Consider the following 56,196-nt stretch of genomic DNA (forward strand, 5'->3'; position numbering starts at 1 on the left):
GCGGCCATGCCCAGGTACGGCACGTCCTCCATGAAGTTGCCCTTGGCATCGACAAAGCGGTCATCCACGGCAATCACTTTCAAGCCGTTGGCCTTGGCCTTGGCGACGATGGCCGGGCCCAGGGACACGTCCGGCGGGCAGATCACAAAGCCCTTGGCGCCGTTGGCGGCCAGGCTGTCGATGGCCGAGAGGGTTTTCTCGCCATCGGGCACGGCGATCTTGATCACGGTAAAGCCATGTTCCTTGCCGGCTTTTTCGGCAAAGGCCCATTCGGTCTGGAACCACGGTTCCTCGGCCTGCTTGACCAGGAAACCGATCTTCACTTCCTCGGCAAATGCGAAAGTACTGAGGCCGCTGAGCACGGCGGCAGCTGCCAGTACGCGTATTGCTTTTTTCATGAACGGCACCTCTTGTTGTTATTGGGAGTGGCAAGTTCTAGTCGTGGTACATCACCGACCGCCCGCCATCGATCATCAGGCAGGTGGCATTGATAAAGGGCGCCTCGTCGGTGGCCAGGAACAGCGCCGTCATCGCCACCTCGACGGGCTGGCCGATGCGCTTGGGCGGGTGCAGGTCGAACGCGCGCTGGCGCTCGGCGTGGGGGTCGGGGAAACCGTTCCAGTAATCGACGTTGAGCTGGGTCTCGATATAACCCGGGGCGATGGCATTCACGCGGATGCCCTTGGGCGCGTATTCGATACCCAGGGCGCGGGTGAGCCCGAGCAGGCCATGCTTGGCCACGGGATAAGGGAAACAGCCGGGAATGATGTGGCTGGAATGGGTGGAGGCGATATTGATGATGTTGCCGATGCCCTGCTCGATCATGTGCGGCAACACCGTGCGGCAGCCGTACCAGGCGCCGTCGAGGTCGATGGCGAAGCAACGGCGCCAGTCTTCGTCGCTCATCTCCAGCGGGTCGCGGAACACGTTGACCCCGGCGCAGTTGACCAGCACATCCACCCGGCCGAAGCGCTCAATGGCCACATTGACCAACGCCAGCCATTGCGCTTTGCAGGTGATATCGACGGGTTGGGCGTAGATCTCGGCGCCGCATTCGCGCCAGTGGGCGGCGACTTTCTCGACCTTGTCGCCCTGTATATCCGCGATCACCAGGCGCGCCTGCTGGGCCTGGAAACACGCGACGATCGCCTCACCAATGCCCTGGGCGGCGCCGGTGATGATCACCACCTTGTTCTTCAGGCGCTCGCCGTAGGTTGGCTCGGGCACGGCGGGTAATGACAACGGTTGGGCCTGCATCGCGTCACCTGTTTTATTTTTGGCAGTGAGTGCTGATGCAGACGACTATAAACCCATCATTTGAAATATCTCAATATATAAATTTGCATCCCATATAGTGAGCAAAATCAAAAAATAATGTGGGAGCAAGCCGCCTCCCACATTTGATCTACAGTGCTTTCAAAACGGTGGCTTCAGCCGAGGGCGAAGTCCCGCAGCGCATCACCTTCCATGCGATAACGCACCCACTCCTCCTGCGGCTGGGCACCGATGGATTTGTAAAAGGCAATCGCCGGCTCGTTCCAGTCCAGCACGCTCCACTCGAAGCGCGCGCAACCGTTATCAAAGGCAATCTTCGCCAAATGACGCAACAGCTTCTTGCCCGCCCCGCCGCCACGCTGTTCCGGGTTGATGTACAGGTCTTCCAGGTACAGGCAGTTGCTGCCCAGCCACGTGGAATAGCTGAAAAAGAACACCGCAAACCCAATCGGCAAACCATCCCGCGAGCAGATCAGGCCATGGGCCGTGGCGCCCTCGCTGAACAGGCTGCGCTGGATGTCCACCACGCTGGCGATCACTTCATGCCGGGCTTTCTCGTACTCGGCGAGTTCGGTGATGAAAGTCAGGATCTGCGCAGCATCGCTGGGCACGGCGGGGCGAATCTCGATGGTCATGGGCGAGCCTTGGCAATTTCAAAGCACACATACTAAGGCGCTTTGATGACTGATTGCAGTGCAATTTATGGGGAACCCGGCAGCCGACACACAAAATCTTACAGGTGCCACGGCACCGTTCGTCGCCACCCAGGCACGATCATCAAGGCACAACTGACCAATAGAGGGTAAGGACATCAATCATATGGAGACACCCTCATGAAGCATTCCAAGTTTGCCGCCCTCGCATTTGCCGGCCTGTTGTCTTCGGTTTCGCTGAGTGGTTTCGCTGCCACGTCGTCCACCGGTCCTACCAACCCGGACGCCACCACGGAATCGCAGAAATCCATGGGCACCGGCCTGGACACCAACGGCGGCGCGGTCATCGATAACACCAATGGTGCCGACCCGCATACCCAGGGCCACGATACCCAACGCCAGGCTCCCGCTGCCGTCGGCAACGGCAAAATGGGTCCTTCGGTGAATGAGCCGAAGATCAATAAAGGCGATGACTCGAACCTGCCGGGCGCGCCGAAACAGCCTGCGCCTTAACGCTTCACACACAATCGCAACACCCGATCATTCCCCAATGAAGAGGTACGCATGAACGTCGATAAAGACCTTGAAAAAGAAGTCCTCACCCGCCTGCTGCACGCTCATCCCCAGGGGCTGGGCAAGGAGGTGCTGGATAACTACCGCGGAGAGAAAGTGGTCGCCAGTGCGTTGGCATTTCTGCAGGACCGCGGGTTGATCAAGGATGGGCATGTGACCACCGACGACGCCGGTGAATACTCGCTGAATCTGCCGATCAAGTTGACGGCGTCAGGTGTGGATGAAGCGCGCAAGCTCGAAGGTGAAACGCGCCAGTAGCCCTCATGCAAAACCCAATGTGGGAGGGAGTAAACCTTCCTCTCACATGCTTGGGCCTATCTTCAGTCCGTAAGTAATGCGTCGACTTCGGCGGTGCCCGGGGAAGTTGCCGGCCCCCAACGCGTCACCGCCAGGGCCGCCGCTGCATTCGCCCGCCGCGCCGCCTCAGCAGGTTTCAAACCATCCGCCAAACCCGCAATAAACACCCCCGCATGCGCATCCCCCGCGCCATTGCTGTCGACCGCCTGTACCTTGAAGCCGGGCACATGCTCGATCTGACCCGCACGCCCCACCCAGCAGCCATTCGGTCCGTCACGCACCACCAATAGCGTCTCGGCGCGCAGGTGCTGGCTGAGCGCCGGCAACGCGGCAGCGATGTCCGCCGCGCCGGTAAACGCCAAGGCTTCAGGACCATTGCTGGTCCAGATATCGATACGTGGCAACAGCGCACCCATCAAGGCCGAATCCGGCGCTTTGACCAGCGGCCCCGGATCGAACACCACCACGACTTCCCGGGGCAGTGCCAGCAGCCAGTCGATCAGCGCCTGGGCCTTACCTTCCAGGAGCAGGCTGTAGCCACTGACATAGACGTAGTCGTCGACACGCGCTGCGACGGTGGTCAAATCCTCCTGGCTGAGTTCACCCTCGACGCCGATATGGGAAATGAACGTGCGCTCGGTGGTGGCTTCGGTCAAGGACACACACAAGCCAGTGTCCTTTGCGCTGCTGGCTGCCAGGGCCATTTCAATGCCCTCGGCCTGCATCGCCGCGCGGGCCAGGTCGCCGAAGCGACCAGTGCCGTGACGGCCCAGATAGACCACCGGCAAGCCATTGCGCCGCGCCGCCGCCATCACATTGAAGCCCCCGCCAGCTTCGAAGCTGGCGGACTTTGCCAGCACGTCGCCGCCGGTCGCGGGCAAGGTGTCGAGGGCCATGACCAGGTCGACGATGACCTGGCCGGTGTGCAGCAATCTAGACATTAGCACTCTCTACCAACGCCGGACGACGGTCAGCCGCGCCGCCCAGTACCGCATAAATCCCACCGGCAACCAGGAAAGTGACGATCCAGCCCAGGCCATTGTGGCCCAGCCAGGAGTCGGACAACGGCCCGGCGAACCAGATGTTCTCGGCAGTGGTGCCGATGGTGGTGAAGCTGAAACCCAGCACGATGGCCACGGCCCAGGCGCCGAAGGCACGCCATTCCACACCGCCGCGATACCAGTAGGCGCTGCTCGGGCTCACGTCCAGCAGGTCCTTGGGGCTGTAGTAGTGACGATGGATCAGGTCGACCACGAAGATCCCCACCCACGCGGTGATCGGCACCGCCAGCAACGAGATGAAGGTGATGAACGGGCCGTAGAAACTGTCGGCGATCAGCATGAAGTAGATGGAGCCGGCGAAGATCGCCACGATGTCGACGATCACCGCATGCACGCGCTTGACCTTCAGGCCAAGGGTCAAGGTGGTCAGGCCGGCCGAATACACTGACAGGTTGTTCGACAGCAGCAGCCCGCCAAACGCAGTGATCAGGTACGGCACCGCCATCCAGGTGGGCAGCATGTCGCGGATCGCGATGATCGGGTCAGTGGCCGCGGCCAGGTCGTTGTTGCCGACCGACAGCAGGCCGCCAAGGGTAATCAGCAACACCAGCGGAATGCCTGCACCAAATGCCGCCGACGCCACCAGGCGCGCGGCCGTGACGCTGCGGTGCTGGTAGCGCGACATGTCGGCACCGGCGTTGGCCCAGCCGATACCGGTACCGGCGGCCATGGTACCGACGCCGATGATCATCGCGCTCAGGGGAGCCGGGGTGGCGTTGAACACCGCGCTCCAGTCGATGGTGGCACAGAGGAAACCGCCCACCAGGATATTCAACGCGCCGAACACGTAGGTGGCCCACTTCTGGATCACCAGCAAGGTGGCGTGGCCGAGGCCCGAAACGGCCAAGGTCAGCAACACGAAAATGCCGATGAAGATCAGGGTGAGGACCGGTGCGCTTTTCGCTTCCACCGCAGAGCCGAACAGAATCGAACACAACGACAGCAGCACGAAGGCGGCGGTGGTGGTGTTGACGGTTTCCCAGCCCAGGCGCGACATCAACGACACCAGCGTCGGGCCGATATTGCCGCGCACGCCGAAGATGGCGCGGGACAAGGTCAGGCTGGGGGCACGGCCGCGACGGCCGGCGATGGAGATGATGCCCACCACGGCGAACGAGCCGGCAGCGCCGAGGATCGCGACGATGATCGCCTGCCAGATGGCCAGGCCGCGAAACGCCACGAGGGTGGCGCCGAGGGGCAGGCCGAGGATGCTGATATTGGCGGCGAACCACACCCAGAACAGTTGCAGTGGATGGCCGTTGCACTCGCCCTCAGGGACCGGTTCAATACCGCGGGTTTCCAATTGCCCGGCGCTTTGGCCGGAAGAAGTGCTGCTCATGAGTGGTGCTCCTGGTGCCTGTATTGTTGTGGTTGTGGCGGATACGCGGTCTTCCTGACTCAGCGCAATGCGAGCAAGCCTTGAACCAGCGGCTGCAGATCGAGGCCGTTGACCTGCTTGACCTGTTCGATCATCGATTCGGGCCAGCACGGCAGGCCGAGGCAGGCACCGAGCATCGCGCCGAGCATCGCGGCAATCGTGTCGGTATCGCCGCCCAGGCTGGCAGCCAGGCACAGGGCTTCGAACGCGTTCATGGCCCCCACCGCCACTTGCTGGGCGAGGGCAAACGACACCACCACCGACTCCTGGGAGGCGACGGAGGTGCCGATCAATTCATACAGCAGGTCGGCGAACAGGGCTGTGTCGCCGCTGCCGACGCTCAGGGTGCGCGCCCAACTGATACGGGTGGAGATGCGCCCGCCGGCAATCCAATGGCCATGGCCTTCCGCCTGTTGAGCCACCTGGGTGCCGATATTCAAGGCCTCACCCAAGTCCACACCGTTGATGCCTGCGGACACCACCGCCGCCACTGCCGCGGCGCTGGAGATGCCCAGGGTGGTGTTGTGGGTGACCTGGCAGGCCTGGATCACCGCCTGGATAAATCGCGCCGGGTCGCTGACATCGGCGGCGATCCCCACGGGCGTGATGCGCATGGCGGCGCCATTGGTGGTGCCGTAGCGCCCGGATTCTTCCGGGGTATGGCCGTTGAGGATCATGTCGATTGCACGCTTGGTCGACGGGCCGAGCAGATCCTGGGAACCTTTGGCGCGCATCACCGCTTCCCAATCGATCAGGCGCCGGGCGAGCACGGCGGGGTCGATCTTGCCTTGGCCCTCGACCAGCAGTTCACCCACCAGGATCGCTTGCTCGGTGTCATCGGTGATGGAGCCCGCCGGCATATTGGGCGCGATGGGTTGGTCGGCGTCGGCATCTTCCAGGCCGGTAATGGCACCGAAGCGCTGTTGCACTTGCTCACGGCTCAGGGATTGGGTGGGCATGCCCAGGGCATCGCCCAACGCCAGGCCGTAGAAAGCGCCGAGGGCGCGGGTATTGGGGGTCATTTCGAAGATCCAAACTGCAGGTGCAGGCGAAAGTGCAGAGGGTCGAGCAGGCTTTCGACGTACTCCATGAAGCGCTCGCGGCGATCGTAGGTGGTGCGGGAGGCCTTGAGGAACACCGTGCCCACCGGGCGGCCAAGCAGCTCGGCGTCTTCATCGCTGAGGGGCTCGGCGCCGATCCACTGGTCACCTTCGGCACCGACGTAACCGTAGGCTGCCAGGGTGATGGTCAGGGAATTATCGATCAGCCCAACGCGCGGCAGGCTTTCCAGGCCACCGGACGCGGGCATCAGCGAGCGCTCAAGGGAAACGGCCGTGCCATCAGTCGTGCGGCGACGGCGGTCGAGGGCGATAAATTGGTCGGTGCCGAAGCGACTGAACAGATCGGCGCGCGTCACCGCTTCCAGGCGCAGGATATCGGTGGTCACCAGGGCCCCGGTGTCCGCCAGGGCCTGGGCCCAACCGCTGGTTTGATCCAGCGCCATGCCATCAAATGTGACGATGGAGCCCACGCCGCTCTGGGTCGCGATGTAATTGCGCCTTTTGAGTTCGGCGAGGGCTTCACGCAGCGTGCCCCGGCTGACCGCAAACTCTTCAGCCAGTTGATGCTCGCCCGGCAACAGGAAACCATCGGCCATCCCCCCTCCCTCGATACGGCGGATGAGCTCGTCGACGACGCGTTTTTTCTTATCAAATCGGACATGTCTAATCATGTACAAATTGATAACCGAAAGCGGCCATTTGCAGCAAGGGAATTATTTCAGGGAGATGAAAAAACCGGCCTCACGGCTCCAGGCCAATACGGAAAAACTCGCCGCCGCTCCATACGCCAAGCCAGTTCTGACCATTGATCGGGCGGCTCACTGCCAACTCCACCAATTGGTAGAACACATTGCGATGCACCAGGGCTTCGAGGTTGGTACGCACCCGCAGATAGGGGGACGGTTCCTGGGTGACGGGGTCGATCACCACCCGCAGTGGATGCTCGATATCGGCTGCAACCTGTTCGTCGACGTTGGTGGTGAAGCGCAGCACCTGGCTTTCGCCCTGCCCTTCGACGTCGAGGGTAACCGCGACAAAGGGCGCATCATCGACGGTGATACCGACTTTTTCCACCGGGGTGATCAGGAAGTAATCATCGCCATCGCGGCGGATGATAGTAGAGAACAATTTGACCATCGGCTTACGCCCGATCGGCGTGCCCTGGTAGAACCAGGTGCCGTCACGGGCGATGCGCATGTCGATGTTGCCGCAGAAATCCGGGTTCCACAGATGCACCGGCGCCGGTCCCTTGCCCTTGGGCAACTGAGCCAACAGATCGTTGGTCTTGGCGGAATCGGTCATGGTGTTCTCCTCGGTGTTACTGATCGCCCATTCCCAGCAGGCCTCGGGCGTACTGCGCCAAGGGGCGGGCAATCAGGTCTTCTGGCTTGTTGTCGTGGAACGTCAGTAAACCGCCACGACTGCGAATACGTGCAGTATCAATCAAATACTGGGTGCTGGTCTCGATCAACATGATCTGGATTACCCCGTTGTCCAGGCCAAGCCGGTCCAGCGCCTCTTGATCAGCCCATTCGTCGGCGTTGCCGATACGGTCATCGGCCTTGGCGAAGCGGCAGTACAGCAGATAATGGGCACCCGCCGCACGGGCTTCGGCCATCGCCTGCTCCAGGCCTTCCGGCTGACGAGCACGACGCACCATGGGGAAGTATTCGACGAAACCGTTGAAGGCTTCCTCCGCCACCACATTCGGCCGCGGGTAGGCGCTGCCGGGGGGTACGAACGCACCCTGGGCGATAAAGACAAAGGAATCCGGCTGTATGCGCACCGAGGCAGTCCGACGAGTGTCGCTGTGGTCCAGCAACCCGGCGTCGCTCATCTGATAACGGGTGCCTTCGGCCATATCGCTGACGGTCATGCAACCACTCAGCGTCAACGACGCCAGCAACAAAACCAGACTACGCATCCTAATCCTCCAGAAGCCGGTGACGGAAAACCGGCGAATGGGCACGAGATGCAGAATCCGCGCCATTTGGAAACAACGCAGAACTAAATGTGGGAGGGGGCTTGCGCCCTCCCACATTGGATGATGTTTAATCTTGGGAAAGCATTATCCGCCGATGATCTTCATGACCGTCGCGCCGCCGGAGAAGGCCACTTCCTGCTTGTCGCCCAAGGCCTTCATCAGCAGGCCTTGCAGGGCCGGCAACGCCTGGTGGCGAGGCTTGTCCAACAGGTCGCCGACATAGTGACGGTTGCTCGACGACAGGCAGCCATGCAGCCAGCCGGTCGACGACAAGCGCAGCCGTGAACAGGTACGGCAGAACGGCACGCTTTCGTTGGCGATCACGCCGAAGAAGCCTTTGCCCGGCACCTCGTAGCGTACCGCCGTGGCATCCACGGGAGCGTTGGCTTGCAGGTATTCGTGGTGTTCGCCGATCAGGCCGAGCAGTTGTTGCAGGCTGACGAACTGCTGCAGGAATGCATTGGAGTCCTTGGCCAGGTGGCCCATGCGCATCAACTCGATAAAACGCAGCTCGTAGCCACGCTCCAGGCAGTAATCGAGCAGCGGCATCACCTGGTCGAGGTTCTGGCCGCGCAACGGCACCATGTTGACCTTGATCTTGATCCCGGCGGCACGCGCCTGGTCCATGCCATCGAGCACGGTCGCCAGGTCGCCGCCACGGGCGATGCTGCGAAAGGCATCGGCATCCAGGGTGTCGAGGGAAACATTGATGCGCCGAATCCCCGCATCCACCAGCAGCGGCAGTTTGCGCGCCAGCAACTGGCCGTTGGTGGTCAGGCTGATGTCGCTGAGGCCCATGCCGCCCACCGCGCCCATGAAGGCTTCCAGCTTGGGGCTGACCAGCGGTTCGCCGCCGGTGATACGCAAGCGGTCGATGCCCGCCGCCTCGATCAGGTAGGCCACGCCACGGGCCATGGCCTCGGCCGAGAGTTCGTCCTGGGCAGCCACCAGCCGCTTGCCGTTCGGCACGCAGTAGGTACACGCGTAGTTGCAGGCTGAGGTCAGGCTGATCCGCAAATTGCGAAAACGCCTGCCTTGACGATCAACGATCATGGATCACTCCGGCAGAGGATGATTCGGGCGCGCTAAAAGCTGACTGATAAATCAGCTTTTAGCAAGATCCTTGCCTGAGTATATTCCTGGGTTACTGCGCCTGGCAGCAAATCATTACGTGGCCGGGGTTTCGACGGGGGCCGCTTCAACCAGTGCCGGCTCGGAGCTGTGCTTACGCTTGTTGCCCATGCGCACACCGATGTCCATCAGGAACTGGAAGAAACCTTCCTGGTCTTCCAGCACATTGCTCCAGAACGGTGAGTGGTACAGCGCCACGGCGCCGTGCACCAAGGCCCAGGCGGCGCAGTAGTGGAAGTACGGCGGTACGTCTTCAAGCTTGCCTTCGCTGATGCGGCCCTTGATCAGCAGGGTCAGGCGCTCGAAGTTCGAGGCGCGAATCTTGTGCAACTCCTCGACCATCTCCGGCACTTGATGGCCCTTGACCACCTTCTCTTCCAGGCGGTCGAACAGGCGGTAGCGCTGCGGGTCACGCATGCGGAACTCGAAGTAGGCGCGGGACAGCGCTTCCTTGTCCTTGTCGACATCGGCCGAATGCAGCAGCTCGTTCAAGTCGCGCTCGTAGTCGAGCATCAGGCGCAGGTAGATCTCGGCCTTGGACTTGAAGTGCTTGTAGATCGTGCCTTTGCCGATACCCACGGCATCCGCGATCATCTCGACGGTGACGCTGTCTTCGCCTTGTTCGAGGAACAACTTGAGTGCGGTGTCGAGAATTTCCTGCTCACGGCGGCGAAACTCACGGACCTTACGGGGTTCTTTGTGCATGAGGAAGAGGTCTGCAAAGGTCGGAATAGGGAGGGCTGCGCAGGGCCACGAATACATGGCGATACGATTTACCCAGTGCGAGGGATTATCCCGACTGAACGGTCGTTGGGCAACGTCTATGTGAACCCGTCCTGCACTTTACTTTCAAGGCGCCAACGTTTTCATGTCTACCAGTCAGAAATAATACGCAACAACTGCACCCGTGCACTGCCCAATGAGAACTCAAGCGAAGCGCATGTATTCCAAATCTGTTTAAAAAACGATCAGTCGCGACTGGACTGAATCAGATACTGATCAATACTTGAACTGTCGGCGTGACATCTCCCCCAAGTGAAGCGCCGACCTGGGTACCGACGGACTGTGTGCCCTTGTTTTACTCCTAATGGTCTTAACCCGGATTCACCCCCCAGAACCCGGGTTTTTTTTGCCTGCGATTCAGTCGTGTCATGCAGCAACGTGGGCCAGCGGGAACAGGCGCTTGAAGTTCTCGGTGGTCTGCTCGGCAAAGTGCTCATAGGACTCACCGCGCAGCATCGCCAGGTAATCCGCCACATCCCGTACATATTCAGGCAGGTTCGGTTTGCCACGATGGGGAATCGGCGCCAGGTACGGCGAGTCGGTTTCCACCAGCAGGCGGTCGGCTGGCACCTGGCGCGCCACGTCGCGCAGGGCATCGGCATTGCGGAAAGTGACAATGCCCGACAGGGAAATATAGAACCCCAGGTCAAGTGCGGCCCTGGCCATGTCCCAATCCTCGGTAAAGCAATGCAACACGCCGGCCTGGGGCAACGCGGCTTCGCGCAACAGGGTCAGGGTGTCGGCACGGGCGCCACGGGTGTGGACGATCACCGGCTTGCCGGTTTGCCCGGCGGCCTGTAAATGCAGGCGAAACGAGGCCTGCTGCAACTCGGCGGCTTCCGGCTCGTAATGGTAGTCCAGGCCGGTTTCGCCAATGGCCACCACCCGCGGGTGATTGAGTTCGCCCAGCAGCCAGTCGAGGGCCGGGGCTTCGCCAGGCTTGAGATCCAGCGGGTGGATACCCACCGAGCAATCCACATCGGCATAACGCTCGGCCAGGGCTTTGACGTCGGCAGCATTGTCGGCGCTGACGCCAATGCACAGGAAATGCCCTACCCCACGCTGGCGTGCAGCGTCGAGGGCAGCATCCAGGGAGCCGCCGTGCTGGGCGAGGTCAAGGCGATCAAGGTGGCAATGGGAATCTACAAGCATAGGAAATTACGACTTAGGTCACGGAAAGTGTCTGGCCAACGATACATCCGTCGGCCACGGAAATTAACGCCGGCCGAGCAAGCCGACCCACTGCACCAGCAGCGCTTCAAGCAACAGCACGCGGTTGAGGTTGGCCTTGCCGAGCACCTTCTGGCGCTGGGCGAGGATCCAGTCCTGGATAGCCAGCACCTTGTCCTGGGCACTTTTCTGCGCGAGGTATTGCACCACCTTGCGCATATCCGGCAGGCCCAGGCCGTTTTCGTCCTGGGTCAACTGGTAGCGCAGGATCAGGCTCGACCAGTCACAGAACCAGTCGAACAGCAGCAGCAAGGGAATGTCCTTCCAGGCGCTTTCAGCCAACTGGGTGGCGGACAGCTCTTGCTTGAGCAGTTTTTTCACCCCATCCACAACCAGGGCGCGTTGCTCACGTACGCCTTGGGCTTGCAGCTTGACGGCCGCCAGCGGGGAACCGGCCGCCAGGGTCAGCAACTCGATCCGCTCCTCTGCGGAGCAATCCGGCAGCGCCTTCGCCAGCCATTGCAGGCTCATGGCTTCACTGGGCAACGGGCAGGCCTGCTGTACGCAGCGGCTGCGAATGGTCGGCAACAAGCGGCTGGACTGGTGGCTCACCAGCAACAGCACCGTGTCGCCGGAGGGTTCTTCCAGGCTCTTGAGCAAGGCGTTGGCAGAGTTGACGTTCATGGCCTCCACCGGCTCGATCAGCACCACCTTGCGCCCGCCCATCTGCGCGGTCTGCACCACGAAACTGACGAGGTCACGCACCTGGTCGACCTTGATCGCCTTGTCGGCTTCCTCGGGTTCAAGCAGGTAGTTGTCCGGGTGGCTGCCGGCCTTGAGCAACAGGCAGGATTTGCACGCGCCGCAGGCTTCAAGGTTGACCGGGCGCTGGCACAGCAAGCTGGCCATGAGTCGCTCAGCCAGATCGCGCTTACCAATCCCGATCGGCCCGTGCAGCAGATAGGCGTGGGCGTGCTGGGCACGGCCGGCCAACTGCTGCCAGAGACTGTCCTGCCACGGGTAGGCTTCAGCCACGGGCGCGCTCCAACAGCTTGGGTAACAGGGCGTCGATGGCCTGCTGCACCTGCGTCAACGGCTGGGCCGCGTCCAGCAGGTGGTAGCGCGCCGGTTCAGCCTGGGCGCGCTTGAGAAACGCGCTGCGCACAGCATCGAAAAACCCCTGGCCTTCCAGTTCGAAACGGTCGAGACGCCCACGGGCGCTGGCGCGGGCCATGCCCACTGCCACCGGCAGGTCGAACAACAGGGTCAGGTCGGGACGTAGATCACCCTGCACAAAGGTTTCCAAGGTGGCGATACGCGCCAGGGACAAACCCCGGCCACCGCCCTGGTAGGCATACGTGGAATCGGTAAAACGGTCGCAGATCACCACGGCACCGCGGGCCAGGGCCGGACGAATCACCTCGGCCAGGTGCTGGGCACGGGCAGCGAACACCAGCAGCAGCTCGGTGTCCGGGTTCATCTGTTCTTCGCCTGGGGCCAGCAACACGTCACGGATGCGCTCGGCCAGGGGTGTACCGCCGGGCTCACGGGTCAACACCACCTCGACACCTTCAGCCCGCAAGCGGCCGGCCAGGTAATCGCGGTTGGTGCTTTTGCCGGCGCCTTCCGGGCCTTCCAGGGTAATAAACAAGCCAGTCACAGGCAGTCCTTAGTCAGAGTCATTGCGGGCTTTGCGGCGCGGCGGCATCCGGCGCGGGCTCGCCGGGAGCATCAGCAGGCGGCGCCAGGTCTTCCGGCGGTTTTACCAGCGGTGCCGGGCTTGAGCGGTAATCGGCACGGCGCTTGAGCTGGAACTCACGCACAGCAGCATTATGCGCACCCAGGTCATCGGAGAAAATATGGCTGCCGTCGCCACGGGCGACGAAATACAGGCTGCTGCCCGGCACCGGGTTCAAGGCGGCATGGATCGCCTCGCGGCCGACCATGGCGATGGGTGTCGGCGGCAGGCCGGCCACCATGTAGGTGTTATAAGGGTTGGCTTCCTTGAGGTGCGCACGGGTCAACTTGCCGTTGTAGCGCTCGCCCAGGCCGTAGATCACGGTGGGGTCGGTCTGCAGCAGCATGCCGATCTTCAGGCGGCGTACGAACACACCGGCAATCTGCCCGCGCTCTTCCGGCACACCGGTCTCTTTCTCCACCAGGGAGGCCATGATCAAGGCTTGATAGGGGTCGGTATAGGGCACGTCGGCAGCACGCTTGCTCCACTCCTGGGCGAGGACATCATCCAGGCGGTTATAGGCTTTCTTCAGGAACTCGACATCGGTCATGCCGCGCACGAAGCGGTAGGTATCCGGGAAGAACCGACCTTCGGGGAACACGCCAGGATGGCCGAGCTTGTCCATCACTTCGCTGTCACTCAGGCCCGCCAGGGTCTGCACGATCTTTTCATGCTTGGCCAGGGCCGAACGCACCTGGCGGAAATTCCAGCCCTCCACCAGCGTCAGGCTGTATTGCACCACCTCGCCGTGCTGCCACAGGCCGATCAGGCCTTCGGCGGTCATGCCCGGGGTCATGCGGTATTCACCGCTGTGCAGCGGTTGGCCGTCCAGGTTGAAACGCCAATACAGGCGCAACCAGAACGCGCCGTCGAGCACGCCATCCGCCTCCAGACGATTGAAGGTGCCAGTGGGGGTGGCCCCTGCCGGCACATCGAGCAATTGCTCCTGGGTCAGATTCAACGGCTGCTTCAAGGCAGCGTCATATTTCCACGCGGAAAACCCCAACAGCAAAGCCGCCGAGAACAGACCGATCAGCAGCAGTACAACCAGTTTTCGTATCAACTCAAATATCCAATAGCGCGCGAACAATGCCCTGCAGTTTACGGGTGAGCGGCCCAACCGACCAGCTCATCGCAGCGCACCCACGCACCGGCCAAATGCCATAAACGCTGTTGCACACAAAGACTTCGTCAGCCTCCCGCAAGTGCTCAAGGCTGATGTCAGCCACGGCCACCGGGATGCCCAAGGCGCTCGCCTGAGCCAGAATCTCGGCGCGCATGACGCCTGCAACGCCGCAACGATTCAGATCGGCGGTTAGTAACAAGCCATTACTTACCAGGAACAGGTTGCTGAATACGCCTTCGATGACACGCCCGGACACATCCAGCATCAACCCTTCGGCATGTTCGGCATCCTGCCATTCGGCACGGGCGATCACCTGCTCGAGGCGATTGAGGTGCTTGAGACCGGCCAGCAACGGCTGCTCGGCCAGGCGGGTGGCACATGCAAACAGACGAACACCGTCGGTTCCATGGGCCTGGGGATAGGTCGCAGGCGGACTGCCCTGCAAGATACGACGCACCGGGGCCTCGGGGTTGATGCCATAACCGCGCAGGCTGTCGCCGCGGGTGAGGATCAGCTTGAGGACACCGTCGCCGAGAGCGGCGGCATAGGCCTGCACTTCGCTGCGGACCAACGTCTGATCCACAACGAAAGCGAGGCGCCTGCAGCCCTCATCCAGGCGCTGCAGGTGACGGTCAAGCAGCACGGGCTGCCCGGCCTTGACGGCGATGGTCTCGAACAGGCCATCACCGTACGCCAGGCCGCGATCTTTCAGGGGCACGCTGTCCGCTGGCTGACCGTCGACCCAGCTGTGCATCACTCGGCGAACCGGCGGAACACCAGGGAACCGTTGGTGCCACCGAAGCCGAACGAGTTGGAGATCGCAACGTCGATCGGCATCTGTTGCGGCTCATGCGGCACGAAGTTCAGGTCGCAGCCTTCGTCCGGCTCATCGAGGTTGATGGTCGGCGGAGCGACCTGGTCCTTGATGGCCATCACGCTGAAGATCGCTTCTACCGCGCCCGCCGCACCCAAGAGGTGGCCGGTCATGGACTTGGTGGAGCTGACCGCCAGCGTGTAGGCGTGCTCGCCGAACACCGACTTGATGGCTTCGGCTTCCGCCAGGTCGCCCGTCGGGGTCGAGGTGCCATGGGCATTGATGTACTGCACTTGGTCCGTGTTGACCTTGGCATCGCGCAAGGCATTGGTGATGCACCGCGCAGCGCCGGCACCGTCGGACGGTGGCGAGGTCATGTGATAGGCGTCGCCACTCATGCCAAAACCGATCAACTCGGCATAGATGGTGGCACCACGCGCCTTGGCGTGCTCCAACTCTTCGAGCACCAGGGCACCGGCGCCGTCGGCCAGTACAAAGCCGTCACGGCCCTTGTCCCACGGACGGCTGGCACGGGTCGGCTCGTCATTGCGGGTCGACAGGGCACGGGAGGCGCCAAAGCCGCCCATTCCCAGGCCACAGGCGGCCATTTCAGCACCACCGGCGATCATCACGTCGGCTTCGTCATAGGCGATGTTACGCGCCGCCATGCCGATGCAGTGGGTACCCGTGGTGCACGCGGTGGCAATCGCGTAGTTAGGCCCCTGCGCCCCCAAGTGGATGGACAGGAAACCGGAAATCATATTGATGATCGAGCCAGGCACGAAGAACGGTGAAATTCGACGAGGGCCGGAATCATGCAGCGTGCGGCTGGTTTCTTCGATATTGGTCAAACCGCCAATACCCGAACCCATGGCCACGCCGATGCGCTCACGGTTGGCGTCGGTCACTTCCAGGCCAGCGTTACGCACTGCCTGAAAACCGGCTGCCAGGCCGTATTGAATGAACAGGTCGAGCTTGCGGGACTCTTTGATCGAGAGATATTCCTCGACATTGAACCCCTTTACCGAGCCGCCAAAACGGGTGGAATAGGCAGAAAGGTCCGTGTGTTCGATCAGACCAATACCACTGCGGCCAGCCAGAATGCCCTGCCAACTGCTCGGCACATCCGTACCCAGTGGCGACAACATACCCATACCGGTGACTACGACGCGTCTACGCGACACAGCACTCTCCTTTTTCTAATGACGACACTTTGCTTCAGAGCTTACTTTTCATCAGCGCTAAAGAAAAAACCGCACGCCGTTACAGCAGTGCGGTTTTTCCCTAACAGCAGGCGACGACTACAAACTATTACGCCTGGTGGTTCGTAACGTAGTCGATAGCAGCTTGAACAGTAGTGATTTTTTCAGCTTCTTCGTCCGGGATTTCGGTCTCGAATTCCTCTTCCAGAGCCATCACCAGCTCAACGGTGTCAAGGGAATCGGCACCCAGGTCTTCTACGAAGGAAGCAGTGTTGACCACTTCTTCTTCTTTGACGCCCAGTTGCTCGGCAACGATTTTCTTGACGCGCTCTTCGATGGTGCTCATACCTTGTTTAACTCCTAATGGACAAATTCAGGCAGCTGGCCAGTGGGTAAGTGTATAGAAAGCCTTTTCAGCTTTTCAACTGAAAGCTTCACCCTGTACCCGGTTTGCCACCTGCCTATAAATTAAGTTGCAGCTTTATAACGGATTTTAGACAGCTCGTATGACATTTTTTTGAAGCGATCCGTCACAATTTAGCTCATGTACATCCCGCCGTTCACCGGGATTGTAGCCCCAGTCACGTATGCCGCACCGTCGGATGCCAGGAAAGCGACCACATTCGCGATCTCTTGAGCCTGGCCCAGACGGCCCAGCGGAATCTGCGTCAGCAAGCCTTCACGCTGTGCTTCCGGCAGTTCGCGGGTCATATCGGTGTCGATGAACCCTGGGGCCACCGAGTTGACCGTAATCGACCGCGAACCGACTTCTCGCGCCAATGCACGGCTGAAACCTTCCAGGCCGGCCTTGGCGGCTGCATAGTTTACTTGGCCTGCGTTGCCCATGGCACCCACTACGGAGCCAATATTGATAATTCGACCCCAACGGGCCTTGGTCATGCCGCGCAAAACACCCTTGGACAGGCGAAACAGACTGTTCAGGTTGGTATCGACCACGTCGTACCATTCGTCGTCTTTCATGCGCATCATCAGGTTATCGCGGGTGATACCGGCGTTGTTCACCAGAATCGCCGGTGCACCGAACTGGGCGGTGATCTCGGCCAGTACGGCAGCCACGGACTCATCGCTGGTCACGTTCAGCTCAAGGCCGGTGCCTTGAACGCCGTTTTCCTTCAGGGTCGCGGCGATACGCTCGGCGCCCGAGGCGGAAGTGGCGGTGCCGATCACGACGGCGCCCTGACGGCCCAGTTCCAGGGCGATGGCCTGGCCAATGCCACGGCTCGCGCCGGTAACCAGTGCAACTTTACCTTGCAGACTCATGCAGGCTTCTCCTAAGTTCGGGGATCAGGCCAGCGCCGCACGAGCGGCAGCGAAGGCATCCGGGGTATTGAGGTTGGCAGTCGACACGCCGTCGGCGCAGCGCTTGTTCAGGCCAGCCAGGACTTTGCCCGGGCCGCACTCGACCAGCTCGGTGGCGCCATTGGCGGCCAGGGTCTGGACCGACTCGACCCAGCGCACAGGCTTGTAGAGTTGCTCCAGCAGGTCGCGCTTGAGGGTGTCGAGGTCGGCGGCCACGGCCGCGCTGACGTTCTGCACCAGCGGAATCTGTGGCGCCTGCCAGTTGATGGCGGCGATGGACTCGGCAAAACGCTCGGCAGCCGGGCGCATCAGCTCGCAGTGCGACGGCACGCTCACCGGCAACGGCAATGCACGCTTGGCACCGCGCGCCTTGCAGCCTTCGATGGCACGCTCGACGGCCGCCCTGGCGCCGGCGATCACCACCTGGCCTGGGGAGTTGAAGTTTACCGCGCTGACCACTTCGCCCTGGGCCGCTTCGGCACAGGCTTCGATCACCACAGCATCGTCCAGCCCCAGGATAGCGGCCATGCCGCCCTGCCCGGCCGGAACGGCTTCCTGCATCAGCTGGCCACGACGCTCGACCAACTTGACCGCTTCAGCAAGGGTCAGGCTGCCCGCCGCCACCAGGGCGCTGTATTCGCCCAGGCTATGACCGGCCACGAACGCCGGACGCGCACCGCCTTCGGCCAACCACAAGCGCCACAGGGAGATCGAAGCGGTCAGGATGGCTGGCTGGGTTTTATCGGTTTGATTGAGCTGCTCTTCCGGCCCCTGCTGGGTCAGCGCCCACAGGTCGTAACCCAGGGCCTCGGAAGCTTCCTTGAACGTGTCCAGGATCAGCGGGTATTGCGCGCCCAGCTCGGCCAACATGCCGAGGGACTGCGAACCCTGCCCTGGAAAGACGAATGCGAGGGATGTAGACATGTAACAAGCCCCTAATGATCTGGTCGTCGGAAATGGTCGCTCCTCGGTGGGAGCGCACGAAACTGACAGATTGGATGGTCAATTGAACTGGCCGGTCACATTTAAGCATTCCCCGGCCGATTCGCCTAAGGCAACAGGTCCTCGAGACGGCCGTGCAAGCGTTGCGGCAAGTTTTCCTGGATCTCGATCACCGCCCGCGCAATCGCACTCTGGAAGCCTTCGACCCCGGCCGAACCGTGGCTTTTCACCACGATGCCCTGCAACCCCAGGAAGCTCGCACCATTATGCCGCGCCGGGGCCAGGTCGGCCTGCAGGCGACGCATCAACGGCAGCGCCAGGGCGCCCACCAGACGCGATACCAGGTTACGCCTGAACAAGGCCTCGATACGCGAGGCGATCATGGTCGCCAGGCCTTCGCTGGACTTGAGCAGGATATTGCCGACAAAACCGTCGCACACCACCACATCCGCCTCGCCCCGGTACAACCCATCACCCTCGACAAAGCCGATGTAGTTCAGGCCTCGCGCACCTTGCAGCAAGGTGGCGGCAAGCTTGACCTGCTGGTTGCCCTTGATGTCTTCGGTGCCGATATTCAGCAAGGCCACCCGCGGCCGGGCCACGCCCAGCGCTTCGGCGGCCACCGAGCCCATCACGGCAAACTGGAACAGGTGCTCGGCACTGCAATCGACGTTCGCCCCCAGGTCCAGCAACTGGCAATAGCCCTTCTGCGTCGGAATCGCCGCCACCATTGCCGGCCGATCAATGCCAGGCAGCGTCTTGAGCACATGCCGCGACAACGCCATCAGTGCGCCGGTGTTGCCGGCACTGACACAGGCTTGCACCTTGCCATCACGCAGCAGCTCCAAGGCCACCCGCATCGAAGAGTCAGGCTTGCCGCGCAGGGCCGTCGCCGGTTTCTCATCCATGGTGATGGTTTCGCTGGCTGGCGTAATCGTCAGGCGCGCGCGATCCACCGCCGGATGGCTGGCAATCAGTTCTTCAAGGAGGGAGGGTTGACCGACGAGGGTCAGGTGCAGCGAGGGCGTGGCAGACAGGCTGGCAATGCAGGCCTGAACAATGCTGCGGGGACCGAAGTCCCCGCCCATTGCGTCAATCGCGATGACTTGAGCAGACAAGTGATTACTCGTCAGCGCCCTTGTCGATCACTTTACGGCCACGGTATACGCCTTCTGGCGATACGTGGTGACGCAGGTGAATTTCACCGGTGGTTTTTTCTACAGACAGAGTGCTTGCCGTCAGGGCGTCGTGGGAACGACGCATGTCACGGGCAGAGCGGGATTTTTTGTTCTGCTGAACAGCCATAATTGATTAACTCCTAAACGTTTGGGTCACGCTTTAACTGCGCCAATACACTGAACGGGTTGGACCGCGTTACCTCGTCCTCGCTCGGTTCGGACTCGTCATCGAGACCCGCCGGCTGCTGGCATTCTTCCGGATGATGAGCAGGCACAATGGGCAAGGCGAGCAGAAGCTCCTCCTCGATCAGTGCATGCAGATCCAAAGGATCTTCGCCCAGTTCCAGCACGTCATAACCTTTCGGCAACGACTGGGTATTCGCACCCTCCTTTACCACAGCATAACTGCACTCGCTGTGAATCGGCAGGGTGACCAGCTCAAGACAACGCTGGCAAACCATTTTGACCTCGGTGTCGATAAAACTGTGAATTACCACAGATTTACGTTCATCTCGTTCAAAAACGAATTTGGCCTGCACCGTACCGACAGTGTCGGAAAGCGGGTCGCAGAGTCTCTCCAAATCGGCCAGCAGCAACTCACCTTGAAGGGAAGTGCCACGATCAGCCAATTTGCGCGGGTCAACGTGAGGTGGAATCGGGTCATTCAACATAGGCGCAGCATTATAGGGATGCCCCCAGCCATGTCAAAGGAAATTCAGCCCTGTGCGTCGGCCGGTCGCCCCGCTAGAATCGGCGGCTGCCTTGAGGATACGTATATGCTGCCTTTATTACTCGCTTCCAGCTCGGTTTATCGCCGGGAATTGCTCAGCCGCCTGCACCTGCCATTCATCTGCAGCTCGCCGGATATCGACGAAAGCCATGCTGCAAACGAGTCCGCCACAGACCTGGTCAAGCGCCTGGCCGAACAGAAAGCCCGCGCCCTCGCCGCCAGCCACCCCGGCCACCTGATCATCGGCTCAGACCAGGTCGCCGCGCTGGAAGGCCGCATCATCGGCAAGCCTCACACGTTCGAAAATGCGCGCGAGCAGTTATTGGCCGCCAGCGGCAAGCGTGTCAGCTTCCTCACCGGCCTGGCCCTCCTTAACAGCGAGACCGGGCGCTGCCAGGTGGACTGCGTGCCTTTCACTGTGCACATGCGCGAGCTGGATGCAGCGCGCATCGAGCGCTACCTGCGGATCGAGCAGCCGTATGACTGCGCAGGCAGCTTCAAGGCGGAAGGGCTGGGCGTGAGCTTGTTCCAAAGCACCGAAGGGCCGGACGCGACCAGCCTTGTCGGCTTACCGCTGATTCGTTTGGTGGACATGCTGCTCAGCGAAGGCGTGCAAATCCCTTAAGAACACTGCTAAACCAAATATGGGAAGGGAGGGCTTACCCCCGATAGCAGTGTGTCAGCCAACCTTGGATTGATTGATCCACCGCTATCGGGGGCAAGCCCCCTCCCACATTTTGATCTACGACAGACTTGAGATATTAACGCAGTGCCGGACCCTGGAAGCCCATGTACAGCGCCAGCTTCTCAGCCACGCTGGCGCCGAGCTTCTTGGAGAAACGATCAAACGGCGATTCTTCAACGGTGAAGTCCACCAGTTCTTTCTCGCCGACCACATCCCGCGCTACCGAACTGGCACTGCCCAAACCATCGATCAGCCCCAGCGGCAATGCTTGCTCCCCCGACCACACCAACCCGGAGAACAGCTCCGGATGGTCTTTGTCCTTCAGGCGATCCCCACGCCCCTGTTTCACGCTGGCGATGAACTGGCGATGGGTGGTATCGAGCACTCCCTGCCAGAACTGGGTTTCATCGGCCTTTTGCGGCTGGAACGGATCAAGGAACGACTTGTGCTCGCCCGAGTTGTAGGTACGACGCTCAACCCCCAGCTTTTCCATGGCACCGACAAAGCCGTAGCCGGCTGCCGTCACACCAATGGAGCCGACAAGACTGGCCTTGTCGGCGTAGATCTGGTCGGCGGCACTGGCAATGTAATACGCGCCCGAGGCCCCCAGGTCGGAAATCACCGCGTACAGCTTGATATCCGGGTGCAGGCCGCGCAGGCGGCGAATCTCGTCATACACATAACCCGATTGCACCGGGCTGCCGCCTGGGCTGTTGATGCGCAGGATCACGCCCTTGACCTTGGGGTCTTCAAACGCGGCACGCAGGCTGCTGACGATATTGTCAGCGCTGGCAGGCTCCTTGTCGGCGATCACTCCCCGCACTTCGATCAACGCGGTGTAGTTGGCGCCACGGGTCGCGTTTTTTTCCATGTCCATCAGCGGACTGAATAGCGCCAGCATCAGCAACAGGTAAGTGAAGGTCAGCAGCTTGAAGAAAATCCCCCAGCGTCGTGCTCGACGCTGCTCCTGGACGCTGGCCAGGAGCGTCTTCTCCAGCAGTTTCCAGCTCTTGTCGTCACCGCTTTCAGCCTTTTCAGGCGCTTTCCACTCGTCACTCATGCCATCAACCCCAGCAAAGACTTATTGGGCCCGACCGAGCCAGGCCTGCAATTCAGAAAAATGATCAATCGTGACCCTCGGCTCGTATTGCTGCAACGCCTCGGCGGACTGGGCGCCATAGCTGACTGCCACGCTGTCCATGCCGGCGTTGCGCGCCATCATCAGATCGAAGGAAGCATCACCCACCATCAACGCCTCACGCGGCGACACACCGCAATGGGCAAGGATCTGCTCCAGCATCAGAGGGTGAGGTTTGCTGGCGGTTTCATCTGCGGCACGGGTGATGTCGAAATAATCCTCCCAGCCATGGGCGCTGAGCACCCGGTCCAGCCCGCGGCGGGCCTTGCCGGTGGCGACGGCCAGGTGATAGCCCCCGGCGCGAAAAGCCTCCAGCGACTGCGCCACACCCTCGAACAACGGCGAAGGTGTGGCCTCCAGCGCAATGTAGTGATCCGCGTAATGCTCGCGGAACGTCACCAGTTCAGCGTCGCTGATCCCGGGGTACAAGGTGCGGATCGCCTCAGGCAAGCCCAGGCCGATAATGCCTTTGACCGCCAGGTCAGTGCACACGTCGAAGCCCGAGCGGCTCGAAGCTGCGTGCATCGACTCGACAATCCGACCGATGGAGTTACACAGGGTGCCGTCCCAATCGAAAATCAGCAGCTTGTAGTCAAGGTGCGACACTCAAACGCTCCACGGTCTTGGCCCACATCTCATCGACCGGCGCCTGCAGCTTCAGCTCGCCGCCGTCAGGCAGCGGCACGGTGAGCATGTAGGCGTGCAGGAACAGGCGCTTGCCGCCCAGGTCACGGATTTCCCTGGAAAAATCCTCGTCGCCATACTTGGTATCGCCAGCGATGCAATGGCCTGCATGCAGGGTGTGCACACGAATCTGGTGGGTGCGCCCCGTCACCGGCTTGGCCTCGACCATGGTGGCAAAATCACCGAAACGACGCAGCACCTTGAACAGGGTCAGGGCTTCTTTGCCCTCCTCGTCCACTTCGACCATGCGCTCGCCGGAGCGCAGGTTGCTCTTCTGCAACGGCGCGCGGACGCTCTTGATCGAGCTGGCCCAGTTGCCGCGCACCAGCGCCATATAGCGCTTGTCCACGCCATCGCCGCGCAGGGCGGTGTGCAGGTGGCGCAACATGCTGCGTTTCTTGGCGATCATCAACAGGCCGGAGGTGTCGCGGTCCAGGCGGTGGACCAGCTCCAGCTCCTTGCAATCCGGGCGCAGCTGACGGAAGGCTTCGATCACGCCGAAATTCAGGCCGCTGCCACCGTGAACCGCAATACCGCAGGGCTTGTTGATCACGATCAGCTTGTTGTCTTCGAAGACAATCGATGCCTCAAGGCGCTGCAACAGGCCCTGGGCCAATGGCACGGGCTCATCGCGTTCAGGCACGCGCACGGGCGGCACACGGACAATATCGCCCGCCTGCAACTTGTACTCAGGCTTGATGCGGCCCTTGTTCACGCGCACTTCGCCTTTGCGCAAGATGCGGTAGATCAAGGTCTTGGGCACACCCTTGAGCCTGGCCAGGAGAAAATTATCGATGCGTTGGCCGGCATATTCCGGCGAGACCTCGAGCAGCTGGACGCTGGGGGTCTGGGGGGCGGTAGTCGTCATGGCGGCGATGATAACAATTTTTTATGGAATTGAAGCACTTAATCATTGCTGCTATAGTCGCGAACGCCGCCAAAAGCGGCCTGGGCAGAGGACTAGCGGCAAACTGCCGGCCCTGACCATCGCAATTCATCAGGACGCGAGGCCGTCCTACGGGGCTTTCGCCACCCTGGAAGGCTCGAGATTGTAACAAGCGCAGGTGACATGAGGCCTGAAGCGAGTGCAGAAAGCAGAGTGAATACTCGCGTTCTGCGCCGATATTTACGGCCAGTTCACAAAGTGCAGTCAGTCTTGAGCCGGACCACGGCGAATGCTTCGGAAACAACGCCTGTTAAGAGCTGAGTGTGAGCGCAGTCGCCCACATTCAGTCTTGTTTAGCCATGAGCGTGGACTCCCCATTGGAGAACACGGTAAATGCCAACCCGCTGCGGATTCTGCGCGCGGCAGCACCCGAATTATCAGGGATACGTGTAGGGTGGAGATGCACAACCGTCGGACCGTGTAGCACTAGGCTTATATTTAGACGCTTCATCTCGTCCACAGTCGCCGGTTGATTCCTCCTCCTGACCTTAGCTTTTGTTGAAGTGGTGCCTTTGTCACCACCGCTAACAAGCAGGACGCGTCCGTCGCGATACCGGCCCAATTGGCCGATTTTGCTGGACACTGGAGTGGCCAACCACTCTTGACGCACCTGACACCGACCGTGAGAAGTCGTGTGTGCCGAACGCCGTTTCCGGCAGCCCGGAAACCGACGGTACAACATGAAAAGAATGCTGATTAACGCAACTCAACCCGAAGAGTTGCGTGTTGCACTGGTAGATGGCCAACGCCTCTACGACCTGGACATCGAATCCGGTGCACGCGAGCAAAAGAAGGCCAACATCTATAAAGGCCGTATTACTCGCATCGAACCAAGCCTTGAGGCTGCCTTTGTCGATTTCGGCTCCGAGCGCCACGGCTTCCTGCCCCTCAAAGAAATCTCCCGCGAATACTTCAAGAAATCCCCCGAAGGCCGCGTAAACATCAAGGACGTCCTGAGCGAAGGCCAGGAAGTCATCGTTCAGGTCGAAAAAGAAGAACGTGGCAACAAGGGCGCCGCCCTGACCACCTTCATCAGCCTGGCCGGCCGTTACCTCGTGCTGATGCCGAACAACCCGCGTGCCGGCGGCATCTCCCGTCGCATCGAAGGCGAAGAGCGCAACGAACTGCGTGAAGCGCTGAACGGCCTGATCGCACCGGCCGACATGGGCCTGATCGTGCGCACTGCCGGCCTGGGCCGCAGCAGCGAAGAAATGCAGTGGGACCTCGACTACCTGCTGCAACTGTGGACCGCCATCAAAGAGGCCTCCCTGGATCGTTCCGCGCCGTTCCTGATCTACCAGGAAAGCAACGTGATCATCCGCGCCATCCGCGATTACCTGCGCCAGGACATCGGCGAAGTGCTGATCGACAGCGTCGAAGCCCAGGACGAAGCCCTGACCTTCATCCGCCAGGTGATGCCGCAGTACGCCAGCAAGATCAAGCTGTACGAAGACAGCGTGCCGCTGTTCAACCGTTTCCAGATCGAAAGCCAGATCGAGACCGCTTTCCAGCGTGTGGTCGAACTGCCTTCCGGCGGCTCCATCGTGATCGATCCGACCGAAGCCCTGGTGTCCATCGACATCAACTCGGCGCGCGCCACGAAGGGTAGCGACATCGAAGAAACCGCCCTGCAGACCAACCTGGAAGCGGCTGAAGAAATCGCCCGCCAGTTGCGCCTGCGCGACATCGGCGGCCTGATCGTGATCGACTTCATCGACATGACCCCCGCCAAGAACCAGCGCGCCGTGGAAGAGAAAGTCCGCGAATGCCTGGAAGCCGACCGAGCCCGCGTACAGGTCGGCCGTATCTCGCGCTTCGGTCTGCTGGAAATGTCCCGTCAGCGCCTGCGTCCATCCCTGGGCGAGAGCAGCGGCATCGTCTGCCCGCGTTGCAACGGCACCGGCATCATCCGTGACGTTGAATCGCTGTCCCTGGCGATCCTGCGCCTGATCGAAGAAGAAGCCCTCAAAGACCGCACCGCCGAAGTCCGCGCGCAAGTGCCGATCCCGGTCGCAGCCTTCCTGCTCAACGAAAAACGCAACTCGATCACCAAGATCGAACTGCGCACCCGTGCTCGTATCGTGATCCTGCCGAACGATCACCTCGAGACGCCGCACTTCGAAGTACAGCGCCTGCGTGACGACAGCCCGGAAGCCCACAGCGGCCAGTCCAGCTACGAAATCGCTGCCGCCGCCGCCGAAGTGGAAGAAGTCCAGCCAGCCGCCGCGACCCGCACCCTGGTGCGCCAGGAAGCCGCCGTGAAAACCGCCCCAGCCCGTGCCAACGCACCGGTGCCGGTTGAAGCCGCTGCCCCGGTTGCCGCACCGGCCGCCCTGCCTGAGCCGAGCCTGTTCAAGGGCCTGGTGAAGTCGCTGGTCAGCCTGTTCGCCACCAAGGAAGAGCCTGCGGCACCGGTCGTGGTTGAAAAACCTGCGACCGAACGCCCTGCACGCAACGAAGAGCGTCGCAACGGTCGCCAGCAGAGCCGTAACCGCAACGGTCGCCGTGACGAAGAGCGCAAGCCGCGTGAAGAACGTGCGCCTCGCGAAGAACGCGCACCACGTGAAGAGCGTGCACCTCGCGAAGCGCGTGAAGAAACCCCGGCCGTAGCCCGTGAAGAACGTGCACCGCGCGAAGAGCGCGCACCACGTACCCCACGTGCTCCGCGTGAAGATCGCAAGCCGCGTGGCGAGCGTGAAGAACGTGTGCGTGAACTGCGCGAGCCATTGGATGCCGCCCCTGCCGTTGCAGGTGTTGCAGCCGCTGCCGCTGAAGAGCGCCCAGCTCGCCAGCCGCGCGAAGAGCGTGCACCACGTGAAGAGCGCCAGCCGCGCCCACCGCGTGAAGAGCGTCAACCACGTGCCGAGCAAGCCGCTGCCGCCAGCGAAGAAGAAGTGCTGGCCGGCGAAGAGCAATTGCAGGAAGACGGTCAGGACAACGCCGAAGGCGATCGTCCACGCCGCCGCTCCCGTGGCCAGCGTCGTCGCAGCAACCGCCGTGAGCGTCAGCGTGATGCCAATGGCAATGTGATCGAGGGCTCGGAAGAGGCCGGCGAGAACGCAGAAGGCGCCGCCCACGAACCGACCGGTGCCGAACTGGCTGCCGGCCTGGCCGTTACCGCAGCGGTTGCCAGCTCGGTGATCAGCGCACCTGCTGAAGCCCAGGCTCACGAACAGGCTGAACGCGCGACTGCCGCTGTCGAAGAAACCGTTGCCGTTGAAGCGCCAGTTGCCGAGACCCCAACGGTTGAAGCACCGGTCGTTGAAGCAACTACCCCTGTCGAAGCCCCAGTGGTTCCGGAAGTGGAAGTGGCACCGACCCGCGACGCCCAGCCAGAAACCGAAGTGGTCGCAGTTGAAGCCGCTCCGGTGGTTGAGCCTCAGCCAGTAGTTGAAGTCGCCGCTGAAGCCCCGGCTGTCGAAGAAGCTGCCCCGGCAGTGCGTGAAGTTCGCGAAGAACAGACCGCCTTCCAGTGGACTGCCGAACCTGCCGCCCCGGTTGAAGCACCAGCGCCTGCACCGGTGGTAGAAGAAGCGCCTGCGCCGGTTGCCGAAGTAGTGGTTGCCGAGCCTGCGCCAGCTGTCGAGGCTGCGCCAGTGGTTGTTGAAGCCCCGGTGGTTGCCGAAGCACCCGTGGTAGAAGCCGCACCAGCCAGCGCCCTGACCGAAAACGGCCGTGCGCCGAACGACCCACGTGAAGTGCGTCGTCGTCGCAAGGAAGCTGAGGCAGCTGCCGCCGCTGCTGCTGCCGCTCCAGCCATCGTCGAAGCTGTCGAGGCGCCAGCCCCGGTTGCTGAAACCGTGGTTGAGCACACCGCTGCTGAAGCAGGGGTAGAGCACAAGGCCCTGGAAGAAGAACACGAGCCTAAACCCCTCGCCTGATTCCATCAGCCACTAAAAAGCCCCGCCTGAGTGATCAGGCGGGGCTTTTTTTATGTCCTTTACTTAGTCCGCACTAAAATTTAACCGTTTCGGCAGATCCACATCCCACAGAACACCCGCATCTTCCACCTGCACTTCCCGCACCCGGACACGTGCGAACAATGGCTTGCCTCCACGATCCCCGGTCAGCGCCATCAAGTCCGGACCAAAAGCGCGACCAAAGGCCACTGGATGCCCATAGTCACCCGCCTGCACCGGCACGCTGATGCCATCCTCCTCCAGCGCGTCAATCACCCGTTCAATGCTCGATGACTGGATAAACGGCATATCCCCCAACACCACCAGCCAGCCATCCGCCGAGGCACTGGCCGCGACGGCTGCGGCGATGCTCTCGCCCATGCCGGCTGACTGCAACAGCAAGACCTGGCAGCCATACGCCTGGGCCAACCGAATGATCTCCGTGCGATCCGGCGTGGTCACCAGCCAGCGCGCCATCAGGCGATCCGGCAAATTCACCAATACCTGCTCGATCACCGGACGCATCACCCCATCACGGCCCACGCAATCGGCCAGCAACTTATCCTGGTCAGCCCCCGCCTCGGCTCGGAACCGGCTGCCCCGCCCCGCCGCCAAGACAATCGCCGCCAGCATTATTCAGCAACCGCCGGCAGGGGCTTTTTCTGCATTGGCGCCACGCCGTTCTTGATCGCGACAATTTCCGCCATCAACGACAAGGCGATCTCCGCCGGCGTATGGCTACCGATATGCAGGCCAATCGGCCCATGTAAACGCGCAATCGCGTCCGTCGACAACCCCAGCGCCGCCAGGTTCTCGCGACGCGTCTGGCTATTGACCCGCGAACCCAGCGCGCCGATGTAGAAGGCACTGGAGTTCAACGCCGTCAGCAACGCCATATCATCAAGGCGCGGATCATGGGTCAGGCAGACAATGGCCGTGCGCTCGTCGGTCTGGATATTCAGCACCGCCTCATCAGGCATACCCGGCACGAAGCGGCCGTGCTGCTCTTCCCAGCCGTAGACAAACTCACTACGCGGATCGCATATCAATACTTCGAAATCCAGCAGGCGCGCCATTTCCGCCACGTAGCGCGACAGTTGCCCGGCACCGATCAACAGCAGGCGCCAGCGCGGGCCATAGATAGCCCGCAGGCGTTCGCCATCGAAGGTGACCACATCGGTCTTGTTCGCACTGCTCAACGTGACTTCACCGGAGACCAGGTCCAGTTCCCGCGCGACAATTTCATGCGCTTCGCAACGCTCCAGCAACTGCGCGACCCAGGCCCAGTCTTGCACCCGCTCTTCGGTCAAGCGCAAGGTGCCGCCGCATGGCAGGCCGAAACGCGCCGCCTCGTCGCGCGTCACGCCGTAGGTCACCAACTGCACCGGCGGCCCGTCGTGCGTCAGGCGACCATCCTGCAAGCGGGCGATCAAGTCGTCCTCGATGCAACCGCCGGACACCGAGCCGATCACCACGCCATCCCCCCGCAACGCCAGCATGGCGCCCGGTGGACGCGGCGCGCTGCCCCAGGTCTGGACAACGCTATACAACACCACCTGCTGCCCGGCGCGGCGCCATTCGAGCACGCTGCGCAGGACATTCAAATCAACACTGTCCATATATCCTCCTGCCAGTCTGCGTTTGGAACATGCCGCGTAGCGCGAATTTCATCAGTCGCTGACTCTAAGTGAAAATATTGCAAAAAAGTAATCCCGCACAAACGCAAACGCCCCGAACCAGTCGGGGCGTTTGCGGATAGCTGTCGGCGCGGATTTCACGCCATCAGCGGTTTACTTGATCACAGGGGCTGGGCCCTCGGCCACGCCCAGGTCATCGACTTCGCGGGTTTCAGAGATACCGGTACCGCCGGATGCCAGCTCGCTTTGCAGCTTGTCGGTGTCCAGTTCCTTGACCCACTTGGCCACAACGAGGGTAGCAACGGCGTTACCCACCAGGTTGGTCAGTGCACGGGCTTCAGACATGAAGCGGTCGATACCCAGGATCAGCGCCAGGCCGGCAACCGGCAGGTGGCCGACAGCCGACAGGGTGGCTGCCAGTACGATAAAGCCGCTACCGGTCACGCCAGCAGCACCTTTGGAGGACAGCAGCAGCACCAGCAGCAGGGTGATCTGGTGGGTGATGTCCATGTGGGTGTCAGTTGCCTGGGCGATGAACACGGCAGCCATGGTCAGGTAGATCGAGGTACCGTCGAGGTTGAACGAGTAACCGGTCGGGATTACCAGGCCGACTACGGATTTCTTCGCGCCCAGACGCTCCATCTTGATCAGCATGCGTGGCAGTGCGGATTCGGAGGAGGACGTACCCAGAACGATCAGCAGTTCTTCACGGATGTAGCGGATCAGTTTGATCACGCTGAAACCGTGGGCGCGGCAGATACCGCCCAGCACCACCAGCACGAACAGCAGGCAAGTGATGTAGAAGCAGATCATCAACTGGCCCAACTGCACCAGGGAACCTACACCGTAGGCACCGATGGTGAACGCCATGGCGCCCAGGGCACCGAGTGGCGCGAGCTTCATGATCATGTTGATGATGTTGAACATCACGTGGGCGAAGCGATCGATGAAGTCCAGCACCGGCTTGCCGTAGGCACCCAGGCGATGCAGGGCGAAACCGAAGATCACCGAGAACATCAGCACTTGCAGGATGTCGCCGTTGGCGAAAGCGCCGACGATGGTGTTCGGGATCACGTTAAGCAGGAAGCCAACGATGCTCTGGTCAGCACCGGCAGTCACATAGGCAGCGACTTTGGATGCGTCCAGGGTTGCCACGTCGATGTGCATGCCGGCGCCCGGTTGCACGACGTTCACCACGATCAGGCCGATCAGCAGTGCGATGGTGGAAACGATTTCGAAGTACAGCAGCGCGTAGCCGCCGGTTTTGCCGACCGATTTCATGCTTTGCATGCCGGCGATGCCGCTGACAACGGTGCAGAAGATGATCGGGGCAATGACCATTTTGATCAGCTTAATAAAGCCGTCACCCAGTGGCTTGAGCGCCACGCCGGTCTGCGGGTAGAAGTGACCGAGCAAAATACCGATAACGATTGCAACGATCACCTGGAAATACAGGGATTTGTAGATTGGCTGACGAGTCGTCATTGCAAAATTCCTCAATCGTCCCGTGTGGCAAATATCCGCCATTGCCCACGACACTTGAATTGCGAACCCTCCTGCACTGGAGGGATTTGTTGTTTGCGAAGCCTGTAGGACCAGGCCTGCGCTGTAATCCTTATCGCAAACGCCGTGCCACTTTGCTGAAAACCCCTGGGAGCCTTAAGACATCAGGGCTGCGGATTTCAAAGCCGCCACCAATGTGCCGAATAGGCTGGCGGATTTCCGCCACGCCGCCCAATCCCGTCCTACAATTTGGCGGATATCCGCCTTGTCGCCCTGCCAGGTGATGACTACCATCCGCCATTCCATGGACGAGGGCCCCGCATGCGTGAACGTACCATCGCCAGCCATTACGCCCGGGCAGCCTTGGGCGGTGCGCGTCGAACCGGTTACGACTATTCGGGCCTGTTGCAACAGCTGGGCATCACCCCGGAACTGTTGGCCGAACCCCGTGCCCGCATTGCACCCGAGCAATTCACCCGGCTGTTGCAAATGCTCTGGCTGGCACTGGACGATGAATACTTGGGGTTCGCCGACGGGCCGAGCAAACGCGGCACCTTCGCCATGATGTGCCATGCGCTGATCCACTGCCGCACCCTGGAGAAGGCCCTGGAACGCGGTTTACTATTTTATAGCCTATTCCCACAAGGCCCGCGCTGGCAGCTGACACGGGAAGGCGAAATGGCCCGCCTGAGCCTGGATGATTCTCACCTGTGGGACCCGGATCACTTCCTCAGCGAATGCCTGCTGGTGATCTGGCACCGCCTGGGCAGTTGGCTGATCGGCCGGCGCATTCGTTTGCACCAGGCCACCTTCAGCTACCCGTTGCCGGCCCACGCCGCTGAATATGACCTGCTGTTTCCCTGCGCCCAGGTGTTCGGTGCCCCGCACAGCAGCCTGGTGTTTCCCGCCCGCTACCTGAGCCTGCCGCTGTTGCAGGACGAGCGCACCCTCAAGCATTTCCTCGAGCGCTCCCCCGCCGACCTGCTGTCACGCCCGGATGAAGGCGACAGTTTGAGCAGCCAGCTGCGACGCTTATTGAGCCGCGACCGCACGCCCTGGCCAGACCTGGAGGCCGTCGCCCGGCACTTGCACGTCAGCCCGCAAACCCTGCGCCGACATTTGCGCGAAGAAGGCACCAGCTTTCAGGCGCTCAAGGATGAATTGCGGCGGGACATCGCCATCTACCACCTGGGGCGGGCGGACTTATCCTTGCAGGCGATCGCCGAGCAGCTGGGGTTCTCAGAACCGTCGGCGTTTCATCGGGCGTTCAAGAAGTGGACGGGGCTGACACCGGGGGCCTATCGGGCGCAGGAGAGTTAGCGCTGCGTCGTGTGTGAGGGCCTCATCGGGGGCAAGCCCCCTCCCACCTTTGACTGTGGTTACAAAGTTTGATCTGTGAATACGTTCAAAATGTGGGAGGGGGCTTGCCCCCGATAGGGCCAGCCCAGCCGCTACGGTTCACAAGGCCGGAAAGTGAATCTTGAACGCCGCACCACCCAGCGGCGAATCCCCCAGGGTCAATCGCGCGCCGTAGCTTTCTATGATGTCCTTGACCACCGCCAACCCGATCCCCTGCCCCGGATGCTGACGGTCCAGGCGCTCGCCCCGTTGCAGGATCCGTGCACGCTGGTCCGGAGGCACTCCGGGGCCGTCGTCCTCGATGCACAACTCGAGCCCTTCGGAATTTTCCACCAGGCTGATGCGCACTTCACTCAGGCACAACCGATAGGCGTTTTCCAGCAGGTTGCCGAGCAATTCAAGCAGGGCACCCTTCTCGATCGGTACATCGCATTCGTGTGGCAGGTCAAAGGACACCGTGACGCCCTTGTCGCGGTAGACCTTGCCCAGGGTATCGCAGAGGCTTTGCACTACCGGCTCCAGGCGCACCTGATGGCGCACCAGGCCGCTTTTGCGCAGGCTGGCACGCTGCAGCTGGTAGCCGATCTGCTGGCTCATGCGTTCGATCTGGGATTGCAGCACCCAGGCCTGGTCGCGATCTTCCGGACGTTGCGCCATGTCTTCGCTCACGCTTTGCAACACGGCGAGCGGCGTTTTCAGGCTGTGGGCCAGGTCATCGAGGGAGTCGCGGTAACGTGCCCGTTGTTCGCGCTCGCTGTGCAGCAGGCGGTTAAGGGAGCCGGTGAGACGCAGCAATTCGCGCGGGTGTTGCTCGGAGAGGCTTTCGCGGGTACCGCCTTCGATCTGGTCAAGCTCCTGGCTCAATCGCCGCAGGGCCTGCAGGCCCCAGGTCAGGCCCAGCCACAGCAAGGTCAGCAGCACCAGCAGTGCCGCGCCGAAGCCCAGGTAGAGGTTTTCGCGCAGGCCTTCGAGGGTCAATTGGTATTCGCGCACCGGTTGCAGGGCCACGATACTGAACGCCGCGCTCTTGCCACCGAGCAGCCTGACCTCGACGTCGTAGACGAAGAACTCCTGGCCGTCGGCCTCGCGAATCCGCGCGAACTCATTGCCGCGCCCGTCATAGCGCGGCTTGTAGTTGATGTTTTCGTCCCGGGTGGCCCGCGAACGCCACACCAGGTGGCCTTCGCGGTCATAGATATAGCCGAGCAAGCGGCTATCGGTGAGGTTGAAGCGTTCATCCGGCAACTGCGCCGGCATCAGCAGGCGATTGTTTTCCACCCGCGCGGCGGAGATCAGGGTGGTGACGTCCGACGCCAGGCGCTGCTCGATGGAATCCTGCAATGCCAGGCTGAACGCACCCTGCATGGCGGGCAACAGGCCCAGCATAAACAGCACGGCCAGGGTGGCGGCCGCCAGCATCAAGCGCACACGGAGCGAGCGAATCAACGGCAGCGCTCATTGAACAGGTAGCCCAGGCCGCGCACGGTGTCGATCGGCTTGAACCCCGCCGGGCCTTCCAGCTTGCGGCGCAGGCGGCCGACCAGCACTTCAATCACATTCGGATCGCGCTCATCGTCGTCGGGGTAGAGCTGCTCCATCAGGCGGTCCTTGGCGACGACCTGCTGGTGATGGCGCATCAGGTATTCGAGGATGCGATATTCATAGGCGGTCAATGCCAGGGGCTGTTCGTCGAGGGACGCCTGCTTGCGGTTGAGGTCCAGCAGCAAGGGCCCGGCGACGATGGTCGACTGGGTAAACCCGCTGGAGCGGCGCAGCAAGGCGTTCATCCGCGCCTCCAGCTCTTCGAACTGGAACGGCTTGACCACATAGTCGTCGGCCCCGGCGGCCAGGCCTTCGACCTTGTCCTGCCAGTTGCCGCGCGCGGTGAGGATCAGGATCGGAAAGGTCTTGGCCTGGCTGCGCAGTTGGCGGATCAGGTCCAGGCCGCCCATGCCGGGCAGGCCCAGGTCGATGATCGCCAGGTCATGGTTGAATTGACCGGTCTGGTACAGGGCCTCTTCGGCATTGGCCACGGCCTCGACCACGTGGCCGCTGTCGGTCAGGCGGGTAAACAGGTGATGGCGCAACAGCGCCTCATCTTCCACCACCAGCAATTTCATAAGGCTCTCCAAAGCAAATCAACTGTCCGACAGAGGGGTATCATAGCGGCCCTGCAGGTCTTGCGGGCGCAGTTTAATGCCGTTGAACCGGCCGGTCAGGTGTTCATAGCCGGCGCGATAGCTCGGCTGCGGGGTGGCCTGGCCCAGGGACTGGCCCCAGGGCGCGGGCTGACTGCCAGCATCTTCGATGCTGACGCGCTGCATCAGGATGCTGGACTTCTTGGTTTTCTCACGACCGAATGCGGCAAAGGCACCATCGGAGGCCTGAACCCCGACGGTGGCACTGAGCATGGTTAAGGCCAACATCAGCTTCTTGATCGCAGTCATGGTGTTACCTCATTACGCGTTTGGCTGTGAGGCCAGACTACGCAAGCGCCCCTGAACTCCCCCTGAACAGGCTTTGAACCTCGCCTGAATCACGGCGGGCTATCCTCTTGCCCTCCAACTCGGCAAAATACCGCCCATGACCCCCCTACCCGCTTGCTGCACCCCACTCGACGCCCATTGGCCGCTGCCCGCCCCCTTGCCGGGCACGGTGTTTCTCAGCACCCGGTTCGATCCTGCATTGCTGGCGCCCGGCGACTTCCAGCATTGCGCCGTGCCGCCACCGGCGAGTATCCAGCGTTCGGTGGCCAAGCGTCAGGCCGAGTTTCTCGCCGGTCGCCTGTGCGCGCGCGCGGCCCTGCAACGGCTCGATCAGATCAACTGCATCCCGGCGATCGGCGAAGACCGCGCACCGGTGTGGCCCGCCCATATCAGCGGTTCCATTACCCACAGCACCGGGCATGCCGCCGCGATTGTCGGGCACAAGGCGCAATGGCGCGGGTTGGGGATGGACCTGGAGAACCTGCTGAGCCTGGAACGGGCGGAGCGCCTGGCCGGGGAGATTCTGACGGCGCAAGAGCTGCAGCGTATGGCCGACCTGCCGCGAGAGCAGATCGCCTTGCTGGTGACGCTGACGTTTTCGGTCAAGGAGAGTTTGTTCAAGGCGCTCTACCCGATCGTGCAGAAGCGCTTTTATTTTGAACATGCCGAGGTGGTGGAGTGGTCAGAGGCCGGGCATGTGCGCTTGCGCTTACTCACAGACCTGTCCAGCGAGTGGTGCCACGGCAAGGAACTTACCGCGCAGTTTGCGGTGAATGAGGGGCAGTTGTTGAGCCTGGCTGCCATCGGCGCTTGATAGACCGACATCAGGGTTTGTCTTGATCCCTTGGCCAACTCAGGCTGAAACACGCACCGCCCAGGTTGTTGCTCTTGCTGATCAATGCTCGCCCGCCGTGCCAATAAATGATGCGCCGCACAATCGACAACCCCAGGCCATGCCCGCCCGAGGCGCGGGTGCGGCTGTCGTCCAGGCGCAGGAACGGCGTGAAGATACGCTCCCAGGCGCTTTCCGGCACACCGGGCCCGTCGTCCTCTACATCAATGCGACAGCGCACCTGGCCCACCTGATAACTGATCAGCACCTGGCCCTGGGCGTGGCGCATGGCGTTGCTCACCAGGTTTTGCAGGGCGCGGTGCAAGTAGCGCGGCTCGGCATCGACCCAAGCGTCGTCCCAATGTGCCGACGACAGGCAAATCCCCCTGGCCACGCTCACCTGCGGGCGCAGTGGCGATAATTCGCCGATCACCTGGTCAAGTAGCGCATCGAGGTCGACCCGCTGGAAAATCAACGCCGGCGCACCCTGCTCCAGCCTTGCGTAGGTGAGCATTTCATCCACCAGGCCGTCGAGGTCCTGGATATCACTGTCCATGCCTTCCAGGTACTTGCGCCGGGCTTCAGGCGTGGCGGCGTCGCCGATCATCTCCAGGCCGAAGCGCAGGCGTGCCACCGGTGTGCGCAATTCATGGGACACCGCGCGCACCAGTTCACGCTGGATCGCCAGCAGTTGCTGCAGGTGCTCGGCCATGCCATTAAAGGCCGCCGCCAGGCGCCCCACCGAGTCGGCACCCCGGGCCGGCACACGCACCTCGAGATTGCCTTTGGCGATGCGCGTGGCGGCGGCTTCCAGGCCTCGGAGCCGGCGCTCAAGCTGACGCACCAATAAATAGACAATCAGGCCGATCAGGGTCAGGCCGATCAACGCGATCAGGACCAGCCATTGCGCCGGATACGGGTTCATCTGATACAGCGGGCCAAGCTCCAGCACCCAGGGCGTGCCGACCATGCCGGCAAACACGCGGATCGAATCGCCGCCCTTGCCCAGGGCCATGACCGTATCGCCCTCCGATACGCGGCGGCGTTGGTCGTCGTCCATGTCGGCCTGGTCGAGGGTCATCAGGTGCATTTCGAAACCAAAGCCCTTGGCTTCCTTGATATCCGCCAGCCGTTGCGGCTGCTCGGCCACGGGGAAGCGCACCAGTTCATCGGCCAGCAGGTAAATGGTCGCGCGGGCCAGTTGCTCGCTGATCTGCTGCACCTCCCCCGTCAAAACCCACTGTTCCTTATCGCTGACCAGGCGCAGCACCCGGGCGGCGTGGGGGCCGGTCTGTTCCACCAACACCTGGCCGCGTTGCAGGCGGGTTCGCTGGCTGAGGTCCAGTTGGGCATCGGTAAGGCTGCGCAATTCCAGGGGGATGCCGAGCAAACGTTCCCACACGGCCAGGGCGCGCTGGCGTTCGATGGCGCTCATGGGCTGCAGGTTATCGCCCATCAAGGCAAAGGTGCCGTGGGCCAGGCGCTCGCGGTATTGGCCGCTGCGCACCTCGTTGAGCAGGTGCAGGGCCAGCACGCCGAGCAGCGCCACCAGAATCAGCGCCGCGCACATGCCGCCGTAGATACGCAGGAAGATCGAGTTCACAACGGCATATCGGCAGCGGCTTCAGGGACGAACAGATAGCCTTTGCTGCGGATGGTCTTGATCAGCCGTGGGTGGATCGGGTCATCGCCGATTTTCGGGCGAATCCGTGAGATGCGCACATCAATGGAGCGGTCCTGGCCGTCATAGCCGATGCCGCGCAGGGCGATAAAGATTTCTTCGCGGGACAGGATGCGCCCGGCATTCGCCACCAGCAGCCACAGCAGGTCGAACTCGGCACTGGTCAACTCGATACCTTCACCCTGCAGCCAGGCTTCGCGCAGGGCGTTGTCCACCAGCAGCGGGCCGAATTGCAGGCGGCGCTGGCTTTCCACGCTGGTGGGTTCCGCCGGCTCACTGCGGCGCAACAGGGCCTGGATACGCGCGAGCAACAGGCGCGGGCGCACGGGTTTGCACACGTAGTCGTCGGCGCCCATGTCCAGGCCGAGCACCTGGTCCATGTCGTCGGTGCGGGCGGTGAGCATCAGGATCACGCCGTCGTAGCGTTCGCGCACTTTGCGGCAAATGCTCAGGCCGTCTTCGCCGGGCAGCATCAGGTCGAGAATCACCAGGTCCGGCTGCTCGGCGATGATCCGCGCCGCAGCCAGGGCGCCATCACCTTCCACAGAAACCCGCAGGCCGTTGCTCTCCAGGTAATCGCGGGTCAACTCGGCGAGTCGCTCGTCGTCCTCGACGATCAGGATGTGCCAGGCTTCTTGCTCCACGGGTGATCCTCGTTGTTATAAAGGGATGCGTTGGCCGAGCAGGCCACACCTTATTTGTAATGTTTTGAGGGCATAACAGAGGCCGATTGTAGCCATGCCCAAGCCCTCTCGCACAAGCCGGGAAATCCATTCGGTGATCGCGCTTTTCTGTGATAGGGTTCGCGCCCTCAAAAATCCAACCGGCTGTTTTCAACTTGGAATATTCAGTGACAAACGGCCGAATCCAGCAGTGCTGCGGCCTACACGGGTGTTCCACGTTTCATACACATTTTACCCACAACGTTATCCACAGGTAGTGCGTTGCTAAGCCCCCCAAAACGCATTATCTTGTAGCTCGGCGCAAAAAAAACCCTACATGTAGGGTTTTCAGCGAAAAGACCCAACACAAATCAGACAAGAAACTCAAGCCCTTTCTTGCTCCTGTTGGGTCTAATCCAAGCATTTTTTGAAAGCCCAAACCGCTCAAGCGGATGGCAGCCGTTTTCCAGCTCCAACAGCGGAAAACGGTACGGGTGTTGCAGTGCTTGAACCTGGCAACTGTCACCCACCAGGAATACGGCCAAGGGCGTTTGAGCCCCGAACCGAAGACTTCGGCATGGAAGCGGCGCGTTCAGCTCCCTTCCTCCTGTCCCGAAGTTGTTATGCCAGGCCCAGGCCTGCTGTAAGTGCTTCAGGACGGAACGGTGGGCACCGTGATGGTGCCCAAATAAATATAGAAATGTGGAGACAACCCCCCATGCAAACCGACACAACTCGCGAGAACCCGCAAGGCTCCGTGCCGCAGGCCGCCGATTCGACTATGGATCTGTCCGCCACTGCACCTGGCCAATTGCGCGTGATCAAGCGTAACGGCACTGTCGTTCCTTACACCGATGACAAAATCACCGTCGCCATCACCAAAGCGTTTCTTGCAGTTGAAGGCGGCACCGCTGCTGCCTCGTCGCGCATCCACGACACCGTTGCCCGCCTGACCGAACAGGTCACCGCGACCTTCAAGCGTCGCATGCCGTCGGGCGGCACCATCCACATCGAAGAAATCCAGGACCAGGTCGAACTGGCCCTGATGCGTGCCGGCGAGCAGAAAGTGGCCCGCGACTACGTGATCTACCGCGATTCACGCGCCAAGGAACGCGCCGTCCGCACCCCGGCCGAAGAAGCCGCCGTGCAAGCGCACCCGTCGATCCGCATCACCCTGGCCGACGGCAGCTTCGCGCCGCTGGACCTGGGCCGCCTGAATACCATCATCACCGAGGCCTGCGAAGGCCTGGAAGAAGTCGACGGTGACCTGATCCAGCGCGAAACCCTGAAGAACCTGTACGACGGTGTGGCCCTGACCGACGTCAACACCGCCCTGGTGATGACCGCCCGTACCCTGGTTGAACGCGAGCCGAACTACTCGTTCGTGACCGCGCGCCTGCTGATGGACACCCTGCGTGCCGAAGGCCTGGGTTTCCTGGGCGTGGCCGACAGCGCCACCCACCACGAAATGGCCGACCTGTACGCCAAGGCGCTGCCTGCCTATATCGCCAAGGGTATCGAATTCGAATTGCTGAACCCGGTCCTGGCCACCTTCGACCTGGAAAAACTCGGCAAGGCGATCAACCACGAGCGCGACCAGCAGTTCACTTACCTGGGCCTGCAAACCCTGTACGACCGTTACTTCATCCACAAGGACGGGATCCGCTTCGAACTGCCGCAAGTGTTCTTCATGCGCGTGGCCATGGGCCTGGCGATCGAAGAGAAGCACAAGGAAGACCGTGCGATCGAGTTCTACAACCTGCTGTCGTCCTTCGACTACATGTCGTCCACTCCGACCCTGTTCAACGCCGGTACCCTGCGTCCACAGCTGTCGAGCTGCTACCTGACCACCGTGCCGGATGACCTGTCGGGCATCTACCACGCGATCCACGACAACGCCATGTTGTCCAAATTCGCCGGTGGCCTGGGCAACGACTGGACACCGGTGCGCGCACTGGGTTCGTACATCAAGGGCACCAACGGCAAGTCCCAGGGCGTCGTACCCTTCCTGAAAGTCGTGAACGACACCGCCGTAGCGGTTAACCAGGGTGGCAAGCGCAAAGGCGCTGTGTGTGCCTACCTGGAAACCTGGCACATGGACATTGAAGAGTTCATCGAGCTGCGCAAGAACACCGGTGATGACCGTCGTCGTACCCACGACATGAACACCGCCAACTGGATCCCTGACCTGTTCATGAAGCGCGTCTTCGATGACGGCAAGTGGACCCTGTTCTCGCCATCCGAAGTACCGGACCTGCACGACCTGACCGGCAAGGCCTTCGAAGAGCGCTACGAGTACTACGAAGCCCTCACCGAATACCCAGGCAAGGTCAAGCTGTTCAAGACCATCCAGGCCAAAGACCTGTGGCGCAAAATGCTGTCGATGCTGTTCGAAACCGGCCACCCATGGCTGACCTTCAAGGACCCGTGCAACCTGCGCAGCCCGCAGCAGCACGTGGGCGTGGTCCACAGCTCGAACCTGTGCACCGAGATCACCTTGAACACCAACAAGGACGAGATCGCCGTTTGCAACCTGGGCTCGATCAACCTGCCGAACCACATCGTCAACGGCAAGTTGGACACCGCCAAGCTGGAACGCACCGTTAACACCGCCGTACGCATGCTCGATAACGTGATCGACATCAACTACTACTCGGTGCCACAGGCGCAGAACTCCAACTTCAAGCACCGTCCGGTCGGCCTCGGCATCATGGGCTTCCAGGACGCGCTGTACCTGCAGCACATTCCCTACGGTTCGGACGCTGCGGTCGAGTTCGCCGACAAGTCCATGGAAGCGGTCAGCTACTACGCGATCCAGGCTTCCTGCGACCTGGCCGACGAGCGCGGCGCCTACGAGACGTTCCAGGGTTCGCTGTGGTCCAAGGGCATCCTGCCGCTGGATTCGCAACAGATCCTGATCGAGCAGCGCGGCCAGAAATACATCGACGTTGACCTGAACGAGTCCCTGGACTGGGCACCGGTACGTGCCCGTGTGCAGAAAGGCATCCGTAACTCCAACATCATGGCCATCGCACCGACCGCGACCATCGCCAACATCACTGGCGTATCGCAGTCGATCGAACCGACCTACCAGAACCTGTATGTGAAATCGAACCTGTCGGGCGAATTCACCGTGATCAACCCGTATCTGGTCCGCGACCTGAAAGCCCGCGACCTGTGGGACTCGGTCATGATCAACGACCTGAAGTACTACGACGGTTCCGTGCAGCAGATCGAACGCATCCCGCAGGAACTCAAAGAGCTCTACGCGACCGCCTTCGAAGTGGACACCAAGTGGATCGTCGACGCCGCCAGCCGTCGCCAGAAGTGGATCGACCAGGCTCAGTCCCTGAACCTGTACATCGCCGGCGCATCGGGCAAGAAGCTCGACGTGACCTACCGCATGGCCTGGTACCGTGGCCTGAAAACCACTTACTACCTCCGTGCCCTGGCCGCGACCAGCACCGAGAAGTCGACCATCAACACCGGTAAGCTGAACGCTGTGTCCAGCGGTAACCACGGTGATGATTCGGTGCTCGCCGCCCCGGCCGGCCCGGCGCCAGTGCCAAAGGCCTGCGCGATCGACGAGCCGGATTGCGAAGCTTGTCAATAAGCTGAGCGGTTCCCGGGCTTGAACGCCCGGAACTGAAAAAGCCCGATAGACCCCGACTGTATAGGGTTTATCGGGCTTTTTTCGTTTTCCGGCAAGGCGTTTGCCACTCCAACCTCTAGAGAAATGTGTATGCAATACCCGCTTTGGGATGACCGCCACGGGTCCCCCACATCTCCACCAGCCCGCCAATCACAGCCATTGAATGGCCGTCATAGGCCACGATCCCCAACCTGCCATTCGCGAGTTCACTGCTCGTAGAAGGCCTGTAGAGCCCCCTCAACCCCAGACGATCCAAGGCCTCATGGGCCGCCTCGCCGTTGTTCATGCTTTCCAACGCATCGGCATAGCTCCTTTTTGATTTATTGATATCGTCGTCGATACCATTACCCTCCATTTCAATGCGCTTGCCGCTCACGGCAAACATGAAAATGGCGTCGGCCAGCATCTCCGGATCGGTCCCTTTAAACTTAGACGCAAGGGCAGCCTGCCTTAACTCGTCCTTGGTTAAATGAAGCTCAAATCCATCCCGCATCTTCACGTAATAGCCATCGTCCGTTTCTTTCACCTCCTTGAAGACATCGGTGGGTTTCTGGCCAAACTGCATCATTGCAGCCTTTATCGCTGAAACGGTGACGCAATTGCCATCAGGCCCCTGGCTGAATCCACTCCAAATATCATTGGGTTTCTTGCCAGGGTTGGATCGATCCGGTCGATAGTTAAAATAATTCGCCCCACTCAAAATGGGCTTGTTGCTCATTTTCTCGCCAGACCCATATACCCTGCCGCTTGAAGGTCCACCGCCAGCCGCACCTCCTCCTACTCCTAGACCCCCAGCAAGCCTTGGACCGAGCAACGGCTGAAGAAGCTGGCGAAACTGCGGGGACTCCGAGCCCGCAGCCAGCTCGCCAAGTATGTTTTTGAATTGTTCAGCACCCAGTTCCTCGCGAAGATCGTTCAGCTTATCGCGCAAGTCCTGAGCCAATTGTTTTTTTGAGCCTTGCTCTGCGTAAAACAGCTGGTTGAGCAACTGCTTGACCGCCGACCCGCCAGCCACGGGCTGAGTGCGAGTCGATGCTCCTGAAGCGATACCGGGCACGAATGTTACGTGCCCAGCGCCTGACACGGACACTATTGAACTGCACATCTTCACCTCTCCATAGATTGATGAGCCTGCAGGCCCTAGACCAATCAGTGGCAAGGTAGGAATGGAGTGTTCCTCTCCATACATTTCAACGCGTAACCTGCCGCGTCTAGAGGTATTTTCCCACATCCACAAAAAAGCCCCTCTTACGAGGGGCTTCTTGTGGAGCACTACCGCATCAGGTCATCTGAATGATGGTCTGCATGATGGTGCTCTGGGTGGAAATGGTCTTGGCGTTCGCCTGGTAGTTGCTCTGGGCCTTGATCAGGTCCACCAGTTCGTTGGTCAGGTTGACGTTGGAGTTCTCCAGGGAGTTGGCCACGATCGAACCCAGGGTGCCGGATTGCGGGGAGTCATAACCCGGCTGGCCCGAAGCGAAGGTTTCTCTCCAGGTGGTGCCACCCGATGGCTGCAAGCCTTGCTCGTTGTTGAAGCTGGCCAGGGAGATCTGGCCGATGGCCTTGCTCTGCTGGTTGCTGAACGTGGCGAACATTACGCCATTGCCGTCGATTTTCAGGCCGGTGATCTGGCCAGTGGCGTAACCGTCGGTGGTCGGCGGGTTGCGGTAGCTGGCGGAGTTGTACTGGGTGATATTGGCCATGTTGACGGCAATGTTTGGCGCTGTAGCCTTGTTAGGCGTCCATACGCCATTGGTCACCGAGCCCGGGATCCAACCGGTGAGCGTCAGGGTCGTGCCAGACACGCCTGCAGTGGTGATATCCGTCAGTTTACCGGCACCGTCAAAGCTCAATACCGACGGCACGGGAGCAGTGGTACCCGTCGTTGTAGGCTTGGAACCATCCAGGTTACGGCCATCGATCAGCGTGTAGGCGCTCCACTTGTTGGCGTCGGTTTTCACCATGTACTGCACCATCTCGTGGGAGTTGCCCTGGGAGTCGTACAGGGTGGTGCTGTACTGGGTGGTGAAAGTGGTGGTGTCAGTCGGGTCGAACGGCTTGGTGGTCTGGTTGATCACCGGCTCCGACGAGTTCAGGTTACTGGTGGAGTCCACTTTGGTGGACGCCTTCGGTGGCAGGTACGACAGGTTCAATTGCAGGTCGGTCAAGCCGCCTTTGATGATCTTGCCGTCGTCATCCGCCGCGTAGCCCTGCAGGCGCGAGGTACCGGTGTTGTTGGTGATGTAGCCGTCTTTGTCGGCACGGAAGGCACCGCTACGGGTGTATTCCAGCGAGCCATCGCTGCCCTTCTGCACGAAGAAGCCACCGCCCTGGATCGCCATGTCCAGCACGCCGCCGCTGTTGTTGACGTCACCCTGGGTGAACTGCTGGGACACCGCTGCCAGGTTCACACCGTTGCCGATGCTGTTCTGGCCGGTGCCCAGTTTGGACGCGGCGTAGATATCCGCGAATTCCGCACGGGACGACTTGAAGCCAGTAGTCGCAACGTTGGCGATGTTGTTGCCGGTTACGTCCAGTTGTTTGTTGGCCGCATAGAGGCCGCTAAGGCCGATATTAAAAGACATGTTTCTCTCCCTCTGCCGTATTTAGCCGGCTCTATGTACCGATAGTCTGAATTTGCGACAGCTTGACGCTGCCCATGCCACCTGCAAGGTTCAGCAGCATTTCGCCGCCGGTCTTGCTCAACGTCACGCTGGTCACCGTTGCCGGCAACGAAGTCGCCATGGCCACCGATTCACCCTTGTCGTTCTTGGTCGTCGCCGCGAAGGTGTAGGTGCCGGCTGGGGCGACCTCGCCCTTGTCGTTCTTGCCATCCCAGATGAAGTCGGACGAACCCGCGCTTTGGGCACCCATATCGATAGTGCGCACCACGTTGCCGTCTTTATCGGAGATCTTGATCGAGACGTTGCCCGTCGCCGCAGTCACCGCCACCGAACCGGTCATGCTCTTGCTCGTGTCTACCAAGGCCTTGTTGGTCTGGGTAATGATCGAGCGCCCCACCAGCGACGAAGCCTGCAACGCCTGCGACGAGCTGAAGTTGCTGGAGATCGCATTGACCGAGTCGTTCAGGGTGTTGATGCCTTCCAGGCTGCTGAATTGCGCCAGCTGGGCCACGAACGCACCGTTGTCCTGAGGCGACAGCGGGTTCTGGTTTTTCAGTTGGGTCACCAGCAGTTGCAGGAACGCATCCTTGCCCAGGGACTGGCTGCCCGTCGCCGTCTTGGTAGCATCGGCGACGGTGGTGTTGTCGGTGGCGGTCTTGACCTTGGAGTTGAAAAGGTCCTGGACTGCCGTGTTGGTCGTGGTATCAACGATGGCCATTATTTGGCGCCCCTTATCACTGACCCAGGGTCAGGACCTTCTGCATCATGGTTTTGGCGGTGTTCATCATTTCCGCGTTGGTCTGGAACGAGCGGCTGGCGGAGATCATGTCTGCCATTTCCTCGACCACGTTGACGTTGGGGTAATAGACATAACCCTTTTCGTTCGCGGCAGGATGGTTCGGCTCGTAACGGGCCTCGAGGTTGCTCTGGTCTTCGACCACACCGAGGACCTGCACGCCCTGGCCGGCAGCATCCTGGTTCTGGAACAGCGAATCGCTGCCACCGCTCTGGCCACCCTGGAACATGGTGGCGAACACCGGGTGACGGGCGCGGTAGGTCTGGTCGATGCTCGAAGACACGGTCTCGGCGTTGGCGATGTTACTGGCGACGGTGTTCAAGCGCGTGGTCTGCGCGCTCATGCCACTGCCGGCAATATTGAAAACACTGGACAGGGACATGGCTTACTCTCCACGCAGGGCTGACATCAGCCCTTTGAATTTACTGTTGAGCAGGGTAAAGCTGGCCTGAAAGTTCACCGAGTTCTCGGCATAGGCCGATTGCTCCAGCTGGGCGTCGACGGTGTTCTGGTCGATCGACGGCTGCATCGGCGTGCGATACAGCAGCGACTCGTCACCACTGCTCAGGCCTTGTGCTTCGATATGACGGTTGTTGGTCATGTTCAAGGCGAAGGTGCCGTTCTTGGTCTTGTCCTGCTGTGCGGCGAGCACGGCGGAGAAATCCAGGTCCCGAGCCTTGTAGTTCGGGGTGTCGGCGTTGGCAATGTTGTTGGCCAGGACTTCGGCACGCTGGGCGCGAAAGCCCAGGGCTTGTTCGTGGATACCGAGCGCTTTATCGAAGCTGATGCTCATGGCGGAAACCTTTAGGCTGACCTGCTGTTAACAGGGTTATAGCAAGGCGCATGCCAATATCTGATACCCCCGTAAATCAAGGGGTTGCGAGGAGCTTGCCGGCGGCAATGCCAGAAAAGCGGCAACGGGTTTCCGCGTGGCGCCAGTAAAGCGGCAATGGGGAGTTGCCGCTTTCTTCAACTTTTTTGCCGCAGAAACAAATGTGGGAGGAGGCTTGCCCCCGATAGCGGCTGATCAGTTGATGTCTCTATCACTGATACACCGCTATCGGGAGCCAGCCCGCTCCCACATTATTATCTGGCCTGATTATTTGGCCTGGTAGATGATCCCAGGGCTGCATTGCACCATCTGGAAGTGATCCGGCAAACCATTGAGCGCCTCGGATGCACCGAGAAACAGGTAGCCGCCACGCTTGAGGGTGCCGTGGATGCGCAACAGGATGTCTTTCTTCACCTCGGCCGAGAAGTAGATCAGCACGTTGCGGCAGAACACCATGTCGAACTTGCCCAGGCTGGCGTAGCTGTCGAGCAGGTTGAACGAGCGAAACTCCACACGGTTCTTGATCGGCGCCTTGACCGCCCAACGCCCTGCCCCTTTCGGGTCGAAGTAACGTTGCAGGCGTTCCTGGGACAAGCCACGGCCCAGGGCCAGGCTGTCATACTCGCCGGTCTTGCAATTGGTGAGCATGGTGCCGGACAGGTCGGTGGCGACGATCTGCGCCCCGGCTTTAAGCTGGCCCATGTTGGTCCGCTCAAACTCATCGATGGACATCGAAATCGAGTACGGTTCCTGACCCGAAGAGCAGGCGGCCGACCAGATACGCAGGCGCTGGCCCGGGCTGGCCTTGATGGCCTCCGGCAGCACTTTGCTCTTGAGCACTTCAAAGGGGTAGGTATCGCGAAACCACAGGGTTTCGTTGGTGGTCATGGCATCGACCACCATCTCCTTCAGGCCACTGCGCGGCTGCCCCTGGATCCGCTGAACCAACTCGCCCAGGGACTTGATGCCCTGCTGCTCCATCAGTTTGTTAAGACGGCTGGATACCAGGTATTGCTTGTTTTCACCGAGCAATATGCCACAGGCTTTTTCCAGGAAGACCCGGAACTGTTCAAAATCCAAATTACCCGTAGACACTGATACCGCCTCTAAAATCGTATGACCGCCAGGGGAAAACCCTAGCCGTGATCTGCTGCCTTGATCCGGTCGACTACCCGGGATGCCAGGTCATCAGGGCGGAATTTGGCAAGGAAGTCATCGGCACCGACTTTCTTGACCATCGCCTGATTGAATACGCCCGACAACGAAGTATGCAGGATGATATGCAGTTTTTGCATGCGTGGATCGCTGCGTATCTCAGCAGTGAGGGTATAGCCGTCCATTTCCGGCATCTCGATGTCAGAGATCATCATCAAGAATTCTTCTTCCGGCTTCTTGCCTTCATCCACCAGCTTGCGCAGGTAATCCAACGCCTGGCGCCCGTCATTGAGGGCGACAACGTCCACGCCGACGGTTTGCAGGCAACGAGTCACCTGTTTACGCGCCACCGAGGAGTCATCCACCGTCAGCACACGCAGCGAGACCGCCTTGTGGGCCGTTTCGGCGTCGACCACTCCCACGGAAATCGATTCCGAGGTGGGCGCCACTTCGGCGAGGATCTTCTCCACGTCGATGATCTCCACCAACTGGTTATCGACCCGCGTCACCGCCGTGAGGTAGTGATCGCGACCGGTGCCCTTGGGCGGCGGATGGATCTCTTCCCAGTTCATGTTGACGATGCGCTCCACCGAGCGCACCAGGAAACCCTGGGTCTTGGTGTTGTACTCGGTAATGATCACGAACGGGTTCTCGCGATCCTGCAGGCCGGCCGAACCGGTGGCCAGGGCCAGGTCAAGAATCGGGATAGTCGCACCACGAATATTCGCCACACCGCACACCACCGGACTGGACTTGGGCATGATCGTCAGCTTGGGACATTGCAGCACTTCCCGCACCTTGAATACGTTGATGCCATACAACTGCTTGCCATCCAGGCGAAACAGCAGCAACTCCAGGCGATTCTGCCCTACCAGCTGTGTGCGCTGGTTTACTGAATCCATTACTCCTGCCATGCCATGACTCCTACGCTAAAACCTTTGGCTATACCTACAAGGGCGGCGCGCCCCAACACTAAAACGGCACGAGCTTTGCTATTTGTTCAATTATGGACATTACAACGACAGTTTCCCGACGCCTTCACCTGACACGGTTTTGCAGATTGCTCTGCGCACCGCTCGCGCTGCTTGCCTTCAGCCTGGGCACCACGGCCCGTGCAGAGAACGTCACCTTGCCTGATCTACTTATCGGCGTCACCCAAGGCTTTCTTGAGTTCACTGTAGAAGATTATCTGGCAACCACACAGACGCCGGGGCGTTATGAAATCCAGGTCAACCAGTTGGACCCGCGCCTGCGCATGCCGATGTGCGACAAGGAATTGACAGCAACCCTGGAAAGTCCCGCCCAACCCATCGGGCGCGTAACGGTCAAGGTACGCTGCGAAGGCGCCTCGCCCTGGACCGTGTTCGTACCGGCCCAGGTCAAATTGTTCCGTGATGTGGTGGTGGTTGCCCGCCCACTGAAGCGCACGGGCATCATCGATTTCGAGGACGTCGTACTGCGTGAGCGCGACATCAGCCAGATCAGCCAGGGCTACCTGACATCCCTGGACCAGGCCATCGGGCAGAGATTGACCCGACCAGTGGTCACCGATCAGGTGATTACCCTGGTGCACCTGGAACAGGCCGAGGTCATCCGCAAGGGCGACCAGGTGGTGATTTCCGCGAGCAGCGGCGGCTTGAATGTGAAAATGCCGGGCGAAGCGCTGTCCAACGGCGGCATGAGCGAACAGATTCGCGTCAAGAACCTCAACTCCAACCGCGTGATCAAGGCGCGGGTAACAGCCCCAGGGCAAGTCGAGGTCGCTTTATAGATTACTGGTACAGGACGCTGGGTTTTCCTACACTGTGCACGAGAAGCCCCGTGCGGAGATTTATTGTCATTCGCGCCTAAAGTTTGTCCGGGTATGGCCGAAAACATGGCAAGCGTCCAAATACCCAGAGGTTTTTTTATCATGGTCATCGATTTCAGCCGTTTGAATAACACCCCGACGACGTCAGGCACTACGCGCACCACCAGTCCCAAGGACAACGTAGAAGCCAAGGCCCCGGCGCTGCCCGCCAAGGCAGAACAGGCCAGCGCCAGCCAGAGCGGGGAATCCGTACACCTGAGCAATGAGGCTCAACAGTTGCAGAAGGTCACTGACTCGCTGCGCGACCAACCGGTAGTCAATAAAGCCCGCGTGGCCGAATTGAAACAGGCGATCGCCGATGGCAGCTATAAAGTCGACAGCAACCGTGTAGCCAGCAAGCTGCTTAACTTCGAAGCCGAGCGCTAGGCAAAGGCCTGCGCAGGGCTTTTGGACGCTTAAAACCCAAGGCCAGCCATGCATCACGACGAACATTTGCTTCAACTGATCATTGATGATCTAGCGCCGACGCAACAATTGCTCGAGCTGCTCAAAGAAGAATCACTGGCCCTCTATGGCCGGGACATGCCGCTGCTGGAAGAAATTCTGGCACGCAAGCAGTCGTTGATCGTCCTGCTGGAACAGCACGGCAAAAAACGCAGCCAGATCCTCATCAGCCTCGGCCTGCCGGCAGACCACGACGGCCTGGCGCAGTTGGCCAGCCACTCCTCGGTCGGCGATCAATTGCTGGCCCAGAGCAAAGAACTCAACCAATTGCTCGCCCAGTGCCAGGAAGCCAACCTGCTTAACGGTCAGTCGATCCAGCTTCAGCAAGCCACGACCGCCAACCAGTTGCGTATACTCCACGGCGGAGAGCCTCCGGCACTCTATAACGCCCAGGGCTCCACCTCGCGCCTGGTCAAGCCAAGCACCCGCAGCCAAGCCTGACACCGGTTTACAGCGCGCCCTATCCAAGGCGCGCCACATGCTGGCAAAATGCCGGTTCTTGCGTGTAGTCGTATTTTGTCTGGAGATGGAAGAACCGTGTTCAACGCCCTTAATGCGGAAGATGCCCCGCAGCCACCCAAGGTCCTCACCACGCCTCTGGAAATCGCCGGCACCTTGCGGATGCTGCAAGACAGCCATGATCCGCTGATCATCACTTTCCATGAACGCAGCCAGCGCTTCCAGAGCTACCTGGTGGACGTCAACCGCGACAGCAACACGCTGGCGCTGGACGAAATGATCCCCCGTGACGGCGAGCGCCACCTCGAAAACGGCGAACCCTTTCGCATCGAAGGTTTCCATGATGGCGTACGCGTCGCCTGGGAAAGCAAAGGCACCCTGACCATCAGCGAAAAAGGCGGCCACCGTATCTATACCGGCAGCCTGCCGGACGAGGTGGTCTATCATCAGCGCCGCAATGCCTTCCGCGCCGCGTTGAAGCTGGCGCAACTGGTGAATATCGAGCTGGGCGGCGAGAAGCTTCAGTTGCCGGTCAACGGCAAACTGCTGGATATTTCCGCCACCGGCTGCAAATTGCGTTTTGAAGGCGATATTTCCGAGCGCCTGCAACTGGGCCAGGTCTACGACCGTTTTATCGCAGCCCTGCCGTTTGGCAGCATGACCACCGCCGTCGAACTGCGATACCTGCACTTCGAAGAAAGGATCAACACGACCTTTGCCGGCGTGCGCTTCCACAACATGAGTGGTTTGGTGCAACGCCAGGTCGAGCGCTTTGTGTACCAACTGCAGCGTGAAGCACGACGGTTCGACAAAGACGACGATTTTTGATCCTTAACCATCGCAGCAAAAAAACGGGCAGACCCTTTGGGATCTGCCCGTTTTTGCTTTCAGGGGCGTGCCCTGCTCAATTCGTGAGGATGCTCGTCCGGCCCCAGGGGCTCAGGTGGGCCTTCGAAGGCGGGCTCATCCACCGGCGGCTCCGGATCGGCCTGCGGCTCGGGGTCGGGTACAGTCTGCATCTGCTCCTGCACCACCTGCTCGTCGACCCGCGGGTCCAGCGCCGCCACCAGCGGTGAACTCGACATACTGTCGGGCATTGCCACGTGATGCAGGGGGGCATCTTCCACCTGGTGCAGGTTGGTCACCGCCTTAGGACGGATTCGCCACACCAGGATCAGCGCGCACAGACTGAAAAACGCATACAGCATCTGGCTGCCGAACAGCTTCATCACCACACCCGCCAGCAACGGCCCGACGCTGGCGCCGATACCGTAGGTCACCAGCAGCATGGCCGTCAGCGATACCCGGCGATCCCCCTCCACATGGTCGTTGGAAAACGCCACCGCCAATGGATACAGGCAAAACTGCACGAGAGAACACAGGAAGCCCGCCACGAACAGCACCTCCAGCGGCACCTGGGTCATGATTGCCAACGGCAGTGCCGCCACCGCCAGGCATAAGGCGAAGCAGCGGATCAGCAGCGCGCGATCATAACGATCCGACAACCAGCCCAGGGGCCATTGCACCAGCAACCCGGCAAAAATGCAGCTACCCATGAACAGGCCCACCTGTTCGGTGCTCAACCCTTGCTGGGAGGCATACAGCGGCGCCAGGCCGTAGAACGAACCGACGATCAACCCCGCCCCCAACACCGTACTCAGCGACTGCGGCACACGCTTGATAAAGAAGCGCGGCTCCATCGGCGCAGGATGCAAGGCCGCCGGGTGAATGCGCCGGGTCATGGCCACCGGCACCAGGCACAGGGCGAAACACAGCGCCACCAGCATCAGCAGCTCAAGGCCAAGCTGGGGATGCATCACCAGTATCAACTGGCCCAATACCAGACCCAGGTAGGAGGCGATCATATAACCGCTGAACACTACGCCACGCTGCTTGGCATCGGCCTGCTCATTGAGCCAGCTCTCGATGACCATGTACTGGCACATCATCCCCAGGCCCACGATTATCCGCAGCACAATCCAGGCCGGCAGCCAATCGACCAGGCCATGGCCCAGCACCGCCGCACCGACAATCCCGGCACAGGTGGCATAGGCACGGATATGCCCGACCCGGGCAATCAGGCGATGCCCGATCTTGCCGCCCAGCACCAGGCCAAAGTAGTTGGCCGCCATCAGCGCGCCCACCCATAGGCTGTCGACGTGGTCGGCCGCCAGGCGCAAGGCCAGGTAGGTACTGAGCAGGCCAGAGCCAATCAGCATCATCAAGGAGGCGAAATAAAGGGCTCGAAAAGATTTCCAGATCTGGCGCATCGGCGTTCCGAGCGGCTCCTTGCGGTGAGAGACAGGGCTATCGGCATGATAGTCCGGGGTGACCGGGTCCGGACAGGCAACATGCGCTGTTTCCGGGGATTATTTTGCTTAACAGCTCAGACGCTGTCGGATGGCGCGCAAGGTACATGGTTGCGACAAATACATCACGGCACCTGCTGTGAACCTTGATCGGCGGCAAGGTTCGACCTGCGTGCAAAAAGATCGAGCACGCACAAAAAAGCCCCGCCAGGAAGTTCTGTACGGGGCTTTCTCTATGGGCTACGAATCTAGTGTCCCAGGGCCGGTTCGAACGGCCAACCTTCCCCTTAGGAGGGTCAATTTAGACCCAATGGGTACAGCCACAGGCCCAGTATTATTGGGCCTTTTAGTCCCATTGAGTCCGTGAACATCGAGCGGTATAGTGCGTTTTGCTGCCACCCTGCTGTCACGGACGAACCCTTGAAATCCAAAATCACTCAGAAGCTAATTGGCAGCCTAGCCGCCGAGGCGAAAGCATACCGCGTGCATGACACAGTGCAACCCGGCTTCTTCATTCGCGTGCTGCCCAGCGGTCACAAGTCCTACATGGTCACTTGGGGCCGAAACAAGAACGCCACCCTCGGGCGTGTCGGCGTGCTTACCCTTGACCAAGCCCGAACCGAGGCCGCCCAGTACTTAGCCGATGCGCACGCCCACGGCGAGCCCCTGGCCATCGCCCAGGGGCGCAAGGGGTCAGCCCTGCCCTCTCTGCGCGACTTTATCGACGACACCTATATGCCGTGGTTCAAAGCCCATCACAAAGGCCATGAGAAGACACAACACACCCTAAGCGATAACTTTGATCCAATCATGTCCCAGCGCCTGGACGCGATCACCGGGCGAGACCTGGAGCAGATCCGCACCGGATGGATGCAGGCCGGCAACAAGCCTTCAACGGTGAACCGCAAGATGGGTTCAATCAGCGGGGTATTCAGTCGCGCGGTTGAGTGGGAGTACATCGATACACACCCGCTGGCCAAGCTGAAACAGCTCAAAGTCGATTCGAAGGGGGTGATTCGCTACTTGGCTGCTGACGAGGCCAAGCGTCTACGCGATGCCCTGGACGCTCGGCAGGATGAAATGAGGGCCGAGCGCGAGAGTGCAAACGCCTGGCGGACGGACCGCCACAGAGAACCGATGCCAAGCCTGCTGCAACTGCCCTTCACCGATCACCTGAAGCCAATGGTGTTGGTATCGTTGAATACCGGCATGAGGCGCGGAGAGCTGTTCGACCTGGAATGGTCAGCGGTGAACTTCGACACGAAGACAATCACAGTCGCCGGGGCCACCACCAAGACAAGCGATACGCGCCACATCCCGATGAACAAGGAGACTATTGGTGTGCTGGAAGCCTGGAAGAAGCAGGTAAGCAAGTCGCCGTATGTGTTCCCAGGTCAGGGCGGCGGTCGCTTTGAGGACGTCAAAAGCGCCTGGCTCAAATTGCTTGAGCGGGCGCAGATCGACGGATTCCGCTGGCATGATATGCGGCACGACTTCGCTTCACGCCTGGTAATGGCTGGCGTACCGCTCAACACGGTACGGGATCTGCTGGGGCACGCCGACATCAAGATGACTTTGCGCTACGCACATCTGGCGCCAGGAACAAAGGCCGCTGCTGTGGAGCTGATCTAGAACGGTATGTCGTTAGGCATGAAGTCGTGGTCGTACATGGGGACCACTGTCGGTGACGATTTGTGCTTTTCGACATGAGACTGTATCAGCGCCCAGTGAGACCTGATGAGATTCAGCTCTAGCCGATCGAAATTGTTTCCGAATGAGCCGTCTGAGTACACGTCCCAAAAATAAGCACTAGATCTGATTGTCTCCCACACTCTTAACTCATCATACGTGAGGGCTTCCGGCATATTTATCGCCAGGTTGACCATTCTGACCGCTTCATCTGTAGACCAAATTTTGTCTATCGAGCTAGCCAATGTCCCGCCATCAAGATCCGTCGCCTGGTTAGCGATTGCCTGAGAGATCGACCATTCAATAACGGCGGTCAGAGAGCGCTTTTGCAGCCGACCCATGATGTCCAGAGCGAACTTGATTTTAGGATCGATCCGAATCCCAACGCTTACTGTCGTGCTCGATTCACCCGCGCGCTTACTCGTTTTAGTCGCCATACCCTTCCATCTACTCTGATGCGGCCAGCCTAACCGACCTAATTGCCACAGCTTGCGCGACACGCAAACCTCTGTCAATCCATGCAAGTACGAGACTGTTTAGCATTTGCTTGCAGTGATAGTTTTATGCGAGGTAAGCTAGCACCACACGACGCCTCTCTGGCTTCGTTTTTTGGGAGAAAACCATGGAACAAGCTCAGCAACAAATGGCGCCGCTGTCGGTGAGCGTCGAAGAATCTGCACGCATTCTGGGCATTTCGCGATCTGCTACCTATGAGCTGATCGCTCAGGGCGAAATCAAGACTTTCAAGATCGGCCGCCGGCGCTTGGCTCTGGCATCCGAATTGAAGGCATTTATCGAGCGCGCAGCAAAGGTGGGCGCACGGTGAAGTGCGGAGAGAATAAGGAGTGGGAATTGCGCAAGGCCGCGCGGGGGATTGCTAAGGCGGTGTTGGAGCACCGCCTTAGCGAAAACACACTGGATAGCACCAACGTGAGAAGCAAACTATGACACGCCATTCTTCGACTGAGCAAGACCGCAAGATGATGGAGGCCCTGCGAAACGGGCCGGTATCAACAATCGAGGCCGCAAAGGAACTGGATATTGTCCAGCCTCCAAACACCATTCGTCGACTCAGGAAAAAGGGTCACGAAATCCGCACCTACTGGACGCACCAGTCCACCGAGCCAGGCCGGCCGCCTCACCGCGTGGCCAAGTACATCCTAATGCGCGAAGCGTCGTAATCCAGAGTACGCAGAGGTCTCCGCGGTTTTGCGGCGACCTCTTGCGCCTGCCTGTGAGCTGCTGGCGGGCTTCGGCCCGTTATTTATCCAGCCGAATTACGCTGAGGTCGATTCAGTGGAATGCCTAGCCACAAAACTACTTAGCCGTGGCGACACGGTTAGCATTGAGCGTGGGCAGCTCGTCATTCAACCGGCGAGCGGCAAGCCCGTACCGGCTGAATGGCTGGATCAAAAAGCACTGGAGATTTGCCGATCGGTACTGGCGACAATTGGAGTCGATGCATTCAGGTACGAAGGCTATAGCGCGGGCCGGTACGGGGAGCACAAATCGGCCGGCGTGACCCTGCGCTTCACATCGGTGCTGACTGGCGAAACTGCATACGCCATTTTCAATGTGGACCTGACCCGCAAACGCACAACGGTAGGAGGCAAAGCTGGCGCACCTCTTCCGGCCGGTGAGTTCCGTGTCGGCCAGCGAAGCCAGTTTTACAAGTTCTGGCAGGGCACTGGTCTACCAATGCCCGAGCGGATGCAGCGGTTTCACAAATGCATGGGAAAGCTGTCCAGCGTCTTGCTGGCTGGCGAGGTGAAAAAGGATCGGCTTAATGTGCAGTCACTCCAACCTGTGACCATCACTGCAGACCAAGCGCGCATGGCTGTCCTAGGGCACAACTAAGGCACAACTAGGGCACAAGGAGGGCACAAGATCAGGGCACAAGGAAATGGCTACAGACCTTGAACCACAAGGGTTACAGCCAACTTCAACTGCGTGCGCTTCAAACTACGAAAACAAGTTAACAAGAAGGGACGATAATAAGACAGCTTCCATAACTGATTTACCTACCCCCAAGCCACCACAGGACCAGAGCGTGGATGAGTGGTTGGAAGCATACGGCTCCACCTGATCCACTTTGCTGAGAAGGCACCAACCGCAAGCAAATGAAAAAAGGGCACCACCCTGTTTCGGGGTAGTGCCCTTGATGCTGCGAAGGTTTGGTAGTTTGCCAGCCCTACTCCAGCACCACCGCGCGGTATTGCTGATCGCCGCCCAGGTCATCCGAGCCGAACAGAGCCTGATTGACGGCCTTCCTACTCTCAAGCAGACGGTCATGCTCATCGTGAGTGCCAATGTCCGCCGCAACCCACTCAGGGAGCTCCTTACGCCGCCGCAACTCGCTTAGGTGTGTCCACCACCGGCTAGCGTGACGGCGCTCTGCCAGGATTAGCTCCATCACCAAGGTTCGCTGGTTCTCGGTG

General features: G+C 60.6%; 60 protein-coding genes (1 of these 60 only partly in view). 15 read left to right on the plus strand and 45 right to left on the minus strand.

Annotated features, from left to right (window positions below):
- The 3 genes from BLQ09_RS28880 to BLQ09_RS28890 all read right to left on the minus strand — a co-directional run.
- On the minus strand, positions 1 to 398 hold a 398-nt coding region (locus BLQ09_RS28880), incomplete at its 3' end, for a substrate-binding domain-containing protein (RefSeq protein ID WP_139202144.1).
- Between the two features lie 37 nt (positions 399 to 435).
- Entirely contained in the window at positions 436 to 1,257 is an 822-nt protein-coding gene (locus BLQ09_RS28885; protein WP_092359472.1) for an SDR family oxidoreductase, read from the minus strand.
- A gap of 173 nt (positions 1,258 to 1,430) precedes the next feature.
- Positions 1,431 to 1,910, minus strand: a complete 480-nt coding sequence (locus tag BLQ09_RS28890; RefSeq protein ID WP_027607824.1) for a GNAT family N-acetyltransferase — start codon at positions 1,908 to 1,910, stop codon at positions 1,431 to 1,433.
- Between the two features lie 198 nt (positions 1,911 to 2,108).
- Here BLQ09_RS28890 and BLQ09_RS28895 point away from each other — a divergent pair, with 198 nt between their 5' ends.
- Positions 2,109 to 2,441, plus strand: a complete 333-nt coding sequence (locus tag BLQ09_RS28895; protein ID WP_027607823.1) for a hypothetical protein — start codon at positions 2,109 to 2,111, stop codon at positions 2,439 to 2,441.
- Between the two features lie 51 nt (positions 2,442 to 2,492).
- Positions 2,493 to 2,759: a hypothetical protein gene (locus BLQ09_RS28900; protein WP_027607822.1), complete on the plus strand. Its 267-nt coding sequence runs from the start codon at positions 2,493 to 2,495 to the stop codon at positions 2,757 to 2,759.
- 62 nt (positions 2,760 to 2,821) lie between these two features.
- Here the strand turns inward: BLQ09_RS28900 and BLQ09_RS28905 are convergent, their stop codons facing one another.
- From BLQ09_RS28905 to BLQ09_RS29000, 20 genes are all read right to left on the minus strand, one after another.
- Positions 2,822 to 3,739 (minus strand): PfkB family carbohydrate kinase, encoded by a 918-nt coding sequence (locus BLQ09_RS28905; protein WP_092359474.1) that lies wholly within the window; start codon positions 3,737 to 3,739, stop codon positions 2,822 to 2,824.
- On the minus strand, positions 3,732 to 5,198 hold the full coding sequence (locus BLQ09_RS28910) for a purine-cytosine permease family protein (RefSeq protein ID WP_092359476.1): 1,467 nt from the start codon (positions 5,196 to 5,198) through the stop codon (positions 3,732 to 3,734). Before BLQ09_RS28910 ends, BLQ09_RS28905 begins: the two co-directional genes overlap by 8 nt.
- A 59-nt stretch (positions 5,199 to 5,257) precedes the next feature.
- Positions 5,258 to 6,259, minus strand: coding sequence for an ADP-ribosylglycohydrolase family protein (locus tag BLQ09_RS28915; RefSeq protein WP_027607819.1), 1,002 nt, complete (start codon positions 6,257 to 6,259; stop codon positions 5,258 to 5,260).
- A complete protein-coding gene (locus BLQ09_RS28920; RefSeq protein ID WP_092359478.1) occupies positions 6,256 to 6,969 on the minus strand; it encodes a GntR family transcriptional regulator in 714 nt (237 codons plus the stop codon). Before BLQ09_RS28920 ends, BLQ09_RS28915 begins: the two co-directional genes overlap by 4 nt.
- Positions 6,970 to 7,039: 70 nt before the next feature.
- Positions 7,040 to 7,600 carry a DUF1285 domain-containing protein gene (locus tag BLQ09_RS28925; protein ID WP_027607817.1) on the minus strand — a complete coding sequence of 187 codons (561 nt, stop codon included), beginning with the start codon at positions 7,598 to 7,600 and terminating at the stop codon, positions 7,040 to 7,042.
- Positions 7,601 to 7,616: 16 nt separating this feature from the next.
- Positions 7,617 to 8,222: a DUF4823 domain-containing protein gene (locus BLQ09_RS28930; RefSeq protein ID WP_027607816.1), complete on the minus strand. Its 606-nt coding sequence runs from the start codon at positions 8,220 to 8,222 to the stop codon at positions 7,617 to 7,619.
- A 144-nt stretch (positions 8,223 to 8,366) separates the two neighbouring features.
- Positions 8,367 to 9,335, minus strand: coding sequence for a GTP 3',8-cyclase MoaA (locus tag BLQ09_RS28935; RefSeq protein WP_027607815.1), 969 nt, complete (start codon positions 9,333 to 9,335; stop codon positions 8,367 to 8,369).
- A 114-nt stretch (positions 9,336 to 9,449) separates the two neighbouring features.
- On the minus strand, positions 9,450 to 10,118 hold the full coding sequence (locus BLQ09_RS28940; protein WP_027607814.1) for a TetR/AcrR family transcriptional regulator: 669 nt from the start codon (positions 10,116 to 10,118) through the stop codon (positions 9,450 to 9,452).
- Between the two features lie 444 nt (positions 10,119 to 10,562).
- The gene (locus BLQ09_RS28945) at positions 10,563 to 11,348 is read right to left on the minus strand and encodes a TatD family hydrolase (RefSeq protein ID WP_092359480.1); all 786 of its coding nucleotides are present in this window, start codon (positions 11,346 to 11,348) and stop codon (positions 10,563 to 10,565) included.
- A 63-nt stretch (positions 11,349 to 11,411) separates the two neighbouring features.
- Positions 11,412 to 12,401 (minus strand): DNA polymerase III subunit delta', encoded by a 990-nt coding sequence (locus BLQ09_RS28950; protein ID WP_092359482.1) that lies wholly within the window; start codon positions 12,399 to 12,401, stop codon positions 11,412 to 11,414.
- Positions 12,394 to 13,026, minus strand: coding sequence for a dTMP kinase (gene tmk / locus BLQ09_RS28955; protein WP_027607811.1), 633 nt, complete (start codon positions 13,024 to 13,026; stop codon positions 12,394 to 12,396). Before tmk ends, BLQ09_RS28950 begins: the two co-directional genes overlap by 8 nt.
- Before the next feature lie 19 nt (positions 13,027 to 13,045).
- On the minus strand, positions 13,046 to 14,167 hold the full coding sequence (gene mltG / locus BLQ09_RS28960; RefSeq protein WP_092359484.1) for an endolytic transglycosylase MltG: 1,122 nt from the start codon (positions 14,165 to 14,167) through the stop codon (positions 13,046 to 13,048).
- 1 nt (position 14,168) lies between these two features.
- Entirely contained in the window at positions 14,169 to 14,984 is an 816-nt protein-coding gene (gene pabC / locus BLQ09_RS28965; protein WP_027607809.1) for an aminodeoxychorismate lyase, read from the minus strand.
- Complete coding sequence (gene fabF, locus BLQ09_RS28970; protein WP_027607808.1) at positions 14,984 to 16,228, minus strand: beta-ketoacyl-ACP synthase II; 1,245 nt, start codon at positions 16,226 to 16,228, stop codon at positions 14,984 to 14,986. The genes pabC and fabF overlap by 1 nt, the downstream gene beginning before the upstream one ends.
- Positions 16,229 to 16,355: 127 nt before the next feature.
- On the minus strand, positions 16,356 to 16,592 hold the full coding sequence (gene acpP / locus BLQ09_RS28975; protein WP_003442511.1) for an acyl carrier protein: 237 nt from the start codon (positions 16,590 to 16,592) through the stop codon (positions 16,356 to 16,358).
- Positions 16,593 to 16,783: 191 nt separating this feature from the next.
- The gene (gene fabG / locus BLQ09_RS28980; protein WP_065926164.1) at positions 16,784 to 17,527 is read right to left on the minus strand and encodes a 3-oxoacyl-ACP reductase FabG; all 744 of its coding nucleotides are present in this window, start codon (positions 17,525 to 17,527) and stop codon (positions 16,784 to 16,786) included.
- A gap of 24 nt (positions 17,528 to 17,551) precedes the next feature.
- The gene (gene fabD / locus BLQ09_RS28985) at positions 17,552 to 18,490 is read right to left on the minus strand and encodes an ACP S-malonyltransferase (RefSeq protein WP_092359486.1); all 939 of its coding nucleotides are present in this window, start codon (positions 18,488 to 18,490) and stop codon (positions 17,552 to 17,554) included.
- A 125-nt stretch (positions 18,491 to 18,615) separates the two neighbouring features.
- Positions 18,616 to 19,626, minus strand: coding sequence for a phosphate acyltransferase PlsX (plsX, locus tag BLQ09_RS28990; RefSeq protein WP_074847485.1), 1,011 nt, complete (start codon positions 19,624 to 19,626; stop codon positions 18,616 to 18,618).
- A gap of 4 nt (positions 19,627 to 19,630) precedes the next feature.
- On the minus strand, positions 19,631 to 19,813 hold the full coding sequence (gene rpmF, locus BLQ09_RS28995; RefSeq protein ID WP_008152339.1) for a 50S ribosomal protein L32: 183 nt from the start codon (positions 19,811 to 19,813) through the stop codon (positions 19,631 to 19,633).
- A 13-nt stretch (positions 19,814 to 19,826) separates the two neighbouring features.
- Positions 19,827 to 20,357, minus strand: coding sequence for a YceD family protein (locus BLQ09_RS29000; protein WP_027607804.1), 531 nt, complete (start codon positions 20,355 to 20,357; stop codon positions 19,827 to 19,829).
- Positions 20,358 to 20,462: 105 nt separating this feature from the next.
- Here BLQ09_RS29000 and BLQ09_RS29005 point away from each other — a divergent pair, with 105 nt between their 5' ends.
- The gene (locus BLQ09_RS29005; RefSeq protein WP_027607803.1) at positions 20,463 to 21,041 is read left to right on the plus strand and encodes a Maf family protein; all 579 of its coding nucleotides are present in this window, start codon (positions 20,463 to 20,465) and stop codon (positions 21,039 to 21,041) included.
- Between the two features lie 136 nt (positions 21,042 to 21,177).
- Here BLQ09_RS29005 and BLQ09_RS29010 read toward each other — a convergent pair whose 3' ends face one another.
- Genes BLQ09_RS29010 through rluC form a run of 3 tightly spaced genes read right to left on the minus strand, consistent with a single transcriptional unit; the run spans position 21,178 to position 23,791 of the window.
- Positions 21,178 to 22,161, minus strand: a complete 984-nt coding sequence (locus tag BLQ09_RS29010) for a S49 family peptidase (protein WP_092359488.1) — start codon at positions 22,159 to 22,161, stop codon at positions 21,178 to 21,180.
- Between the two features lie 21 nt (positions 22,162 to 22,182).
- Positions 22,183 to 22,845, minus strand: coding sequence for an HAD-IA family hydrolase (locus tag BLQ09_RS29015; protein WP_027607801.1), 663 nt, complete (start codon positions 22,843 to 22,845; stop codon positions 22,183 to 22,185).
- On the minus strand, positions 22,832 to 23,791 hold the full coding sequence (rluC, locus tag BLQ09_RS29020) for a 23S rRNA pseudouridine(955/2504/2580) synthase RluC (protein WP_027607800.1): 960 nt from the start codon (positions 23,789 to 23,791) through the stop codon (positions 22,832 to 22,834). Before rluC ends, BLQ09_RS29015 begins: the two co-directional genes overlap by 14 nt.
- Before the next feature lie 767 nt (positions 23,792 to 24,558).
- Between rluC and rne the strand changes: the two genes are divergently transcribed.
- Positions 24,559 to 27,750 (plus strand): ribonuclease E, encoded by a 3,192-nt coding sequence (gene rne, locus BLQ09_RS29025; protein ID WP_027607799.1) that lies wholly within the window; start codon positions 24,559 to 24,561, stop codon positions 27,748 to 27,750.
- A 63-nt stretch (positions 27,751 to 27,813) separates the two neighbouring features.
- Here the strand turns inward: rne and BLQ09_RS29030 are convergent, their stop codons facing one another.
- From BLQ09_RS29030 to BLQ09_RS31370, 4 genes are all read right to left on the minus strand, one after another.
- Positions 27,814 to 28,404 (minus strand): nucleotidyltransferase family protein, encoded by a 591-nt coding sequence (locus tag BLQ09_RS29030; RefSeq protein WP_027607798.1) that lies wholly within the window; start codon positions 28,402 to 28,404, stop codon positions 27,814 to 27,816.
- Complete coding sequence (locus BLQ09_RS29035) at positions 28,401 to 29,387, minus strand: XdhC family protein (protein WP_092359490.1); 987 nt, start codon at positions 29,385 to 29,387, stop codon at positions 28,401 to 28,403. The genes BLQ09_RS29030 and BLQ09_RS29035 overlap by 4 nt, the downstream gene beginning before the upstream one ends.
- Before the next feature lie 171 nt (positions 29,388 to 29,558).
- A complete protein-coding gene (locus BLQ09_RS29040) occupies positions 29,559 to 30,890 on the minus strand; it encodes a dicarboxylate/amino acid:cation symporter (RefSeq protein WP_092359492.1) in 1,332 nt (443 codons plus the stop codon).
- Positions 30,891 to 31,064: 174 nt separating this feature from the next.
- Positions 31,065 to 31,202 carry a hypothetical protein gene (locus BLQ09_RS31370; protein WP_175472339.1) on the minus strand — a complete coding sequence of 46 codons (138 nt, stop codon included), beginning with the start codon at positions 31,200 to 31,202 and terminating at the stop codon, positions 31,065 to 31,067.
- 27 nt (positions 31,203 to 31,229) lie between these two features.
- Here BLQ09_RS31370 and BLQ09_RS29045 point away from each other — a divergent pair, with 27 nt between their 5' ends.
- Positions 31,230 to 32,228, plus strand: a complete 999-nt coding sequence (locus BLQ09_RS29045) for an AraC family transcriptional regulator (RefSeq protein WP_092359494.1) — start codon at positions 31,230 to 31,232, stop codon at positions 32,226 to 32,228.
- Positions 32,229 to 32,366: 138 nt separating this feature from the next.
- Here BLQ09_RS29045 and BLQ09_RS29050 read toward each other — a convergent pair whose 3' ends face one another.
- The 3 genes from BLQ09_RS29050 to BLQ09_RS29060 are packed head-to-tail and all read right to left on the minus strand — an operon-like array spanning position 32,367 to position 34,714.
- On the minus strand, positions 32,367 to 33,713 hold the full coding sequence (locus BLQ09_RS29050; RefSeq protein WP_092359496.1) for an ATP-binding protein: 1,347 nt from the start codon (positions 33,711 to 33,713) through the stop codon (positions 32,367 to 32,369).
- Complete coding sequence (locus tag BLQ09_RS29055; RefSeq protein WP_017138377.1) at positions 33,710 to 34,387, minus strand: response regulator; 678 nt, start codon at positions 34,385 to 34,387, stop codon at positions 33,710 to 33,712. The genes BLQ09_RS29050 and BLQ09_RS29055 overlap by 4 nt, the downstream gene beginning before the upstream one ends.
- A gap of 18 nt (positions 34,388 to 34,405) precedes the next feature.
- On the minus strand, positions 34,406 to 34,714 hold the full coding sequence (locus BLQ09_RS29060; protein WP_027607793.1) for a hypothetical protein: 309 nt from the start codon (positions 34,712 to 34,714) through the stop codon (positions 34,406 to 34,408).
- A 136-nt stretch (positions 34,715 to 34,850) separates the two neighbouring features.
- On the opposite strand from BLQ09_RS29060, the gene BLQ09_RS29065 reads away from it, so the two are divergent.
- Entirely contained in the window at positions 34,851 to 35,567 is a 717-nt protein-coding gene (locus tag BLQ09_RS29065; protein ID WP_027607792.1) for a 4'-phosphopantetheinyl transferase family protein, read from the plus strand.
- A gap of 10 nt (positions 35,568 to 35,577) precedes the next feature.
- Here BLQ09_RS29065 and BLQ09_RS29070 read toward each other — a convergent pair whose 3' ends face one another.
- Together BLQ09_RS29070 and BLQ09_RS29075 are read right to left on the minus strand one after the other, a co-directional pair.
- The gene (locus BLQ09_RS29070; protein ID WP_027607791.1) at positions 35,578 to 37,188 is read right to left on the minus strand and encodes an ATP-binding protein; all 1,611 of its coding nucleotides are present in this window, start codon (positions 37,186 to 37,188) and stop codon (positions 35,578 to 35,580) included.
- Positions 37,185 to 37,910, minus strand: a complete 726-nt coding sequence (locus BLQ09_RS29075; protein ID WP_027607790.1) for a response regulator — start codon at positions 37,908 to 37,910, stop codon at positions 37,185 to 37,187. Before BLQ09_RS29075 ends, BLQ09_RS29070 begins: the two co-directional genes overlap by 4 nt.
- Positions 37,911 to 38,646: 736 nt before the next feature.
- On the opposite strand from BLQ09_RS29075, the gene BLQ09_RS29080 reads away from it, so the two are divergent.
- Positions 38,647 to 41,541 (plus strand): ribonucleoside-diphosphate reductase subunit alpha, encoded by a 2,895-nt coding sequence (locus BLQ09_RS29080; protein WP_092359498.1) that lies wholly within the window; start codon positions 38,647 to 38,649, stop codon positions 41,539 to 41,541.
- 115 nt (positions 41,542 to 41,656) lie between these two features.
- On the opposite strand, the gene BLQ09_RS29085 is transcribed toward BLQ09_RS29080, so the two are convergent.
- From BLQ09_RS29085 to BLQ09_RS29115, 7 genes are all read right to left on the minus strand, one after another.
- Positions 41,657 to 42,637: a hypothetical protein gene (locus BLQ09_RS29085; RefSeq protein ID WP_256569344.1), complete on the minus strand. Its 981-nt coding sequence runs from the start codon at positions 42,635 to 42,637 to the stop codon at positions 41,657 to 41,659.
- A gap of 223 nt (positions 42,638 to 42,860) precedes the next feature.
- Positions 42,861 to 44,165, minus strand: a complete 1,305-nt coding sequence (gene flgE, locus BLQ09_RS29090) for a flagellar hook protein FlgE (protein ID WP_092359502.1) — start codon at positions 44,163 to 44,165, stop codon at positions 42,861 to 42,863.
- A gap of 31 nt (positions 44,166 to 44,196) precedes the next feature.
- Positions 44,197 to 44,922, minus strand: a complete 726-nt coding sequence (flgD, locus tag BLQ09_RS29095) for a flagellar hook assembly protein FlgD (RefSeq protein ID WP_065939080.1) — start codon at positions 44,920 to 44,922, stop codon at positions 44,197 to 44,199.
- 16 nt (positions 44,923 to 44,938) lie between these two features.
- Positions 44,939 to 45,382 (minus strand): flagellar basal body rod protein FlgC, encoded by a 444-nt coding sequence (gene flgC / locus BLQ09_RS29100; RefSeq protein ID WP_024076985.1) that lies wholly within the window; start codon positions 45,380 to 45,382, stop codon positions 44,939 to 44,941.
- Positions 45,383 to 45,385: 3 nt separating this feature from the next.
- Positions 45,386 to 45,793: a flagellar basal body rod protein FlgB gene (flgB, locus tag BLQ09_RS29105; RefSeq protein WP_017529461.1), complete on the minus strand. Its 408-nt coding sequence runs from the start codon at positions 45,791 to 45,793 to the stop codon at positions 45,386 to 45,388.
- Positions 45,794 to 46,099: 306 nt separating this feature from the next.
- Positions 46,100 to 46,927: a protein-glutamate O-methyltransferase CheR gene (gene cheR / locus BLQ09_RS29110; protein ID WP_027607785.1), complete on the minus strand. Its 828-nt coding sequence runs from the start codon at positions 46,925 to 46,927 to the stop codon at positions 46,100 to 46,102.
- 41 nt (positions 46,928 to 46,968) lie between these two features.
- A complete protein-coding gene (locus BLQ09_RS29115) occupies positions 46,969 to 47,901 on the minus strand; it encodes a chemotaxis protein CheV (RefSeq protein WP_027607784.1) in 933 nt (310 codons plus the stop codon).
- Between the two features lie 92 nt (positions 47,902 to 47,993).
- On the opposite strand from BLQ09_RS29115, the gene flgA reads away from it, so the two are divergent.
- From flgA to BLQ09_RS29135, 4 genes are all read left to right on the plus strand, one after another.
- A complete protein-coding gene (flgA, locus tag BLQ09_RS29120; protein WP_092359504.1) occupies positions 47,994 to 48,758 on the plus strand; it encodes a flagellar basal body P-ring formation chaperone FlgA in 765 nt (254 codons plus the stop codon).
- Between the two features lie 141 nt (positions 48,759 to 48,899).
- Positions 48,900 to 49,223: a flagellar biosynthesis anti-sigma factor FlgM gene (flgM, locus tag BLQ09_RS29125; RefSeq protein WP_065939081.1), complete on the plus strand. Its 324-nt coding sequence runs from the start codon at positions 48,900 to 48,902 to the stop codon at positions 49,221 to 49,223.
- 48 nt (positions 49,224 to 49,271) lie between these two features.
- Positions 49,272 to 49,742, plus strand: coding sequence for a flagella synthesis protein FlgN (locus tag BLQ09_RS29130; RefSeq protein ID WP_027607781.1), 471 nt, complete (start codon positions 49,272 to 49,274; stop codon positions 49,740 to 49,742).
- Between the two features lie 96 nt (positions 49,743 to 49,838).
- Complete coding sequence (locus BLQ09_RS29135) at positions 49,839 to 50,588, plus strand: flagellar brake protein (protein ID WP_027607780.1); 750 nt, start codon at positions 49,839 to 49,841, stop codon at positions 50,586 to 50,588.
- 59 nt (positions 50,589 to 50,647) lie between these two features.
- On the opposite strand, the gene BLQ09_RS29140 is transcribed toward BLQ09_RS29135, so the two are convergent.
- Positions 50,648 to 52,030 carry an MFS transporter gene (locus BLQ09_RS29140; protein ID WP_092359506.1) on the minus strand — a complete coding sequence of 461 codons (1,383 nt, stop codon included), beginning with the start codon at positions 52,028 to 52,030 and terminating at the stop codon, positions 50,648 to 50,650.
- 459 nt (positions 52,031 to 52,489) lie between these two features.
- On the opposite strand from BLQ09_RS29140, the gene BLQ09_RS29145 reads away from it, so the two are divergent.
- Entirely contained in the window at positions 52,490 to 53,701 is a 1,212-nt protein-coding gene (locus BLQ09_RS29145; RefSeq protein ID WP_175472340.1) for a site-specific integrase, read from the plus strand.
- On the opposite strand, the gene BLQ09_RS29150 is transcribed toward BLQ09_RS29145, so the two are convergent.
- The gene (locus tag BLQ09_RS29150) at positions 53,698 to 54,195 is read right to left on the minus strand and encodes a hypothetical protein (RefSeq protein ID WP_092359511.1); all 498 of its coding nucleotides are present in this window, start codon (positions 54,193 to 54,195) and stop codon (positions 53,698 to 53,700) included. The genes BLQ09_RS29145 and BLQ09_RS29150 overlap by 4 nt on opposite strands.
- A 185-nt stretch (positions 54,196 to 54,380) precedes the next feature.
- On the opposite strand from BLQ09_RS29150, the gene BLQ09_RS29155 reads away from it, so the two are divergent.
- The 3 genes from BLQ09_RS29155 to BLQ09_RS29165 all read left to right on the plus strand — a co-directional run bounded on the left by BLQ09_RS29155 (position 54,381) and on the right by BLQ09_RS29165 (position 55,615).
- The gene (locus tag BLQ09_RS29155) at positions 54,381 to 54,584 is read left to right on the plus strand and encodes a helix-turn-helix domain-containing protein (RefSeq protein ID WP_058410861.1); all 204 of its coding nucleotides are present in this window, start codon (positions 54,381 to 54,383) and stop codon (positions 54,582 to 54,584) included.
- 118 nt (positions 54,585 to 54,702) lie between these two features.
- Positions 54,703 to 54,939, plus strand: coding sequence for a helix-turn-helix domain-containing protein (locus tag BLQ09_RS29160; protein ID WP_092359513.1), 237 nt, complete (start codon positions 54,703 to 54,705; stop codon positions 54,937 to 54,939).
- 115 nt (positions 54,940 to 55,054) lie between these two features.
- Positions 55,055 to 55,615 (plus strand): hypothetical protein, encoded by a 561-nt coding sequence (locus BLQ09_RS29165; protein WP_256569349.1) that lies wholly within the window; start codon positions 55,055 to 55,057, stop codon positions 55,613 to 55,615.
- A gap of 334 nt (positions 55,616 to 55,949) precedes the next feature.
- Here BLQ09_RS29165 and BLQ09_RS31725 read toward each other — a convergent pair whose 3' ends face one another.
- Positions 55,950 to 56,196, minus strand: the 3' portion of a protein-coding gene (locus tag BLQ09_RS31725) for a hypothetical protein (protein ID WP_256569350.1). It continues 119 nt past the right edge of the window; only the last 247 of its 366 coding nucleotides appear in the window; its start codon lies off the right edge, out of view — the gene reads right to left on this strand; its stop codon occupies positions 55,950 to 55,952.

Origin of the sequence: Pseudomonas sp. NFACC25 (assembly GCF_900100935.1) — a bacterium.
Classification (GTDB): Bacteria; Pseudomonadota; Gammaproteobacteria; order Pseudomonadales; family Pseudomonadaceae; genus Aquipseudomonas; species Aquipseudomonas marginalis.

Bases quoted from the DNA above. Each gene is read 5' to 3' on its own strand.
- BLQ09_RS28885 (WP_092359472.1), bottom strand. From the start codon at position 1,257: ATGCAGGCCCAACCGTTGTCATTACCCGCCGTGCCCGAGCCAACCTAC.
- BLQ09_RS28890 (WP_027607824.1), bottom strand. From the start codon at position 1,910: ATGACCATCGAGATTCGCCCCGCCGTGCCCAGCGATGCTGCGCAGATC.
- BLQ09_RS28895 (WP_027607823.1), top strand. From the start codon at position 2,109: ATGAAGCATTCCAAGTTTGCCGCCCTCGCATTTGCCGGCCTGTTGTCT.
- BLQ09_RS28900 (WP_027607822.1), top strand. From the start codon at position 2,493: ATGAACGTCGATAAAGACCTTGAAAAAGAAGTCCTCACCCGCCTGCTG.
- BLQ09_RS28905 (WP_092359474.1), bottom strand. From the start codon at position 3,739: ATGTCTAGATTGCTGCACACCGGCCAGGTCATCGTCGACCTGGTCATG.
- BLQ09_RS28910 (WP_092359476.1), bottom strand. From the start codon at position 5,198: ATGAGCAGCACTTCTTCCGGCCAAAGCGCCGGGCAATTGGAAACCCGC.
- BLQ09_RS28915 (WP_027607819.1), bottom strand. From the start codon at position 6,259: ATGACCCCCAATACCCGCGCCCTCGGCGCTTTCTACGGCCTGGCGTTG.
- BLQ09_RS28920 (WP_092359478.1), bottom strand. From the start codon at position 6,969: ATGATTAGACATGTCCGATTTGATAAGAAAAAACGCGTCGTCGACGAG.
- BLQ09_RS28925 (WP_027607817.1), bottom strand. From the start codon at position 7,600: ATGACCGATTCCGCCAAGACCAACGATCTGTTGGCTCAGTTGCCCAAG.
- BLQ09_RS28930 (WP_027607816.1), bottom strand. From the start codon at position 8,222: ATGCGTAGTCTGGTTTTGTTGCTGGCGTCGTTGACGCTGAGTGGTTGC.
- BLQ09_RS28935 (WP_027607815.1), bottom strand. From the start codon at position 9,335: ATGATCGTTGATCGTCAAGGCAGGCGTTTTCGCAATTTGCGGATCAGC.
- BLQ09_RS28940 (WP_027607814.1), bottom strand. From the start codon at position 10,118: ATGCACAAAGAACCCCGTAAGGTCCGTGAGTTTCGCCGCCGTGAGCAG.
- BLQ09_RS28945 (WP_092359480.1), bottom strand. From the start codon at position 11,348: ATGCTTGTAGATTCCCATTGCCACCTTGATCGCCTTGACCTCGCCCAG.
- pabC (WP_027607809.1), bottom strand. From the start codon at position 14,984: ATGCACAGCTGGGTCGACGGTCAGCCAGCGGACAGCGTGCCCCTGAAA.
- acpP (WP_003442511.1), bottom strand. From the start codon at position 16,592: ATGAGCACCATCGAAGAGCGCGTCAAGAAAATCGTTGCCGAGCAACTG.
- fabG (WP_065926164.1), bottom strand. From the start codon at position 17,527: ATGAGTCTGCAAGGTAAAGTTGCACTGGTTACCGGCGCGAGCCGTGGC.
- fabD (WP_092359486.1), bottom strand. From the start codon at position 18,490: ATGTCTACATCCCTCGCATTCGTCTTTCCAGGGCAGGGTTCGCAGTCC.
- rpmF (WP_008152339.1), bottom strand. From the start codon at position 19,813: ATGGCTGTTCAGCAGAACAAAAAATCCCGCTCTGCCCGTGACATGCGT.
- BLQ09_RS29000 (WP_027607804.1), bottom strand. From the start codon at position 20,357: ATGTTGAATGACCCGATTCCACCTCACGTTGACCCGCGCAAATTGGCT.
- BLQ09_RS29005 (WP_027607803.1), top strand. From the start codon at position 20,463: ATGCTGCCTTTATTACTCGCTTCCAGCTCGGTTTATCGCCGGGAATTG.
- BLQ09_RS29010 (WP_092359488.1), bottom strand. From the start codon at position 22,161: ATGAGTGACGAGTGGAAAGCGCCTGAAAAGGCTGAAAGCGGTGACGAC.
- rluC (WP_027607800.1), bottom strand. From the start codon at position 23,791: ATGACGACTACCGCCCCCCAGACCCCCAGCGTCCAGCTGCTCGAGGTC.
- rne (WP_027607799.1), top strand. From the start codon at position 24,559: ATGCTGATTAACGCAACTCAACCCGAAGAGTTGCGTGTTGCACTGGTA.
- BLQ09_RS29035 (WP_092359490.1), bottom strand. From the start codon at position 29,387: ATGGACAGTGTTGATTTGAATGTCCTGCGCAGCGTGCTCGAATGGCGC.
- BLQ09_RS29040 (WP_092359492.1), bottom strand. From the start codon at position 30,890: ATGACGACTCGTCAGCCAATCTACAAATCCCTGTATTTCCAGGTGATC.
- BLQ09_RS31370 (WP_175472339.1), bottom strand. From the start codon at position 31,202: ATGGTAGTCATCACCTGGCAGGGCGACAAGGCGGATATCCGCCAAATT.
- BLQ09_RS29045 (WP_092359494.1), top strand. From the start codon at position 31,230: ATGCGTGAACGTACCATCGCCAGCCATTACGCCCGGGCAGCCTTGGGC.
- BLQ09_RS29055 (WP_017138377.1), bottom strand. From the start codon at position 34,387: ATGAAATTGCTGGTGGTGGAAGATGAGGCGCTGTTGCGCCATCACCTG.
- BLQ09_RS29060 (WP_027607793.1), bottom strand. From the start codon at position 34,714: ATGACTGCGATCAAGAAGCTGATGTTGGCCTTAACCATGCTCAGTGCC.
- BLQ09_RS29065 (WP_027607792.1), top strand. From the start codon at position 34,851: ATGACCCCCCTACCCGCTTGCTGCACCCCACTCGACGCCCATTGGCCG.
- BLQ09_RS29080 (WP_092359498.1), top strand. From the start codon at position 38,647: ATGCAAACCGACACAACTCGCGAGAACCCGCAAGGCTCCGTGCCGCAG.
- flgE (WP_092359502.1), bottom strand. From the start codon at position 44,165: ATGTCTTTTAATATCGGCCTTAGCGGCCTCTATGCGGCCAACAAACAA.
- flgD (WP_065939080.1), bottom strand. From the start codon at position 44,922: ATGGCCATCGTTGATACCACGACCAACACGGCAGTCCAGGACCTTTTC.
- flgC (WP_024076985.1), bottom strand. From the start codon at position 45,382: ATGTCCCTGTCCAGTGTTTTCAATATTGCCGGCAGTGGCATGAGCGCG.
- flgB (WP_017529461.1), bottom strand. From the start codon at position 45,793: ATGAGCATCAGCTTCGATAAAGCGCTCGGTATCCACGAACAAGCCCTG.
- BLQ09_RS29115 (WP_027607784.1), bottom strand. From the start codon at position 47,901: ATGGCAGGAGTAATGGATTCAGTAAACCAGCGCACACAGCTGGTAGGG.
- flgA (WP_092359504.1), top strand. From the start codon at position 47,994: ATGGACATTACAACGACAGTTTCCCGACGCCTTCACCTGACACGGTTT.
- flgM (WP_065939081.1), top strand. From the start codon at position 48,900: ATGGTCATCGATTTCAGCCGTTTGAATAACACCCCGACGACGTCAGGC.
- BLQ09_RS29130 (WP_027607781.1), top strand. From the start codon at position 49,272: ATGCATCACGACGAACATTTGCTTCAACTGATCATTGATGATCTAGCG.
- BLQ09_RS29140 (WP_092359506.1), bottom strand. From the start codon at position 52,030: ATGCGCCAGATCTGGAAATCTTTTCGAGCCCTTTATTTCGCCTCCTTG.
- BLQ09_RS29150 (WP_092359511.1), bottom strand. From the start codon at position 54,195: ATGGCGACTAAAACGAGTAAGCGCGCGGGTGAATCGAGCACGACAGTA.
- BLQ09_RS29155 (WP_058410861.1), top strand. From the start codon at position 54,381: ATGGAACAAGCTCAGCAACAAATGGCGCCGCTGTCGGTGAGCGTCGAA.
- BLQ09_RS29160 (WP_092359513.1), top strand. From the start codon at position 54,703: ATGACACGCCATTCTTCGACTGAGCAAGACCGCAAGATGATGGAGGCC.